This is a genomic window from Muribaculum sp. NM65_B17, from assembly GCF_004793735.1.
GTDB lineage: Bacteria > Bacteroidota > Bacteroidia > Bacteroidales > Muribaculaceae > Muribaculum > Muribaculum gordoncarteri.
Map to the genome: position 1 here is coordinate 115343 of NZ_SRYY01000005.1, position 57671 is coordinate 173013.

Sequence of the window (57671 nt, forward strand, 5' to 3'; positions counted from 1 at the left end):
AGGGCTTTGGCCAAGGAGGAGATAAATCTTGCCGAATATTCGCTTGAAGAGGTGAAGAAGGTAATCGAGGATCTTGTAGAGCTTCAGTTAAACAAAATCCATCGTGAAGAGATAATAAGGCTTCAGGATGCCATGATAATGGCATCGGAGAAGGTCAAGAAGATACTCCAAAGCGAGAAATAATAAGCAAGGGGCGGTTCAGAGTTGAGCCGCCCCTTTTAATGCCTGCATACAATCACGGGGATTGATGCCTCTCGGATACAAGAAAGCCACTTGATTCACATCAAATGGCTTTCGTCGTCTAATCTATTTAGTATGAAATGAATAGTTACGACATCGGTGGCTGGTTATCGAGAACCACCGAAAATCCATACATTTTCAGTGAATAGATAGTTGCCGGCCTCATTTCCGCTGCCAAATGCCGCGGATACGTTGGGATTGGAAACCACGTCGCTGTTGCCGTAGGGCAGTCGGAGCGGCCATTGGTTTTGTCCTCCCGAAGTGTTATTTGGATTTTGCAATGTAATGAATTCCTGACCGAGAGCCTTGCAGCGACGGAGGTCGTTGTAGGTCTGAATCTTCTCGTCACGTGCCTGTGCAATGTATTTCTGCACCATGATTTCGGCGAGCGAGGCCGAGCCGATTGAAGCGATGTAGTCGGCAGCCGACGAGGGGTCAAATCCGATCATGCCGCCGTCGCTCAGCGCGTAATCCTCAAATGATGCGGTTACGGCTTCGGCGAGTTCGGCTGAAGCGTCCTGTCCGAGTCGAGCCTTTGCTTCGGCGATGATGAAGTACAATTCGCTCTTGCTCAGCAGGTGCAGTGTAGCGGCTCCGTTTTTCACACTTCTCGATTATCTGCTTGATGTTCATGAGGTTGCCGTAGGTGGCATTCCGCTCGTTATTGTAGGTCGAGCTTGCAGCTGTTTCGGAGCGCATGCGCAGTTCGGCTTTCATGAGCTGGTTGTTGCCTGTTCCGAATATCTGTTCGGTGAAAGATGCCACATACCATGCGTAGGCACCGCCCCAAGTCGAATAGCCTGTTCCGACGATTGCGTCGGTTATCTGAAACTTGGCGTTAACGCTCGATGCCGGCGGATTGGACTCGTCCTTGTTGATTTCATCCATCAGGTTCTCGGAGCATGAGGTCATTGCAGCGCCGAGTAAAGCCATATATAGAAATTTCTTAAGCATTGTCTTGTGTTATTAATCAAGTTTATACATTGTGAATATTAGAATGTCACTTTGAGTCCGCCGCCTATAGAGGTGGGTTGGGAACTGAGAAGCGTTCAAAGTAACCGCCCATGTTGTTGTTGTTGTTGTTGCCTTGCGATGCCTCGGGGTCGAAGTTGGGAAGCTTGGCCCAGATGAGTACGTTGCGGGCGAATCCGAATACATCGATGTCAAATTTGCCGATCTTGGGCAACTTGTAGGTGAGGGTGACATCTCTAAGCTTGAGGAAGCTCATGTCATATACGCCTGATTCGGTTACATCATAGTAGGCCTGGTAGTAGTCCTGCTTGAGCACCTCCACGGTGTTGGGCTGTCCTGTGGCTTCATCGATGCCGTCGACAACCATTGTGCCTTCGTGGAAGGGGATTGACTCCTTGGTTGTACCGAAGTAGTTGAGCGTCATGTTGGTTCCGTGATACATCTTTCCACCCTGCTGCCAGCTCCATGTGGTTGAGAGTGACACTCTCTTGTAGCGGCCGCCGAGGTTGAAGCCCATCACGAAGCCGGGCGAGCAGTTGCCGAGATCCTGGCTGTCGGAAGTGCCCTGGGGCAGACCTTCGCTGAGGAGGAGCTTCCCTGTGGCTTCGTCACGCTTGAATGCGTAACCGTAGATGTTGGGGTAGGTGTTGCCTGCCTGTGCGCGAACCTGAGGATCAACAAATCCGCCGAGCATGATCGACTCTACGCCTTCGGCAAGTTCCACAACCTTGTTGTCGACTGCGGTGAAGTTTACGCCGAGGTTGAGGTCGTAGTCACGGTGCTGAAGCACAGCCACGTTAAGACCGATTTCGTGGGACCATGTGCGCATCTTTCCGGCGTTGGTCATCAGGTACTGGTAACCTGTAGAACCTGCGGTGGGCACCGAGAAAATCTGGTCGGTTACATTTTGGTAGGATACGGTGTATTCAAGGCGAACACGGTCGTTGATGCCCGGCAGGTGGAATGACCAGTACTTTTCAGTATCCTGCATGTTTTCGGCGGGTGCTTCATGTACTTCCCAATAGAGATCGTCGGGGTAGTCGTGAACGAAGTCGCTGTAGGCCAGCTGACGGGGATAAAGTGGCCGAATCAGTGCCGATGAGTTGCCGTTGGTTATCTCAAGGTCAAATCCCCGCTTCACGGCATCGCCTCCCGATTCCCGGCGATGAGGAGAGCGCAAAGTGGATAAGGGCGATAGGTGAAACCGACGGCAACTGCCTTTGGGTGGGTACCGGTGGCGGCTTATGGCGTCTTGACAAAAATTCGGAGGAGCTTGTAAGATACGGCGAGAATGACATCACGAAGTCGGTAAAAGCCTTTGCCAATGATGAAAACGGCAACTTCTACATAGGAGGAGAGGAGGGGCTGTTCATGATGCGTAACGGTAAGTTGTGCTATATAGCGATAGAAAGCAATGTGTTGTCATCGGCCAACAGGGTTAATGACATGACTGTCGATGAAAGCTCTCGCAGGCTTTATGTGGCCACTGACCAAGGCGTTTATTCGCTTGACATGGACAACGGCTTCAAGGCCGAGAAACTCGGAAATTCCAACATGACATTCAGTGCGATATATGAGTGTGACGACATGCTCTATCTCGGAACCCGCAATCAAGGTCTTTGGCGTTACGACCTTAAGCGTGACGCGCTGTCGGGTTATGCCGATGTGGGGTCAACAGTGGTAATGGACATGTTTGGCGACGGTAATCGACTATATGTGGCTACCGACGGAAACGGACTTCAGGTGGTGGACATGGAGAGCGGGGCGGTTGTCGACAGCTACGACATGTCGGGTAGTCACGGCAAGAGCATACGCTCCAATTCGGTATATTCGGCGTTACGTGACCGCGAGGGGCAGATGTGGCTCGGTTTCTATCAGCTCGGCGTGGACTTTACGATGTATAGTAACTCTCTATTTGAAACATACGCCTATCAGCCGCATCTTGATACCGAGGGAGTGCTTACGCGAACGATTCTTGCCGACGGAAGCCGCAGGCTGATAGGATTTCGTGACGGATTTTGCTTTATAGACGAGGATAACGGCACATTCGAGCGTTACTATGCATCGGACATGAGGTCGCCTATGGTTGTGTCGAGCATTCTTTATGAGGGAAAGTATCTGATAGGCACCTACGGAGGCGGATTGTACGTGTTTGACCCCGAGAGGTTGACATTAAGCGACTTTGAGCCGGGCTATGACGACACATTCAAGAACGGCCATATATTTGACTTTGAAATCGACCGTGACGGCGACTTGTGGATATGCACTTCCAACGGATTGTTCCGACATGAGCGTGACGGAAACAACGTATATTACAACCGACTGAACTCAAAGCTGCCCGAAGGCAACATATTCGGCATATTCTTTGACTCGACCGGGCGAGGGTGGATATGCGGCGAGAAGGGGCTGTGCCTGTGGGATGCCGAGTCACGGCAACTTGTAGGTGACATTCTGCCTGACAAGTTCATCCATAACACAAGGGTGAGGAGAATATGCGAAACCGGCGACGGCCGATTGCTGTTCATCTATGACAAGAACAGGATGTTTGAGTCGGATATAGAGATAAAGAATTTCGGAACGCTGACAACGCCGGTGCCGCTTGACAACAAGGATATGGACATGCTCATCGACAAGGAGAGCTGGATGTGGCTCATAACGACCAACGGACTCTATCGATGGGACGGAAACAAAGTGTTTTACTCCTACAACTTCAATGACGGACTGCTTAGCCAAACGTTCTTTCACTCGGGAAGCGACATGGATGATGATGGCCGGCTGTGGCTGTGCAGCTCACAGGGACTCGTCACTGTTGACATAGACAATGTAACGGAGCGTCAGTGTCCCTACCGGATTGCGATAACCGATGCCTCGGTCAACGGAATTGACTCATTCGGGAAATTGGATAGAACGGGTGACAACAGCTATGAGATGCGCCTTGACAATGGGGGGGAGGTGAATCTTGCCGTGAAGGTGTCGGGATTCAGTTACTCACACCCCGGCGATGAGGTGTTTCAATATAAGCTTGACAATGCCAAAACATGGAGCGTAGTCGAGGGACAACATACCATACTGTGTACCGACCTGAAACTTGCCGGACTTGCCTCGCTTGTCAACACTACATCGCCGGCGCTATCCTACATGTTCAACCAGTATTTCAACACCAATTATTACGACTACATCAACAATTATCGCATAGAGGAGTTTAAAAGACTCGTGAGCGAACCTGAAAGTGAGAAGTACACCTTGAGCGCACTCGCCGCCAAGTGCGGATTCAGCTCACGCGCATCGTTTTTCCGCTATTTTAAAAGAGCCACTTCCATATCGCCGAGCGAATACGTAAAGAGCATAGGTAAAAACAACAGGGAATAGGACCTTATTGTAGGGAAAATGTAACGCGGACAGGCCTGAGTCGATGTGACACGCGGCTCAAATAATTTGAGTCAAAGTGTATCATATAAGTTAAAGTATTTATAATCAATGGCGAATGGCGCATTGTGTCTAAGATAATATAGTGAGATGCTTAAACTGCGGGAAAAATGCATGAATTGTGATTATTGTAATACCTTTGCGATTGTAATCTAAATCGCAAGCCCAATGGAAACAAACGACATCGCCGGTGTAATGCCCGAAAGCCAGTGCTTTCGGAGTGATTCCTTGGATGATGTGATTGCCAAGGCATACGTGAGTCATCGTGACGGAATATTGCGTTACATACACTCGGCTATAAACAACAGAGCGGAAGCCGAGGACCTGGCTCAGGATGTGTTCTTGCGGATTCTCGATTACAGGATGTTTATAAATGAAGCGACAATAAAGTTCTTCATGTATAAAATCGCCAGGAACCTGATATGTGACTATCTGCGTCGTCATCAAGTAAGGCAGGAGTGTTACGACTACATATATTATAATGTGTCGTCGCCGGAAACCGAATCGGCCGATTGCCTTGCGATAACTAAAGATATCGCATCGCTTGAGCGTGACATCATAGCTCGGTTGTCGCCGCAGAGAAGGGTCACCTACAGGATGAAGCGTTTCGGGCTCATGACTTGCAACGAAATCGCCTGCCGGTTGAAGCTGTCGACTCGCACTGTTGAAAACCACTATCGACACGCCTGTCTTGAAATAAGAGATTACATGAAGAGATGTATATGATATTTTAGTATCTACCCAAAATTAATGTCACCGCTTTTATTTTTGAAATTGATTGAAGAGTATTTTATTAGGCGGAATTAGATGAAGGCTGCATCGGAATTGTGAATTTACGGTGCAGCCTCTTTCTTTAGTCCTACTCCGCTCGGGTGGTTAATATTTATTGTCGAACCGGCTCTTAATAAAGCAGAAGGAGGCTGCGCCTCAATTAAGACACAGCCTCCCCACTATAAATAGTTGAAGCGCTATAAAAGCCTAACGCATTTCGAGGTAGGTGACCTTGTCCATGTCGCCATAGTCGAGGTTTTCACCACCCATACCCCAGATAAACATGTAGTTGCTCGTTCCGGCAGCGGCGTGTATCGACCATTCGGGCGACATTACGGCCTGCTCGTTGTGAAGCCAGATGAGTCGGTTCTCCTGAGGCTCGCCCATCAGATGACAGATTGCGTTACCTTCGGGAACGTTGAAATAGAAGTAGGCTTCCACGCGGCGGTCGTGGGTGTGAGCCGGCATGGTGTTCCAAACGCTACCGGGCTTGAGTTCGGTAAGTCCCATCTGAAGCTGACAGGGGCCTTCCTCAAGCACATTGGCAACGATGAGCTGATTGATTACTCGGTCGTTGCTCTCCTCCATCGATCCTGCGGCAAAAGAGTTGGCCTTTATGGAGCCTTTGCGACCGTCGATTGTTATGAGCTGGGTCTTATAGGCTTTGTGGGCCGGAGTCGAGTTGATGTAGAATCGAGCAGGATTGGCTGCGTCCTTGCTGCGGAAAGTGACATTCTTGTTGCCACGGCCCACATAGAGGGCATCCTTGAAGTTGAGCTCATAGTCCTTGCCGTCAACACTTACTATGCCGGGGCCGCCGGTGTTGATGACTCCGAGTTCGCGACGTTCAAGGAAGTATTCGGCCTTCAGCGGGTCGATTGTTTCGAGTGTCACCGTCTTTGCAACGGGAACAACGCCACCGAAAATGAGGCGGTCATACATGGAGTAGGTAAGGTTTATCTTATCATTCTCCATGACCTTGGGCATAGTGAAGTGAGAGCGAAGCTGATTGGTGTCGTAGTTCTTGACATCGTCGGGATGGCAGGCTCTCATAATTGTATAGCTTGTCGACTGTGCGCTTGCTCCAAATGCAATTGAAGCAGCTATCAGAGCTGACATGAATAAAGATTTCATTGCAGTTAAGTTTTGGGCTGTTTTGTAATGTAGTTATTTGGTGCGACATTCGGCGGCATATCCAATAGCTTCAGCGCACTTGTCGGATATGTATTGCCAGTCGGCGGCTGCTATCTTGTCCTTGGGGAACAACTTAGAGCCCATTCCCACGCAATAGACGCCTGCAGCAAACCAAGCCGAGATGTTTTCGCGTGTAGGCTCGACGCCTCCTGTCACCATGAGCTTTGACCAGGGCATGGGGGCGGTGAGTCCCTTAACAAATTTCGGGCCGAGGACATCGCCGGGGAATACTTTGCAGAGGTCGCATCCGCACTCCTGTGCAGCGCCTACCTCCGACACGGTTCCGCATCCGGGGGTGTAGGGTACTGAACGGCGGTTGCAGACGCGTGCCACTTCGGGATTGAAGAGCGGGCCAACGACGAAGCATGCTCCAAGCTGCAGATAGAGTGCGGCGGTAGCGGGATCAACCACTGAACCCACACCTACGGCGAGCTCGGGACACTCCTTGGCGGCATACTTGACAACTTCGGCAAATACCTCGTGGGCGAAGTCACCGCGGTTGGTGAACTCAAAAGCTCTCACACCACCGTCGTAGCAGGCTTTTACCACCTGCTTGGCAATCTCGGGATTGGAGTGATAGAACACGGGTACGATGCCGGTTATGCGCATCTTGGCCAATACATCTATTTTATCAAAACGTGCCATATAATCAGTAATTTTCGTATTATCGGGTTATTGTTAAATGCATAATACTATCGCTGTACTCGTCCGTTGGCGTTTCCTCCGGCAAGAGCCTCCACTTCGGCTATGCTGACGAGGTTGAAGTCGCCGGGAACAGTGTGCTTGAGTGCCGATGCAGCTACTGCAAACTCGAGCGCCTCACCTTGGGTCGACATTGTGAGAAGACCGTGAATAAGACCACCTGAGAATGAATCGCCGCCACCTACGCGGTCAACGATGGGGTTGATGTCGTAGCGACGCGACTCGTAGAAGTCGGTGCCGTTGTAGATCATGGCCTTCCAACCGTTGTGGGTTGCCGAGAATGATTCGCGGAGAGTCGACACGACATATTTGAATCCGAACTCTTCGGCCATTGCGCGGAAGATGCCGCGATAGCCTTCGGCTGAAGTTTCACCGGCTTCGACATCGGCATCGGGCTTGAATCCGAGGCATAGTTCGGCATCTTCTTCATTGCCGATGCACACATCGACATATTTCATCAACGGACGCATTACCTGTTGAGCTTTTTCGGTAGTCCACAGCTTCTTGCGGAAATTGAGGTCGACCGATACAATTACACCGTGACGCTTGGCCGCTTCGCAAGCAAGGCGAGTAAGCTCGGCTGCAGCATCGCTTATGGCCGGTGTGATTCCGCTCCAGTGGAACCAGTCGGCACCTTCCATAATCGCGTCAAAGTCGAAGTCTTCGGGCTTTGCTTCGGCGATTGCCGAGTGAGCGCGGTCGTAGATTACCTTTGACGGACGCATCGAGGCTCCTGTTTCGCAGTAGTAGATGCCCACGCGGTCGCCTCCGCGAGCAATAAAGTCGATGTTCACGCCGTAGCGACGGAGTGCGTTTACGGCAGCCTGTCCTATTTCGTGCTTGGGAAGTTTGCTGACAAAGTATGCGTTGTGGCCGTAATTGGCGCAGCTGACTGCGACATTTGCCTCACCTCCACCCCAAATGACATCAAAAGAGTCGACTTGAACAAACCGGCTGTTGCCTTCGGGCGACAGACGGAGCATGATTTCGCCTAATGTAACTATTTTACTCATAGCTAATGACTTTTTTTCGTTTCTTAATATATTAATGTAAGTTATTTATTCGGTCGTTTCAATGCGCTCGGAATTGTCCCTAATCATTGCACGCTGGTTGCGGATTATGAGCACTCGGTTGTACCACATAAGCCCCATCGTGACGATGACAAGGATTCCGGCACCTATCCATTTTAACGATTGACAGCATTGGAATATTATCCATGCGAGCGGACTTGATGCAAAATCAAGGCTTCCACCCTCAAAACCCTGCGGTATAGCTACGGCACTGTCGCCTGTGGCGGCATATACATCCTTGGCTGCAAGCGTGAACCATGAAGCCAGATTGGTGACCATGTACAGACCGATGACGATGACTACAAGACCGATGATGAATGTCTTTACGACATTACCGCGGGTGAAGGGGAGAACGAGGGGAAACACGTAGAACATTCCCGCAAGCGAGGCGAGGGGAAGGAACTGGTTGCCGGGCAGGAATACCGCAAGTGCGATGGTGACGGGAATCAAGAGCAACGACACTACAAGGGTGGTGGGGTGACCGATGACGAGTGCAGGGCTCATGCCGATGTTCAATCCCTCGGCTCCGCGGAACTTGCGTGCGATGAGGCTGCGCGTGGCATCGCTTATGGGCTTCAGTCCCTCGATGAAAAGCACGGTGACGCGAGGAATGAGTTCCATAACGGCACCCATCTTGATTCCGAGTCCGAGTATGTAGGGTATGCGGTCGACTATTTCGGCCCATGAATTGCAAGTAAGGCAGCCGATGGCTATGCCTACAATCACACCGAGGAAGAGGGGTTCGCCGAGTAGTCCGAATTTTTTCTTCAGGCCTTCGGCATCGACATTGAGCTTGTCGAAGCCGGGAATTCGATCAAGACCTTTGTTGATAATCCATGCAAAGGGGGCAAATCCTCCGCAGAAAGGCTGAGGAATCGAGATGCCGTCCATGCCCTCGTAGAAATCCTGGAATTTCTTGGCTGTCATGTCGGCTATAGTAAGCGTGATGGCATAGCATATAATGGCGGCGAAGAATCCCCATGCAAGCGACCCGGATGCGAAGTAGACCACCGCTCCGATGAATGCGAAATGCCAGTAGTTCCAAAGATCAATGTTGACCGTGCGTGTAGTCTTGGTGAAGAGCATCAACAGGTTGACTCCGAGGCACACGGGGATGATGAACGCTCCCACGGCCGTGTTGTAGGCAACGGCTGCGGCAGCGGGCCAGCCCATGTCGAATACATGCAGCTGCAGATCGTAGATGCTGACCACCGTGTCGAGAGCCGGGCCGAGGCTGGATGTGAGCAGGGCGGTGATTACCGACAGTCCCACGAATCCTACACCCACCTTAAGTCCGCTTTTAAGAGCGTCGCCGAATTTGATGCCGATGCACAATCCGAGTACGGTGAAGATTATTGGCATCATCACCGCCGCACCAAGTCCGATTATATATTTGAAAACTTCTTCCATTGCTCTGCGAATTTATTTTACGGTGACTTTCAACGGGCTTTGCGACTTGCGATAGGCGCTTTTCAGCTCCTCCTCCCACTCGTCCATAGTGGCGACATCGCCTTTGCTCCATCCTGAACCCCAGTAGTAGGTGAAGGGGGAGTCGGGTGTGTATTCCACAGGCGCGAGAAGATGACCTATGGCATCGCCTGCGGGGGCGTTGAGCGGCTTGTTGATCATGTCGTCGAATTCACCGGGAACCATTACGCCAACGAATATCACGCCGTTGCCGTTGGCGGCATTGTCGGTAGAGTCGGCATAGGCCATGTAGTGGTTTTCGGTGTCGATCGAGTAGCCGTCGGGATTCTGTCGATGAACGACTATGCCGGGAGCCACACGGCCTTTATCGGAGAGTCCCGAGTAGCTGACAGTCGTGCGGTTGAGGTGTGAACCACGATCAAGGCTAATGACGCGGGTTTCAACTACATTGGTGTCGCTTGCCACTGTCAACGGGTTGTAGACAAGACGGGTGGTGAAGCGCAGCGGGCCGTTGTCGAGGACTTCCCACTCCTTGAAGCAGTAAGGATAGACGATGCTGTCGTTGTCGACAAGGAGAGCGGCTGTGCCTCCTCCAAGAGTGGGACCAACGGCATAGACATCCATCCCGTTGCCGTGGTCGACATGGAATGAAACGCGATTTACGCGGTCCTCATAGTAACGATGCTCGAGAATAGGTGTTTCGACCGACTTTGTCCAGATGTCGTAGCCGAAGGCTCGTTCTCCGCTTGCTTGCAGGGCCGGGCCATAGGCACGATAGGCGCTCTTGTCGTTTTCCCAGGCCATGTCGTCCTTGCGCTCGGGGAACAGGCGACCGTAGACGAGGGTGTCGACGGGAGCGGGAGTGCCGGGACGAAGGGTGTAGTCGGCGCTGCTGTTGGCGGCTACGGTTGCCGGAAATATGAGCAGGTTGTCGTAGGTGAGCTGATAGGGCACTTCATTGCCTTCGGAATTGACAATCACGAAGCTCTCGCCTGCGGGAAGGTTAAGCGAGGCCATGTCGACGGCTGTGATTTCATCAAAACGGTCGATGTCGAGCTGATTGGTGACTGTGATGCTCTTGGTTGAGTTGCTGCACCCTACAGCTGCCACGCCTATTGCGAGGCAGCTGAATAACTTTGTCAATGCATTCATTACTTGGGCTGTTTACCGATGTAAGCAAGTATGCCTCCGTCGACATAGAGTACATGTCCGTTGACGAAGTCGGAAGCGTCGGAAGCGAGGAATACGGCCGGACCTTTGAGGTCGTCGGGAGTTCCCCAGCGAGCTGCCGGAGTCTTTGCGATAATGAATGAGTCGAAGGGGTGGCGGCTTCCGTCGGGCTGGCGTTCACGCAGGGGAGCGGTCTGCTCGGTGGCGATGTAGCCCGGGCCGATGCCGTTGCACTGGATGTTGAATTCGCCATATTCCGATGCGATGTTGCGGGTGAGCATCTTCAATCCGCCCTTTGCAGCTGCATAGGCCGATACGGTTTCACGGCCGAGCTCACTCATCATTGAGCAGATGTTGATGATTTTGCCGTGTCCTTTCTTTTTCATGCCGGGAATGACGGCCTTTGAGCAGATGAACGGTCCAACGAGGTCGACATCAATCACACGACGGAACTCGTCGGCGGCCATCTCCTCCATAGGTATGCGCTTGATTATGCCGGCATTGTTTACAAGAATGTCGATTGTGCCTACGGTGGCTTCAATGTCGGCGACCATGGCCTTTACCGATTCCTCGTCGGTGACATCACAGAGATAGCCTTTGGCGTCGATGCCAAGCTCCTTATAGGCTGCAGCTCCGCGTTCAAGTGTTTCACGACGTGAGCAGTTATATACTATTTTGGCTCCGGCTTCAGCAAATGCCTGAGCTATTGCAAGTCCAATTCCATAAGCGGCTCCGGTTACTAACGCCACTTTTCCTTCAAGAGAAAAATTTACCATAATATATTGGTCTATAAAAATCGGTGTTAAAATAAATCTTTGAATTTCTCGGTTTCTCCCCAGTGATGATCCTTGGGGAAGGGCTGTCCTGACCACGCTTTCTGGCTTGTCCAGGGCTGTTGTGCGTCGGTCCAGAAAGGGTGTGTGGCAGGAAGGCCAAGAGGAAGGAATGACAGTGATGTCATGTAGAGGCTGCCGTTGTTGGTGTACCAGTCGGCGATATTGGGCTGGCGGCCTGCAAATCCAATGGTGAGGAAGCCGCCTTCGTTGAAGTTTTCCTTGTCGTCAAACATGCGGTGCATCACAGCGGTAAGAGCCGAGCGCACTTGTCCGTTGGTGAGTCCGGCGGGAAGCTTTTCGTACCAAGCCATGAGGGCGAGAGGCTGCATGGTGGCCATGCGGTAGGGGATTGAGCGTCCGAATACAGGGAACGTACCTTCGGGTGAAATGAGTCGCTCAAGCACGATGCTGTATTTCTGGGCACGGCGGAGAGCGCGGTTATAGTAGTTGCTGTAGTGGATGCGGGTGTAGGCCTTTGAATCCTTGAGAGCCTGAAGAGTTTCAAGGTACATGGGGTGGAACACATAGCTGCTGTAGTAGTCGAATGCAAATTCGGGGCCGTCGGCATACCATCCGTCGCCGGTGTACCACTCTTCGACTTTGCGGATGGCTGAGTTTACGCGATATTCATCGTATTGTGCTCCGGCCTTTGCGAGCAGTCCCTCGATGGTTGATGAGAACAGCAGCCAGTTGGTGTAGGGAGGGTCGACACGGCGCAACTGTGAGAACTCCTCGATGTAGCGGCTCTTGGTGGTGTCGTCAAGAGGCTCCCACAGCGCATCGTAACCGCGAAGAAAGCTTTCGGCTATATAGGCTGCGTCGACAAGCGCCTGACCGTGACCGCGCCACAACAGGTAGTCAGGGCTCTCGGGATCAACGGCATTGCGGTAGCTTTTGAGAGCCCAATCGCGGAGCTGCTTACGCTTCATGCCTTCGTCGGTTTCATCGTCGGGAAGGGAAAGCCAGGGAGCAATGCCAGCCATGAGGCGTCCGAATGTTTCCATGTAGGTTACGCCCTTGTTGCGTCCGTCCCAGTTGGGGCTTACCTCGACAATCATGTTTTTTTGGAGGTTGCCTTCGGCCATGTTGCTTAGCACGGGAGCTGCCATCTTATAGAGCAGGTCGACCCAGTAGGCACGGTCTTCGTTGCTCTCCTTTTCAAGGAATCGTACGTATTCGCATGCGGCGAGAAGGAATGCTCCCACGCCGAAGTTGGCTGTTGACTTGGAGTCGACCACCTGTCCGGGGATTGCTTTTTCGCCGATGGGCTGAACGTAACCTACTCGGCCGTCCTTCTGCAGGGCTACATTCTTTAGGTAGTTCCAGCCTTTCTGAGCTGCATCGAGGTATTTGGGATCATTCAGATAACCGTTGTTGATGCCCCACAGCAGGCCGTAGGTGAAGAATGCCGTACCGCTTGTTTCGTATCCTGGGGCGTGCTCTTCATCGAGCATTGAGCGCGACCAGTAGCCTTCGGGACGCTGCGAATTGACAACGGCATCGGCCATGTTGCGGTATCTGTCCTCAAAGAATTTTCGGTGCTCATATTCGGCAGGCAGGTCTTTAAGCACCTTTGCGAGTCCTGCAAGAACCCATCCGTCGCCTCGAGCCCAGAAGTCCTTTTTGCCATTGGCGCTTTTGTGCTTGGGATATACGTATTTACCGTCGCGGTAGTAGAGATTCTCCTCGGGGTCAAACATTATGCTGTCGCTATAGGTGATGTATTCATAAAGTTTGTCGAGGTATTGCTTGTTGCCTGTGATTTTGTGAAGTTTAGTCATTACGGGCATAACCATGTAGAGTCCGTCGGCCCACCACCAGTAGTCGTGTTTGGGTGTCGACATTTCATATTCCATAACTTCACGTGCGCGTCGAATGCGTTTGTCGTCGGGCAGGATGTTGTAGAGGTCGGCATAAGTCTGGAAGCATATCTGCCAGTCGCCAAAGAGTACGTAGTCATCGCTTTCGCCATAGCTGTATTTCCAGTTGGCGCGGTCGTTGCTCTTGGCGCCTTTCCACTGGTTGTGCTCGGCCCATTTTTCGGAGTATTCACGGTAGGCGTCATTACCAGTGAGGAAGTAGGCCTCCATGTTGCCGGTGTGATAAGCGGCATTGTCCCAAAAGGCTCTTACCTCGGGAGCGTTGTTGCTCTGCCAATAGGTGTTGACCTTGTCGATGATGGCACGCACTTCCTTGGATTGCTTGGTTGTTGCCGAGAAGGCGGCCACTGACGAAGTGAGCGCCAATCCCACGAGGGAGCAGTTGATGAAAGTGTTAAAGTTCATTAGGATACTTGGTTGTTGATAAAGTTAATAAATAATATATAGGGATCCCCGAAATTATTCATTGTCATGGCAAGACTTTTTCCATATAATAACGAAGACACTGAGAAGCATAATTACTATTTTACAAAATTAGTGAATATTTCCTATAAAGGAGTATAAAATTTAATCTTTGTGGGGTGGTTTTTCATTCAAAATCGCTTTATGGGCCTGATGAGGGGTTCATTTGGGTTTTGGCGGGTTGAAAAAAGTAGTCCGGCCCGTATCACGGTTGGTATGGGCCGGACTATATATATTGTGTGTTTTTCATTATAGTTGCCTTTTATGTTAGGTTTTTAAATAAGGGTTGTATTAGGAAATAAAATTTTATTAACTAATATAAACCTACAATACAAAGATAGCAAAAACTTAATTATTGAGCAAATTTATTTTTGGTGGGCTTATTTTTTAACCTGAGATTATGTTGCAAATTGGAGGATGAAGATGATCTTGAGGATTTGGACTATTGATATATAGGGGATTATGTGGTGAGGAGTTGCGACAATTCAGGGTTGATCATCTTTTGGGGGATGACGGCCTGTAATGCGTGAATGACGCTTTTAAGCATGTTCAGGCGAATGAAATCAGCTCTAAGGTATATCGAAATACTTCGCTTTGAAACAAATCGGCCTTCGATAGGTCGCACATTCTCCCTTTGCGATTCTGACAGAAAGGGGAGGTGCATTTCCGGGATTATAGTGAAACCGCCGTTGATGTCGACGATGCGTATGAGGGTTTCGATGCTTCCGGCTTCATAGATGTGTCGTCCGATACTGCGTGCCTTGCAGAAACTGAACGCGCTTTCGCGCATACATTGTGATTCCTTCATGATCCACATCTTTTCGTGAACGAGATCGGCCGGATTGAATGCCGGCTGATTCATGAGGCAGTCTTTGGCCATATATACGAAGAATGATTCGGTATATAGCGGTATTTCCCTGACTCCTGTCACGGCGTGACCGCTCATAGCTATGCTTATGTCGATATTGCCAAGGCGGAGAGCCTCGATTATGGCATCGCCTTTCATCTCGTTTATGGAGAGTTTGACATCGGGATGGGCATCGGTATATCTCTTAATGAACCGTGGCATTAGGTAAGGTGCTATCGTTGGCCCTATGCCGATTGATAACGGCCCGGAAAGCGCTCCTTTTTGTTCGGCGACAATTTCTGCGATTCGGTCGGCTTCGCTTATTGCTGTCTGTGCCTGAAGAAGGATGATCCGGCCAATGGAGGTGGGAACGACGCTTCGATTGCTTCGCTCAAATATTTTTACACCGAGCTCCTCTTCCAGTTTTAGGAGCAGGGCGCTCAACGTGGGTTGTGTGATGTCGAGTTCGGCGGCAGCTTTCGCGAAGCTGCGGTGGCGGTCGATGGCGATGATGTATTTTAGTTGCTGTAGTGTCATGATAGATAAATTCGATGCAAAGATAGTCAAAATCTGTTGTCGGTCTATCGCTGTGACGGTAATTTTGCAACATGAAAACAGAAGTAATCACGAAAAAGAAGAGATTTCACCGATATTTCCCGACTAAAGGGTATTCGTTATATTGGATATTGCTGGCATATCTTGCGATAGGATATTTCTATCCGGTGATAGGATTGTTGGCTTTGGTGTGCATGATCGCTCCGGTGGCTTTCGCAGTGAGCCGCGGTCGATGGTGGTGTGGAAACGCCTGCCCAAGAGGGAATATGTATGACAGGCTGCTGGCTAAATATTCACCCCACAAGCCTATCCCGGCATTTGTCCGCACTCGGCAATTCCGTATTTTCATGGTGCTTTTTATCTTCACCATGTTTGGAGTGCAGATGTATTTCGCATGGGGTGACTGGAACGCCATGGGACGAGTTTTCTGGACCATCATTCTTGTCACCACGATTGTAGGAGTTACATTGTCGTTTATCTATGCGCCGCGCACATGGTGTTCGTTTTGCCCGATGGGCACTCTCTCATCGTGGGTTACACCGAAGAAAACTCCACTGCCTAAGGCATTTACAAGCGTAAATGTGGATGCGTCGTGTCAAATGAAATGCAAGAGTTGCGCGAGAGTGTGTCCTATGCAGCTCACTCCCTACGACAGCCGGGGAGAAGCGATGGGCTACCTTAATGCCGACTGTATAAAATGTGGCAAGTGTGTAGTTTCATGCCCGTTGAAGATAATGAAAATCAAACCTCAAACCCTTATAAACCAATGATAGAAGTTGATAGAAAGCTGTGTCCGCATGACCATGTGTGTCCGCTGATACGTATTTGCCCGGTGGGAGCTATAACGCAAGGTGACGACGGCTACCCGATAGTAGACCATGACAAATGCATTGAGTGTGGAAAATGTGTGCGCTCCTGCCCCAAGAAGGCAATGCAGAATAGGCGCGTATAATGCCGGAGATTTCTTATAAGTATCATGATGGTATTAATTAGAATTGGATTCAATTGATGTGGCTGATGAGCTGTTTTGCTATGTTGGTATGTTGTAACGAATTAAGTCGCGACAACAGGAATGAACTTCATCTATAATTTCACGGCATCGGGCCTCCGGTAGCTTGATTTTTGTGCCGACTGCGATAAAATCGGACAATCGAGGTCGGCCTGTGCCGTTGACCGATGTTGCGTGCTCGCCGTTATATCCTTCGGTGCATAGCGTGAGGTCGTAGGCCGGTGCAAGCCGCCATTGCCATGCTCTTGTATTGTAGTCTTTGACCACATAAAAACTGAAATTTTTGCAATGATCGTCTTTGTTGTCGGTGAGATAATTGAACAGCATACGGCGATACATCTGCTCCACATCTTCACGGTTTTGAGTCAGGTAGCCGGTAAGGGCAAGAAGATTTGAGTAATCCATAAACGGTTCACGAAGAGATATACACAACAGGCCTCCTGCTGTTGCTGTGTGTAGGCGATTTCCTTCACTGTCGATGTCGAACCGTCGATATGCGAAATACCGTCCGTTAATGAGGCGGAAATCAGGTACTGTAATTCCGCATTTTTGAGCGATTTCGTTATATCGATACTCTTGAAGTCCTTTATCTGTAGGGTCGTATGTATGCCTGAATTTGATAATCCAGTGCCCTTCGGAATCCGAAAATACCGCTTTCGGGCGAGCGCCACCGCTGTTTCCTCTATTGTATAGCAACAGCCCGGCATCGCTATCCTGTTGCTCTTTGAGCACTTCGAGGGCCGTTTGTTGAAGTCGGTCGAAATCGGTTATAGGTTCCTTAGGTTCAATGTTAATTGAAGGGGAATAGGTGAGTGCGCCCATGCCGTTGTCGCCTACAATTGCGAGCCGGTCCAATGATGACAAATCGGAATCGTTGACCCCTTTTCGCAGCAATGCCTTGTGAAGAAGATAGCGGCCGTATCCGTCGGGAAGGCTATCCTCAAAAATGCCGAAATTGCCGTAAAACGGCTGGGGCTTGGCTATGAATACACCCGGCTTTAGCGGCAGTTCAAGTGGAGATATGCTAAAACCGTCGGCAAGCCATGATTTGTCGTACTCGAAGACATTCAGATGATTGTCGGGCGTAAGCGACAATGTGCCCACCGTTTGTCCGCGAAACATTACTTTAAGCTTTCCGGTTTTTCTCATTTCTTCTTATTTTTAACGTATGCCCTTTTGTTGCCACTTTTGCTGCGAATCATGTCAAGTTCTTCCATCGTGTCAAATTTGGATTTGCCGAATAGATTGCGGACATCTGAAGTATGTCCCAAGGCCATCGCCAACTTTATAAGCGATTCAAAGGCAATAAGCCCCTTTTGCTCAAATCGGGCGACGGTAGACAAAGGCACTCCCGACAGCTCGGAAATGTGTTGCCGTGTAATGTTTTTTTCAACGCGCCTTTTACGGAAATTTTCAGCAACTTCTCGGGCTATATCATCGGAATTATCAAGAGTAAAATTTTCTAATACAGATAATATATTGTTATTATTAGTGTTTTGTGCCATAATACTGCTAATATTATGATACAAATGTAGTCAATAATTATGAGATGAGCAATAGAATTGCGAACATTTGCAAATGACCCGGAATCGGGTAGGGCGCGGAATGTGCTTCTTGATTGAAAATTGATTGCGAATAGGGTTATCGAGATTTCCGCCTTAATCTTTTATCAACTAAAGCCAGATATTTTAATCCCGTTTGGTCGATTGCGCTTTCCGGTCGCTCAATTCGACATGCTGAGTATATGGCATTTAACAGTCCCGGAATCGCACCTAATACAGGTGAAGCCAGGAAACCCAATCCTGCTGCGATGGTTCCGCATATTGTGCCAAAAACGATGTCCCCAAGATGACTTTCGTTCATTCGTGCTGATAGTTCTTCTTTAGCAGCCTTCATTTCGTCAAGTACCATTGTGAATAGTGGTGATTCAGGGGTAATTGTTGGATTTAGAGCTATTTGCTCTACCTTATTGCTAAATGCGGTCAGTAAATCATGATGCCTGTCCTTAAATTGTCTAAGATGTGTCAAATCTATTTGTTTAGGATACGGTATCATTTCTTTAAGTATTAAATCTCTTTTGTATTGTCTTGTCCGTAATTCAATATCCTTGTTTTGTGCATATACTGTAGAGAAACAATTGTCGGTTATTCGATCTGTGACCGGTTGATAATCTATTTTGCAGGCCACTACTGAAGTTATAAAATTCATAAGTTCATAGGCGGTTTTAGGCTCCACACCATACCAATAATCATCTATCCGTTCAGCTAATCCCATCTGAATGAGGTTATAGAAAACGCCATTGTTAAGTTTGTCGGCGTGCATGTGAACCCCATTTTCCCTGAATGAGTATTTTCCCGCATGGATGTGACTGATTCCGTTTCTTTGAATTGGTAATCTTCGCCGTTTCAATATGCCTTTGTTCTGATTCAGGTACTCATCAAACATTCTTGTGACCTCCCACGGATTATCAAGAACATTCATAGGGTTAACCGGAGTAATCAGCTCATTTTGAACCGCTTCTCTCATGAATGGTTCATATCGCTCCGGTTCATGAAAGTATTGGGTCGGTACAATAGAACTTACATTGTCGTAGTAGGGCAAGGTGCGGATAGTCCACTCTGTATCAGGCAGATTTATATACGGGTAATATAATAGATTCATTTTTTTGTTTTGATTATTAGTTGTATTCAGAATCATTCATGGAAAACGAATATATGAATTTGTCTATTCGTTTAACATAAAACCGCTTCGTGTTGTTGCTTTCTGTCATAAATAATTTTCTTGGACTATAAATTTAGAGGATTGACGGAATAATTTCCATCCGGATTATCTTGAAGGAATTGAGACAAAATATTGAAACTTTCAATAGGAGGGTGCGCCGTAAACCTTTATTATGACACACCCTCTTTGCCGTATTTACACATAATTTGAGCCGATTTTGCCATGTATTCATCACATTTGAGCCGATACGTTTCTGTTACCTCTGACTTGCGATGTCTTACCATTGCATTTTTCCTTTTTTGTCGTATCTATATGGCGATTCCGACTGTTCTGGTATTAATGATTTTCAGCTTGTTGCCAATACGGTAATTTTCAAAATCCGCAACAACCCGCGCAACAAAAAAGCATCAAAAATGATGCGATTTTTGTTACCTGTAACAGGTAAGTTGTTGGTCGTTAGGCGTTGTTTACTTGCCGATGCAGCATATTAGACCAATTGACTACCAATAGTTTGAAACTTAAATGGTATAAAAGTCTGATTTTGCCCCTTTTTCTGCGCTGAACTTTTGCAAAGATAATGCGTTTTTTCGGTACAAAGAAAACAAATGAAAAGACTTTGATAAAAAAGGCGATTTTGGGTGTAATTTTGTAAGTCTTTCAATGATATTTACGAAAGATGTTGTAGGGTGTTTCATCTGTTATTATGTTGTGATTATACCGCAGATTATTTCTCCAAGATTGAATACGAAGTGACTTATACCGATTGCTGGCGAAAAGAAAAATCAGTCGGGTAAATCTTCCTTTTCCCTCTGTTTGACTTGACTTTATTGCCCGTGTATATAAAACGGTCATTAAAGTCAAGTTGAGAGTGGAGACATATCTTTTTCTTTTGGCAAGCCAATAATTATGCACATTCGTTGGCTATTTCAAAACATATTACTACTTTTGTATTGTAAATGTCAATATAGTGAATATAATGGCGATATATAGTATTTAATCATCAGTATAGTGATATATAAATATGAAAGATTTGTTTGAATACTCCACTCCTGAGCTAGTACGCATGTTGGGTACTCGTTTTAAGGAATATAGAATGCGGTGCAATCTGACACAAAAAGAAGTGTCGGAACTTTCAGGTGTCGGGCTTACTACCATACACAAGTTTGAAAATGGCACGGCAGGCAACCTTTCATTGTCAACATTTATTCTCTTGTTGAAGGTCGTCGGTCAGATTAATTCTTTAGACGATATTTTGCCGGAATTGCCCGAATCGCCTTATCTTATGCGTGAAAATGAGAAAAAAGCGCAACGAATCAGACACTCTAAATAAGACATACAGATATGATGAAGTCGTTAAAAATAATACTTTGGGAAGAAGAAATTGGTCGTTTGGCTTGGGATGAACGCCGACATCTTTCTTATTTCACATATAATCCCGATTTTATCAGAAAAGGATTGAATATATCCCCTTTGGTTGCACCTGTTGATGGTACCAGAGGGCTGTTGCCTGTTTGGGGTGAAGATGCCAAGATTTACCAGAAGCTTCCGGCATTTGTCGCAGATTCATTGCCTGATGCCTGGGGTAACCAATTGTTTGATTTATGGCGTCAACAGCAAAAAATATCCAATTCAGAGATAAATCCGTTGGATAAGCTCTCGTTTATAGGCAGACGAGGAATGGGAGCGTTAGAATTTATTCCGGAAACTAACAGGGAGCGAAGAACAGAAAAAATAGATGTTAAGTCGTTGGCAGATTTGGCAGAACGCATTTTTGTAGAAAGGGAGAATGCCCGTATTATGCCGGAGGAGTCCATAACCATGCAATCTTTGTTGACTGTAGGTACATCCGCTGGGGGGCGTCAGCCGAAAGCGATTATTGCGATAAACAGAGAAACAGGAGAGATACGAAGCGGTCAAATTGCAGCTTTGGAAGGATATGACTATTATCTTCTCAAATTTGGTAACTCCGAATATTGTTCGGCAGAATTAGAAATGACTTATTATAAGTTGGCAACTATGGCAGGTATAAATATGATGCCGTCAATGTTATATTCAGTGGATGGAAACAATCATTTTTTAACCAGACGGTTTGATCGTAATGGTGGAAAAAAGATTCATACACAGACTTTGGCTGCCATATATCCCGATGCAGAGAGTTATGAGCAATTGATATCTGTTTGCCGTAAGCTCCGTCTGCCTGATGCGGATTGTCAGGAAGTATTTCGAAGAATGGTCTTCAATATTCTGTCGAATAACACAGACGACCATAACAAGAACTTTTCATTTATTATGAATGAAGATGGTGCCTGGCGTCTTGCTCCTGCATACGATATTACCTACATCATTGACAGGGGCGGTTATTTGCCGAACAAGGAGCATTGCATGTATATTCGAGCCAAACTGTATGACATCACACGCTCGGATGTTATTGAATTTGCCCGTGATAACGGAATTCGTCGCCCCGATGCTATCATCAAAGATGTTGTTTCTTCATTGAAGCAATTCCGTACAATAGCAATCGAGAATGGTGTGTCAGAATCATGGATAGGCAGAGTAGAGTCAACTATCGCCAACCACCTGAAGGTATGGGGCGAATGGGAGTGCGAAGTCGAAGATGCTGCAATGGAAATCGATGGACACACCATTAGCAATATGCGTGTTGAGCAAACTTATAAAGGGAATTACCATCTGCTGGCAAGCATTGATGGCGTAGAAAGGAAATTTGTGATAAATAAAAAGAATACAGACTTTGCCTGTATAGAACAAATTGGTTTGGCAAATCTTACGACTGAGTATTTGAAAACTCTGGTGGAAAAATGTTTTAATCTGTAAGGTTAAGTTATGCTGACCAAAAGAAAACCCCTTTACAATGAGGATGCTGGGTGATCATTATGATGTTTGCGTTACGATAATTATGTAATGGTAGAAATCAGTATTTTCAGTTATTCGAAAAATTCAAATAACTGAAAATACTCTATCACAACATATCATATAATATGCAAAACCGAGCTATTTTGTTTACTATATGATACATTGAGGTCTTAAAGCATATCAACCAAGACAATATTTGCTACAAGACAAGGAACTTGCCCGGCTCAAAACCATTGGCGAGATGTTCATTTTGGAAAACATACCCCATCTGATTGCAAACTACCTTTGTTCCGTTTATTTCTGCATCAATATTGGTATGTGAATGTCCGTAAATCCACGCATCAATGCGACTGTCGGCAATAAGTTCACTCAGTTCAGTTGCAAATGCACTATTCAGCACAGAACCCTTATGATGAGGGGCGACCACCTCTAATGTGGGAAGATGATGCGTTACTACCACAATGTGTTCTGCGGTACTCTCTGCAAGACTTTGCTTGATGAAATCCAAACAGAAATTGTGCATCTTATTGAATTCCTCTGTCTGGAGCAATTTGCCATTATACATTATCTGTCGAAAGTCGTTCATGCCCTTCCATACGAAGTATTCGTCGGCAGGAGAAATCTTAGACCACAAAGTGCTCATGATAAAGTCGGTATCATCAATACGTACTACCTTATTCTGATAATATCCTACATTCTTTTTGAACATCCAATTCCATTGCAATCCCTTATCCATCACATCACAATAATTGTAATACTCATGGTTCCCGGGCACAATGAGCACCTGACGATAATTCTCTGATGCCCATTTCCAGAAATTAGCCAAAGGCGCAACTTCGTTTTTCAGATAAAATATATCTCCAGCAAGCACCAGAACATCGCCTGTTACCGGTAATTCATTATATTTCATCCACCTGCTGTTATCGCTGAATTCCAAATGCAGGTCGCTCATGTATTGTATCTTCATATTACCGTCCTCCTTTTTCTATTTGTTTGGTAATAATTCTTTTAACCTGTTCAAATGATACTGGTGTAAAATTGTTGTTATCAACACCTACATCGTATTGTGTCGGATAGAGATACTTAAGCCTGGCAGCGTCAATTCCGGTATTGTTCTTCCGTGTGTGAACGTGCCCGAACAGTTGCCATACATCCTTGTATCCACCATCAAAGCATAGAAAGGGATAATGGTTCAAATATATCCTCTGTTTGCCGATTTCTATGTGCATCTGCATTGCCACATGTTCAAATCTGTCAATGTAACCTTGGCGTATATTCTTCAAATCGTGATTACCCATAATCAGATATATCTTTCCGTTCAGTCTGTCAAGGATTTTACTCCATTCGGCCGAACCGCCAAGACAGAAATCGCCCAAGTGAAACACGATATCATCTTGCCCGACTACGTTGTTCCAATTGGCTATGATAGTTTCATTCATCATTTATACATCCCTGAACGGTCTGTTACAGAAACGTATGATATTCTCATGATAAAAATGGGTGTCAGATGTAAAGAACACCTTACTGCCGTCAAATTTATAGTTCATTTCTTCTCAATTTATGTGCATCACTGCACGTTAATAATCTGTTTACTAACAGCCCATCAGACGGAAATGGCAGAAGAGCATCGTAAAGGCAACTGTCACAAATGGGCATAATAAAAAATATAGTGCAAACCGAATGTAGAGTCGAGCTGGCTCGAACTATACTGAGGTGCAGCCTATATTGTAGGTCGAAAACCTAAAAAGTTGGAAAGTTTGGTAAAGACTCTCCAACTATTCAGTTTCTATTCTCTCAAAGTACAATAAAGTACTTGCTATGTTCGCTGGAAAGTATTTACTCTACGAGGTTCAATGCATGAAACATGAACACTCGACACGGATTCTGTGCGTTTATTGCTCAGAATTGCGGTTGTTGGTAATATGTTCATTCTGTTTCTTTGCATCGTTAATGTTTATATTGTCTCAAAAGCGGTGCAAAATTAACAAATAAATCCCAATCACACACCATTTTACATTAAATTCTTTTGCCATGCGGAAAATACTTGGCTCAAAATTTTGTGTTATGCTACAAAAACATTATGTTTGCATAGCATAATAAAAGCGTAATATGAACTTCGTTGATAGAATAGAAGAAACAGCACGACTGAGGGATGCTCTTTCAAGAGAGAAGTCCTCGTTGGTCGTAGTGTACGGTCGCAGGCGCTTGGGTAAGTCAACACTTATTAAAAGGGTCTTGTCGGACAGTGATGTATATTTCCTTGCCGACCGTTCCGAAGGGCAACATCAAAGAATTTTGCTTGCAAAGGTGGTAGCGCAAGTATTTCCTGATTTTGATAAGCTGACTTATCCGGATTGGGAATCTCTGTTTCGTGCGGTCAATTATCGCACAGACAAGCGTTTCACGTTATGTTTGGATGAATTTCCATATCTTGTGGAGCAATCCCCGGAACTGCCGTCAGTGTTGCAGAAACTTGTTGATGAGAAACAGTTGAAGTATAATCTTGTACTTTGTGGTTCATCACAGAATATGATGTATGGACTGTTTTTTGATTCTACTGCACCTCTCTATGGTCGTGCTGATGAGATAATGAGGCTTGCACCGATACGTTTGCCGTATATTCAGGAGGCTTTGAACCTTGACGCTGTGAGCTCCGTTGAAGAGTATGCTGTATGGGGTGGTGTACCTCGTTATTGGGAACTGAGGGAAAACAGAAACTCACTTTCCGATGCGTTGTGGCACAATATCCTTTCGATAAATGGCACTCTTTACGAGGAACCGATAAAACTGTTTCAAGATGATGTCAAGGATATTGTCAAGACTTCTACAATCATGTCCTATATCGGCTCCGGTGCAAACCGGCTTTCTGAGATTGCTGCCAGATGTAATGAGCCTGCAACTAATCTGTCACGTCCGTTGAAGAAACTTATTGACCTCGGATTTTTAGAGAAAGATGTTCCGTTCGGAATTGACGAAAAGAATGCGAAAAAGAGCCTATATAAGATTGCAGACCCATTTATGGCGTTCTATTATCAGTTTGTTGTACCAAACCGTTCGTTCATCGAGCTTGGTCGTCGTTTGCCATTAGAACAGGCTTTGGCAGTTCATTTCTCGGAGTATGTGAGTATGCATTGGGAAAAACTATGCAGGGACGCTGTAACGGGAAATATGGTCAATGGAATTGTTTACGGTAAGGCAAAGCGCTGGTGGGGACCGGTTCTCAATGAGAGGAAAGAACCGGAACAAATAGAGATTGATATGATGGCCGAGTCGCTTGATAAAAAATATTTTTTAGTTGGCGAATGCAAATGGACAAATCAGGAGAATGGCAAACAACTTACAGCTGAGCTTCTCCGTAAAGCCAACCTGCTGCCATTTGCCAAGAATTACAAGATTCTCCCGGTCTTATTTCTTAAGAATGCACCGAAAGATGATGTCGGGAATGTGATGTTGCCGGAAAATGTTGTTGGGCTGATGAAATAAAGAAATAACAAATTCGTGATTTGCATATGTTGGATTTTAGAAAACAATTTCAAGAGATTATAGAACAATCCTATATTCCTTTCAATATAGATAAAACTGCGACTTCTGATGTATGGAGCAATATTTATAAGGTAGTACTTCCTAATATCCCGAAAACCCTTTTTAGATACCGTAGAATAGACGATAAAGGCTATACTATTGAATCATTTAAATCTGGAACTATTTCCTTATGCCATGCAGGGATGTTTCCGGATAAGTATGATTCATATTTATATATAAATCAAGATAAGATTCACAAAGATCTAGAAAATGCATTGAAAGATGCATTACGTATAACATTGTCGCAAATAACACAGAAATCCCCAGACATAAGAACAGAAAAAGCAATGCAAGTATGTTACTATAGAGAGTGCGGATATACGGATGAACAAATTATAGATAAAATATTGACAGGTGAGTATATTGATTTTTGTAACAATATTGGCTCAGCGATAAAAAAGCAAGAGTCTCGTTTTAGAAATCCAAGAAATAGTGCAAAAATAGCCTGTTTTACAGAAAGTGTACAGTCAAAATATATGTGGGATAGATATGCAGATGGGTATAAGGGATTTGCATTAGAATACGATCTCAGAAAATGTATTTTTAAATATAATTCATTGGGAATGAATGTAAATCTCTTTCCTGTGATTTATACAGATTTAAGACCGGATGTTACATTGGATGAGGGAAATATTCAGACTTACGAGTATTTTAAACAAGTTGGAGATAAAAATTGGTTGAATTTTTTGTCTTCCATGATATCAGTCAATCAATTATATTGGTATCGATCTTATCTTTATAAGGATCGTAAAGAATACGAGCATGAACATGAATGGAGAATGCTTTACTATAGTTTAGAGGAAGAGAATGATTATGTTGCAATTCCGGATGTTGGATGTTTGAAAGCGATCTATTATGGTCCAGATATATCACAAAAGGATAAGCAAGAATTACATCGGATTGCAGTTGAAAAAGGTCTAAAAGAGTATGATGTTGATCTTGACACGGATAGTCGTAGATATGATTTGAGAGTAACAAGTATTAAATAGGTGCATTTTAAATCAAAAAAGAGTAGATTAAATAACTATGAGCGGAGGATATTTTGATAGGGGCACATATGCAATGCGCGAGATTGCTGATACTATTGAGCGCGATATTGCGAGGGCATTGAAACCTAAACCTGAGAAAATTCAAGAGGACTATTGGACTATTTACGAGAAAGATTGCTTTGGCTCATACCATAGTTATAGAACTTATATGGATTTTGGCTGTTATGATGATGCGGAATCTTTTCTTCTGAGAGACAAAACCATTGTTAAGGCAGAACAAAAATATGCAGACCGACGATTCTTTGATGATGGGGTAATATTCCAATCAACAAAGCGATATATGTCCGACACTCCTGACGGTGAACAAATTCCGGTATTATACTCAATCCATCATTGTCATTATGACCGCTATCCGTATAATGCTGATGTGTTGGAATGGTCTGGTGAGACGATTGATGCGATGAAGGAAGCATATCGGCAAATTCGTATTGCAGAGATATATGCTACTCGTGTAGATTGGATGATGAGTGGCGATGATAGTGAAGAGAGTTTCCGTGAACGTATCAAGGAAGACTTGGAGGAGTTTGAAAAGGAATATGTGTCCAAAGATTGGACAAACTTTTGTGAAGGTGATTAAAAATCTAATTAATATGGCTACAGAGACAAAACGTGTAAAAACCAAGATTTGTTGCTTGGATTTAGATAAGGATTGTTCGGATTACCTCAATGAGAGGTTTGATGTTTATGATGGAAGTTTGGGAAAACCTATTGATGTGTCTGGAAAAAATTACCGGGGTTTGAATTTGTTACTTAATTATAAACTGCCTCAAAATATACATGAGTATGACATATTCATCGAAGATATGGTGAAGTCTGATAAAATTCCGTATAGTATACAAGAGAATACAAGGAAGGAAATCTTGGGAACAAAAGTATACTATTTTGTAAGTAATGCACCTCAAACGGTGTTTGATCCATGTCCATTTGGAAGTTTCGTGTTGAATGAAGATATTCATAAACACAGAAATAAACCTGCAATTAGAATAGCGTTTCAAGCTCCTTATAATTTAGTAGAATATGTTTTTGAGGATATAACTGTTAGTTATTCAGGGCGGAGAGTTGAACACAATAATTACGAACACTTGGGGGATTTTTGTGTGTCTTCTATGGTTGGCTCTGAGGTGAAGTTATGTGAAAGCAATTTATCAAGAATTTTGTTTGAATCTTTCCTTGACGATATCTCCTATTGTCAAGTGTATGAGCATCCAACAAAATGGGATAATGACGGGAAAAGGGTCAAAGATGAGCAATTTTTACCCCTGTTAATGAATAGAGCAGGAGGTATTGTTTCTTACCTTTGGTTAAGCAAGAGCGATATAATTTTGGTGTTGCCTCGAACAAAGAGGAAGCGTGAATTGTTACAAAAAGTAATGCAAGAATTTGTATTTAAATATTTCTCTGAATATTTTCCGGAAGTGGAAGAGTCATTATGGTTAAATCAGCCAACTTATTATTTACCAAGACAAGAAGAATTGCTTAAAGAAAAAGAGGAGTTAATTGCAAAATATAATGAGAGTCTGGCGGTTTTGGATAAAAGAATAGAAAAGAATAACAATGAATACTCATTTTTGCATAAACTTCTTACAGCAACGGGAGATGAGTTAGTTGAGGCTTGTATAAAATATTTTAAATGGTTGGGGTTTAAAAATGTAATTGATAAAGATAAAGAACTTGATAAAGATTTCAATGAGGAAGATGTTCAAATTGAGACAGAAGACAACGGATTGCTCCTTATAGAAATAAAAGGTATTAATGGAACTTCAACCGATGCTCAATGTAGTCAGATTTTTAAAAATGTTTTTCGAAGAAGAGAGGAACAGCAAAGATTTGACGTTTTTGGCTTGTACATCGTTAATAATGAAAGGGGTGTAGAACCTCTATCAAGAACTATTCCTCCATTTAATCAACAACAGATAAAAGATGCGGTTAATGAAAAAAGAGGCTTGTGCTATACATGGCAATTGTTTAATCTTTATTTTGAGATAGAAGATGGTATCATAAATAAGCAGGAAGTTCAAAGTATGTTATTTGATAAAGGATTGATTGATTTCAGCCCAAAAGTAAGTGAAGTCGCTGTGCCGCATAAGTACTATAAACAGCATACTATAGTTTGCCTGAAAATTGATAATATCAATATCAATGTAGGGGATTATTTCTTCTACAAAGAAGCCGATAGATGGAAGAAAGTGAAAATTTTAACTATCAAGGATGGGGACGAGAATTACCAGACCGTATCAAATGGAAGTTATGGATTTGAACTTGAGGCTCGGTGTCCGAATAATAAAATGCTATACATTCAGGCATAAAATCAGAGGATTCCTTAATTTACAACCTGAAAGTTGTGGATTCCCAATTATTTATAGTACCTTTGTCTGCGATAAGACAAAGGTATTCTGATATTATACAGTGATGGAAGTACAAATTGATGCGTCTTTAGAACAGTCTGAAAATATTATCGCAGATGATGTAGATGCGTGGATGTTGCATTCACAGACTATTGCAACAATTATGTCGAATCGAATGGAGCAGCTCGGTATGACTCAAAAGGCGTTGGCTATGAAGATGAATTGTTCTCAGCAATACATCTCTAAAGTACTGAAAGGACGGGAGAACCTGTCATTGGAAACTCTGTGCAAGATTGAAAAAGCATTGGATGTCAAGATACTGAATAGTAATATAAAAGTAAAGTAACCACTCATAATAAGGCAAGGATATGTCAATACAAAGCGAAGCGGCATTGGAAGCCGGACTGATAGCCACTCTTATGCAAATGGACTATGAGTATGTCCAAATCGCAGAAGAGGATAATTTGTATGCCAATTTCAAGCGGCAGTTGGAAATCCACAACCGCAAACGCTTGGAGGAACACGGACGTACCGGGTTTACGGCAGAGGAATTTGAGAAGATTGTCATCTATCTTGAAGGAGGCTCGCGCTTTGAAAAGGCAAAGAAACTTCGTGATTTATATCCGCTTGATACAGCAGACGGACAACGTATATGGGTGGAGTTTCTAAACAGGCAGCAGTGGTGCCAAAACGAGTTTCAGGTTTCCAACCAAATAACCGTAGAAGGACGGAAGAAATGCCGTTATGATGTGACAATCCTTATCAATGGCTTGCCTTTAGTACAGATTGAATTGAAACGTAGAGGAGTGGAGCTGAAACAGGCATACAACCAGATACAGCGTTATCACAAGACTTCGTTTCATGGATTGTTTGACTATATCCAGTTGTTTGTCATCTCAAATGGTGTCAATACCCGTTATTTTGCCAATAATCCAAATAGCGGCTACAAGTTTACATTCAATTGGACTGATGCTCAAAATCATCCATTCAATGAATTGGATATGTTTGCAGCATTCTTTTTGGAAAAATGCACGCTTGGTAAAATCATCGGCAAATACATTGTGCTTCATGAGGGTGACAAATGCCTGATGGTGCTTCGCCCATATCAGTTCTATGCCGTAGAAAAGATTTTGGACAGGGTGCAAAACTCCAATGACAACGGTTATATCTGGCATACAACAGGAGCAGGAAAAACGTTGACTTCATTCAAGGCAGCACAGCTTGTATCGGAATTGGATGATGTGGACAAGGTGATGTTCGTAGTTGATCGTCATGACCTCGATACACAGACCCAATCGGAATATGAAGCATTTGAACCGGGTGCGGTTGATAGTACTGATAATACGGATGAACTTGTAAAACGCCTGCAAAGCAATTCCAAGATTATCATCACTACCATTCAGAAACTTAATGCCGCAGTAAGCAAGACATGGTACAGCAGCAAGATTGAGGATATTCGTCATTCCCGTATCGTGATGATATTTGATGAGTGTCATCGCAGTCATTTCGGGGATAGTCATAAGAAGATTATGAAGTTCTTTGACGATGCCCAAATATTCGGCTTTACGGGAACCCCTATCTTTACCGAGAATGCTGTGGATGGTCATACGACTAAAGAAATATTCGGAAATTGTCTTCATAAATATCTCATTAAGGATGCTATTGCCGATGAAAATGTGCTTGGTTTCCTTGTGGAGTATTATCATGGCAATGAAATTGTTGATAACGACAATCAAAGTCGTATGGAAGAAATTGCCAAATTCATTATTAACAATTTCAATAAGTCTACATTTGACGGAGAATTTGATGCGCTGTTTGCCGTGCAGTCCGTACCGATGCTTATCCGCTATTACAAGATATTCAAATCGTTAAAGCCAAGTATTCGTATTGGTGCAGTATTTACCTATGGTGCAAACAGTAGTCAGGATGATGACCAGACAGGTATGGGTACAGGGCAATATGTTAGTGAGAGCGTAGGCGAAGCGGATGAGCTGCAAGCTATCATGGACGATTATAATGAAATGTTTGGTACAGCATTTACTACCGAAAATTTCCGTGCATACTACGATGACATCAACCTGCGTATGAAAAAGAAGAAAGCGGATATGAAACCGCTTGACCTTTGTCTTGTCGTGGGTATGTTCCTTACAGGCTTTGATAGCAAAAAGCTGAACACGCTTTATGTAGATAAGAATATGGAATATCATGGTCTGCTGCAAGCATTCAGCCGTACCAACCGGGTGTTGAACGAGAAGAAACGATTCGGCAAGATTGTGTGTTTCCGTGATTTGAAAAGCAATGTCGATAAGTCTATCAAATTGTTCAGCAACTCAGATAATCCGGAAGATATAATCCGTCCTCCGTTTGAGGATGTAAAAAAGGAATATCAAAGACTGGCGGTAGATTTCTTGCAAAAATATCCTACACCAAGCAGCATAGACCTTTTGCAAAGTGAAAATGACAAGAAGAATTTTGTGCTCGCATTCCGTGATATTATCCGTAAACATGCAGAAATACAGATATACGAAGACTACAATGAGGATGCAGATGACCTTGGAATGACTGAACAACAGTTCAACGATTATAAAAGTAAATATCTTGATATTACAGTTGGGTTTATCGATCCACCGGTAACACCGTCTGTTGTTGCGGAAGATTCTGTGCCTTATGGAAATAGTCAAGGTTTGGAAGATATTGATTTCTGTCTTGAATTGTTGCACAGCGATATCATCAATGTGGCTTACATCCTTGAACTCATTGCGGAACTTGACCCGTATAGCGATGATTATTCAGCAAAACGCCAGCATATCCTTGATACTATGATTAAGGATGCCGGAATGCGAGGCAAGGCTAAACTCATTGACGGCTTTATCCGGAAGAATGTGGATGAAGACAAGGAGAACTTTATGAACGGACGAAATAAGGCTGATGGAACAAATGAGTTGGAGGAACGTTTGAACCAATATATTGTTTCGGAACGCAATAAGGCGGTGAATGATTTGGCCGATGATGAACAAATTTCAGCAGATGTGCTTAATCTTTACATCAAAGAGTATGACTATTTACAAAAGGAGCAGCCGGGAATAATACAGAAAGCCTTGAAAGAGAAGCACCTCGGACTTATCAAAACCCGGAAGGCTTTGACGAGAATAATGGAAAGGCTGCGCAATATAATAAGGACTTTTAATTGGGAGTAGACATGTCAACATATAAAATATATAATGAGCAACTAACGCTTATAAAGGAGAAGCCATTTAAGCTGGAGAAAGAAATTCAAAACATAGTTGAAAAGAATCTCCAGCCACTGCTTGGGCTTGATTTTATTAAAACGGAATTTTCCATTGGTTCTTTCCGTATAGATTCTTTGGCATTTGATTCGGAGAAGAAGTCTTTTGTAATCATAGAATATAAAAGGGATAAGAATTTCAGTGTAATCGACCAAGGTTATGCTTACTTGTCTTTAATGCTAAATAACAAGGCGGAATTCATCTTGGAGTATAACGAATCAAAGTCTGGCATACTCAAACGAAATGATGTGGACTGGTCTCAGTCAAAAGTGTTGTTTGTATCGCCTAATTTTACAACATATCAAAAAGAAGCAATTAATTTCAAGGATTTACCTATAGAACTATGGGAAATCAAACGCTTTACAAATGATACTCTTTCGTTTGAACAGATTGTGAATCGTTCAAGCAAAGAAAGTATTAAAACAGTCTCAAACAACGAGACAATAACAACTGTAAGTAAGGAGATAAAGGTATATAGCGAACAGGATCATTTGGAGAACGTTGAAGATGACTTCCTGAATATATATGCTGAAATTAAAGAATTTTTGCTGTCTTTTGGAGAAGATATTACGATATATCCCAAAAAGAAAACCATTGGTTTCAAGATAGGAGGAAAGGTATTTTGTGATATAGTTATGCAAAACAAGGGCATAAGACTATTTCTAAACGCCAAGAAAGGAACACTCAAAGACCCGGAAGGTATTACCCGTGATGTATCAGAAGTTGGACACTGGGGAAATGGAGCTTATGAGGTTCGTTTTCCTTTGAAAAATGAAACTGAAATAGATTATGTTTTTAACTTGTTACGTCAAACAATAAATAAGAATAAAGAATAAACATATGGCTTATTTTAATACTACGATAAAGGATTTAATCTCCGAAAGAATAGGGAGGAATACTTTTTTACCTGCTATTCAGAGAGAATACGTTTGGAATCCAGCGCAAGTAGAAAAACTGTTTGATTCTATTATGTGTGGTTATCCTATCAGTTCTTTCCTTTTTTGGAAGATTAGAGAAGAAAAGAAGAAAGATTGGACTTCATATGAATTTATAAAAGACTTTGATCAAGAAAAACCGCATAATAAAGAGGCTAACTTGGATGGTGTAAATCAAGATATATATTTGGTTCTTGATGGACAGCAGAGAATAACATCTATAAATATAGCCTTACGTGGTTCATATCGTTTTTTCTATCGAAAGTGGCGAACAACAAGACTATATTTAAATCTTCTTTGGGATAAGGGAGATGACAATCCAGAGGAGATGACATATCAATTTTTATTTAAAGAGGATGAAACACCTCTGCAAAGAACGGATTATCCTCAATTATGGTATCGTGTTGGGGATATATTAAATTATGATGATGCAGAAGATGCTAAAGATTCTATAGAAAATCAGCTTAATGCTTTTGATGAAGAAGCTAAGAAAAAAGCTCGAAAGATGATAAGTAAACTTTTTAGTGTAGTAAATGTATCTCAAAACATAAATTATTATGAGGAAAAATCAGATGACTATGATAAGGTTTTAGAGATATTTATTCGTACTAATACTGGTGGCCAAAAACTAGAGTATAGTGATATTCTTTTGTCAACAGCGACTGCTAAATGGAGGAATTTGAACGCAAGAGAAGAAATCAATGAATTTACAGATGAAATTAACAAGATAGGAACTGGTTATAATTTTGGTAAAGACTTTGTGATGAAAGGGGCGATGTATCTAACTGAAAATCTTCCTATACAGTATAAACTTAGTTCATTCACGAAGAAAAATCTAGAATGTATAGAGGATCATTGGGATGAAACAAAAGATGCCATTGCCAATAGTATCAAATTGGTTAGTCGTTATGGCTTTACAGATAAAAATTTAGTAGCAAGGTTGGTGTTACTTCCTGTTGCTCAATATTTGAGAGGGAAAAACAAAGGCTATCTTACCTCCTCTAATTTGAAAGATGTAGAGGATCAAAATAATATTCAAAAATGGATTATCATGATGCTGCTTAAAGGAGTGCTAGGTAGTGCAACTGATAATAAATTGAATAGTATGAGACCTGTTGTTAAATTAGCAACAGACTATTTCCCCTATGTTGAACTTTGTAGAGAATTGAAAATAGAAATGACATTCAACGATATGGAGATAGAAAATATGCTGAACTATAGTTATGGTACTAAATATAGCTATTTGATTTTATCATTGTTGTATCCAGGGAGAGATTGGAAAGATAAGAAATACAATGAAGATCATATTTATCCACAAAATGAGTTTAAAATAAAAAATCTTCGTGCAAAAGGATATGATGATGCAACTATAGAAAAGTACCAGGCCTGCTATAATTCAATTTTGAATTTAGAATTGTTGGATGACTCAGAAAACAAATCTAAAAATGCTAAACCTTTTGATTCCTGGCTAAAAGATCGAGATGCTAATTTTAAGGAACGTCATCATATACCTGAAATGAACGACTATAGTTTAGACTATTTCCTTGATTTTATCAAAAAGCGTAAAGCATTATTGACTAAGCAAATTAAAGAATTTATTTTACAGTAAATAAAGGTTAGAAATAATGAGCGAAGAATTACAGCAGAAACTCCGTGACCAGCTTTGGGAGGTCGCAAATCGTTTGCGTGGCAATATGTCGGCAAGTGACTTCATGTATTTTACACTGGGGTTCATTTTTTATAAATACCTGTCAGAGAAAATTGAAAAGTACGCCAACAATGCTTTGGTGGATGATGAAATAACCTTTAAGAAGTTATGGGAAATGGAAGATGCCGATGCGGTGGAACTACAAGAGGAAGCCAAGAACCAATGCTTGGAGAATATCGGCTATTTCATTGAACCGAAGTTCTTGTTTTCTTCTGTAATAGAGGCTGTCAAACGAAAAGAGAACATTCTTCCTATGCTGGAGCGTTCACTGAAACGTATCGAGGACAGCACTTTGGGACAAGATAGCGAAGAAGATTTTGGCGGACTGTTCTCAGACATAGATTTGGCTTCACCAAAATTGGGTAAGACAGCCGATGACAAGAATACGCTCGTTAGTAATGTTCTTCTTGCATTGGACGATATAGATTTCGGTGTAGAGGCGTCGCAGGAAATTGATATTTTGGGTGATGCTTACGAATATATGATTTCGCAATTTGCCGCAGGAGCCGGAAAAAAGGCTGGAGAGTTCTATACTCCGCAGGAAGTCAGCCGTATTTTGGCAGAAATTGTTTCCATCGGACATCAGCGTTTACGCAATGTCTATGACCCTACTTGCGGTAGTGGTTCGTTGCTTCTTCGTGCTGCCAATATCGGAAATGCAGTTGATATTTACGGACAGGAAAAGAATCCTACAACTTATAACCTTGCCCGAATGAATATGTTGCTGCATGGCATCAGATTCAGTAACTTCAAGATTGAAAATGGTGATACGCTTGAATGGGATGCGTTTGGTGACACTCAGTTTGATGCAGTGGTTGCAAATCCTCCGTTCTCCGCCGAATGGAGTGCTGCCGACAAATTCAACAATGATGACCGTTTCAGCAAGGCAGGACGGCTTGCACCACGTAAGACTGCCGACTATGCCTTTATCCTGCACATGATTTATCACTTGAACGAAGGCGGTACAATGGCTTGTGTCGCTCCGCATGGTGTGTTGTTCCGTGGTAATGCAGAAGGTGTTATCCGTCGTTTTCTCATAGAAAAGAAAAACTACGTGGATGCCATTATCGGATTGCCAGCCAATATCTTTTATGGTACAAGTATTCCGACCTGTATTCTTGTGTTCAAGAAGTGCCGCAAAGAAGACGACAATATCCTGTTCATTGATGCCAGCAAGGAGTTTGAAAAAGTTAAGACTCAAAACAAACTCCGAGAGCAGCATATCCAAAAGATTGTCGAAACTTACCGTGACCGCAAGGAAATAGAAAAGTACAGTCATTTGGCTACCTTGAAAGAGGTGGAGGAGAACGATTACAATCTGAATATTCCACGCTACGTTGATACTTTTGAAGAGGAAGAACCTATCGACATCAAGGCTGTAATGGCTGAAATAAAGGAACTGGAAGCCAAGCGTGCTGAGTTGGATAAGGAGATTGAGGTATATCTGAAAGAATTGGGTCTTGTAGAATAAGCTAACGAGTAATTGCAATATGGGAGAAAATGACAATATACCTCAGATGGTTCCATCATTTGAGAATATACTCCGAAAGGACGAGAGCGGAAATGAATATTGGAGTTCCCGTGACCTTTGTGGTGCAATGGGCTATTCTACTTATTGGAAATTTCAAAGGGTCATAGATAAAGCCATCAAAGTAGCCGGAGAAAAAGGAATGAATGTGGACGAGCATTTCAACCAAGCGGTTGATATGGTCAGGATAGGAAACGGTTCATTCCGCAAGGTAAACATATTCCGTCTCTCTCGTATGGCATGTATGATTATTGCGGAAAATGCTGATGGCAAAAAGTTGCTTGTTCAACAGGCACGAGACTTTTTCTCGCAATCTGTCCCAATGATAGAACTCATGCATAATTCGCTAAGCGCTAATATATTATTGTATAAAACAGCCCAAGGGGAAGCACGTATAGAAGTCATTTTCAACAGCGAAACATTCTGGATGTCCCAGAAAAGAATGGCAGATTTGTTTGGGGTTGATGTCCGCACCATTAACTACCATCTTGGACAGATTTATGAAAGCGGAGAGCTCACCAAAGAGGCAACTATCCGAAAAATTGGGATAGTTCAAACAGAAGGAGACCGGGAAGTGGAGCGTATGCCGCTATTCTACAACCTCGATGCTATTGTAGCGGTGGGGTATAGAGTAAATAGCTATCAAGCTACTCAATTCCGTATTTGGGCAACTTCAGTGCTGAAAGAGTTTATCATTAAAGGATATGCCCTTGATGACGAGAGGCTGAAACAGGGCAAACATTTCGGAAAGGACTATTTTGACGATTTGCTTGAGCGTATTCGTGAAATACGCACCTCAGAGCGCAGATATTACCAAAAGATAACTGACATTTATGCAGAATGCAGTGCGGATTACGACCCGAAATCAGAAGATACAAAGTTGTTCTTCAAGATGGTACAGAATATGATGCACCTTGCCGTTACCCATCATACGGCTGCGGAAATTATCTATCAACGGGCTGATTCCGAGCAACCTTACATGGGACTTACCACATGGAAGAAAGCTCCTGATGGAAGAGTGCAAAAGTCTGATACCATCATTGCAAAAAATTACCTGTCAGATTCTGAATTGTCCCAGTTGAATCTTATCACAACTGCCTTTCTTGATATGGCAGAATCACGTGCTGCACGTCATATCGTTTCAACTATGGATGATTGGAAAAGGTTCCTTCAACAATATCTTGCAGCGATGGATTACGAGCCGTGCGATACGGCAGGAAAAGTGACACAAGAAGAAGCAAAAGATAAGGCTTATAGCGAATACGAAAAATATAAACTGATTCAAGATAAATCATACATATCAGATTTTGATCGTTTTAATGAGGGTAATGATGAAACTCCATTGCTTCCATTTGATTTGAATCCTACAAAAGAATGACAACTATGGCAATAGATAAAAAAGTCCTTAATGTTCCCCATTTGAGATTTCCGGAGTTTTGTGGGGAGTGGAAAGAAACTACATTGGGCAAAATTTCAGAGATAACAAAAGGCAGTGGAATATCTAAAGACCAATTATCTGAACAAGGCTCTCCTTGTATATTGTATGGTGAACTTTATACCAAGTACAAGTCTGAAATTATTGATGAGGCATATAGTAGAACAGAATTGGATTCATCATCGCTGGTTAAAAGTAAGGCTAATGATGTCATAATCCCATGTTCTGGAGAAACTGCTATAGACATATCAACAGCTCGATGTGTTTCGTTTAATAACATCCTGCTGGGTGGAGATTTGAACATCATAAGACTCAAACATGATGATGGAGGATTCTTTGCCTATCAACTTAATGGTGCTCGTAAAAAAGACATCGCTCGTGTTGCCCAAGGTGTTTCTGTCGTACACCTGTATGGTGAAAACTTAAAGCATATTAGAGTTTATCATCCTGCCATCGAGGAACAAAAGAAGATAACACGTCTATTGTCTCTCATAGACGAGCGCATTACAACCCAAAACAAAATCATTGAGGATTTGAAAAAACTAAAGTCCGCAATTAGTCAAATCATTTTTCGTAACACAACCTTAGTAAAGATTCAAAATCTTTGCGAGGTTATCATGGGACAATCTCCGTCATCCTCAAGTTACAACAGTAATAATGATGGTCTTCCTCTGATTCAAGGTAATTTGGATATACTTGATGGGATAACGATTTCGCGTATATACACAAATGAACCAACTAAAATTTCCTTGCAAAAGGACTTAATCCTAACTGTTAGAGCACCTGTTGGAATTGTTGCAGAGAACAAAATGAAAGTCTGTATCGGACGAGGAGTATGTGCGCTGAGAAATAAATCTGTAATACCTACAATGTATATATATTATGCTTTAGACTATTTCAGTTACAAATGGAAGCAGATTGAGCAAGGAAGCACATTCACCTCTATCAATGGAGATGATGTCAAAAATTTTACTATACCCTTAGTTGGCGATGTTGAATACTCATGTGCTTTCCTTTCAAAGGTTGATGCACTTATTAAGTGTTCAATAGACCTTCATTCAAATTATATAAAGCAAAAGCAGTATTTGCTCTCGCAGTTGTTTATATGAACATCTGCGAGAGCAAGAATTGTTTCAATTCTTGTAGGGTAGAAATAATGCTTTGTTCGACTTCAAGTTTAGTACAGAAAGCATCAATAATTTTGCATATATGCTGTTGTTTTGGTATAGGAGGTAGTTTAATTTCTGCCTTTTGAAATATATCCATTCTCAAAGATGATACTGTAGAACCAACGGAATTTCTAGCAAAATAAGAATTTAATGTACTCATAAAATAGTAACAATACTTTGGTAGAATACATGAAGCGAAATCCGTTATGGCATAGCATCTTTGGTGTAAGGCAAATTTACCTTTATAATATCGAGGGTAAAAACTTTGTCCCTCACCAGCATAAATAACAGCTTCCTTGTCAAACGAATAAGTTGGAAACCATTTTAATTCTTCTGAACGGTCAAAGAAAGGATACCAATCTTCTATATGTTCTGTATTAGCATCTTGCACATCACCAGCACCATTCGTAATATGTGCAATATTGCCTAAACGTATGGTATGAGCATCTGCTATTGAATTAAAGAGTAAATCTGTTATTGCGGACATTACTGAATACGAATCCTTAATCAGCGGATTAAATGATTTTCTTCATCTGCAAGTTGGTGGTTTATCAACTTCATTTGAGGAACTGGGAACTTCATACTCAGGATTATCAGGCAAGAGCGGAGATGATTTTGGCAAGGGCAAACCTTATATTACATACCTCAACATTTACAGCAATAGTATTGTCAATAAGGAACAGGTTGATTATGTTGTAATAGGCGATAATGAAAAGCAGAATACTCTTCTTTATGGCGATTTGCTGTTTACTCTATCGTCTGAAACTCCTGATGAGGTAGGTATAGGTGCTGTTTACCTTGGTGAAAGTGATAAATATTATCTTAACAGCTTTTGTTTTGGACTGCATATGACAGCCACTAATAAGGTATATTCACCATATTTAGCTTACCTCGTATCAAATAGCGTTTTCAGAAAATTCATATATCCATTGGCACAAGGAAGTACACGATTTAATCTTCAAAAAAACGACTTCATGAAGAAGAAATTTTCACTACCAACATTTGAGAGCCAAAAAGAAATCGCTCGAACTCTCAATGCTTTATCAAGCAAACTGGAGACAGAGCGAAAACTATTACTGAATTATCAAGAGCAAAAGCAATATCTATTAGGGTCAATGTTTATATGAACATACCTCGCAAAAGATATATCTTCTGTTGTTCCAGCAAAACTAACGACAACCTCTCTATGTTGAGTTTGATTTGTACATTACGCAATAACGCTGCTATTGGTATAATACCTACTTCTTCTTTAGGGTAAGGTACTATATTATTGAGAAAAGTCTGGTTGCTTATGTTGATAGTGTTTTTTGCCCCTTTCTGAATAAGTGGACTAAGGTAGTTTGTTGTTACAATTGAAGATAGAAAGTAATAATGCAAAAAGCATCCAGCCTCATTAGAATAAGGCTCATAAACTCCGTATAGAGGGGAAACAGCAACGGGGTGTTTTTGAAAGCTTTGCTTGATGATTCCATAAGGGAAATTGCCAGTAGGAGATTTTGTGTAAACAATATCTCCATATCTGACAACATTATATTTAGAAGTATCACTTGCAGCAAAAGAACGTCCGAGATATTCAATTTGGTTTATAACACCCTCAGAAACAGACACAGAGCTTACTTCATATCCATTGCGATTTTTCTCCTTACGTTCAGTAAGCAATTTGGAAAGATATATCATCTCCCATGTATTATCATTCAGTCCCTTTTGAATAGCGTTCTGTATAATTCCGCTGATTAAGGATTGTAATTTCTCTATGATTTTGTTTTGGGTGGCTATTCTCTCATCCAAAAGTTGAAACAATCGTGAAATTTTTCTCTGTTCTGCTACAGCAGGAATAGAAAAACTGAAACTTCCCATTTGATTTTTATCTCCTCTCGGCATTTTTACACCTTTGGCACCGCTCATAACATAATTGATGAACTTATCTGACGCAATTACATTATAGAGAAATTCAGGTTCGCAGGTTTTACTTCTCAGAACAAATACATCTGCACTACAGCCACCTATTCTATCCGAGAACCATACTTTTTTTAGATAGGGACGAATATTTGATAACAGTATATCATTCTTTTTATATGCTATGACATTGGTATTTGCTGGAATAGAAATAGCCGATTGCACACCTTGAAAATTTTGCAGAATATTCTCCGTTGAGATATATGTACTCTCATCTAATAGCCCAGATGAAATTCTCTCTTTCTGAAAATCCGCAACATCCTTTAGAGATACATTAACCCACTCCTCCGTAAACTCTGGAAATCTCAAATGGGGAACATCGCTCATTATATTTCTCTAATTATAGAGCTTATCATTAAATGAACAACATGAGTAACAAAACAATTAGAGAAATTTCGGTAGCTTGGAAAGAGTACAAGCGACCCTATGTGAAGCAGTCCACAATGGCGGCTTATGTGTTAATCTTGGAGAACCACATTATTCCTTGTTTCGGGGATAGTGATTCGCTCCATGAAAAGGAAGTGCAGGCTTTCGTCCTGCAAAAGTTAGAAAAAGGATTGAGCATCAAATCCGTCAAGGACATTCTGATAGTCCTAAAAATGGTGATGAAGTTCGGGGTAAAAAACGAATGGATGGACTATTATGAATGGGACATCAAATATCCGACCATTTCGACAAACAAAGAATTGGAGGTTCTATCAGTAGCCAATCATAAAAAGGTGCTCAACCATATTCAAAACCATTTCTCTTTTGCCGGACTCGGTATTTACATCAGTCTATGTACCGGGCTTCGCATTGGGGAGGTCTGTGCCTTGAAGTGGAGCGATATCAACATAATAGACGGAACTATTACAGTAAACCGTACAATAGAGCGAATATATATCATTGATGGGACACAGAAACATACAGAGTTGGTTATCAATACTCCCAAAACCCAAAATTCTTGTAGAGAGATTCCTATGACAAAGGAATTGCTCGCAATGATGAAGCCTCTGAAAAAGGTAGTCAATGAAGATTTTTATATTCTAACCAATGATGAATACCCGACAGAACCGCGTACCTACCGGAATTATTACACCAAACTAATGGAAAAGTTAGGTGTCCCAAAACTAAAATATCACGGACTGCGCCATAGCTTTGCCACTCGTTGCATAGAAGCCGGATGCGACTACAAGACAGTCAGTGTATTGCTTGGACATTCCAATATCTCAACGACTTTGGATCTCTATGTCCATCCAAATATGGAACAGAAAAAGCGTTGCATTGCAAAAGTATTCAAGTCACTTGGCAAATAAAGTCATTTATAGAGCGAAGAAATTCAATATTGCAACTTCTTCGCTCTATATATTCTTAAACTTAGGAATATTTTGTATATTTACAACTCATTGGTAAATAATCTATTTAAGATTGAGGTTATGGTATATTTTTCGGATTTGTTTAATGTAGACGAGTCAGTTATAAAAGATTATGGTGCGATGAATATTTCATTGCTAAATGATATTCCACTTTTTATTGACCCATTTTTATTATATGCTAGCGAAAAGCCTGAATACCGTCAACTACATGAAAGAATTTTGGATTATTTGTCTTTTTTGAGAGATAAAGCCAGCGGCAATATCTCATTAGAAAAGATTAAAAGATGGTATACTTTTCCTGAGGTTAAACAAAATTGGCTTGGTTATAGTGAGTCTGGGAATGGTGGTTTAGGATTAGGAAAAGATTTTGGGCAATCTATGTCAAAAGCGATACAACGAGTATTCCCCGAATTAAAAAATGAAACAATTACAGAAACATCTCATCTGGAAAAACTGTCACTATTTAGAGTTGGAGTAGGTCGAGATAATATAAGTGATTTTACTTGTAATCTTATAAAAGAATATCTACTTGAATATACACAAACTTTTGCCAAACAATACCTATTACCAGAACAGTGTAAGAACGTTTCTGTCCCTAAAGTATATTTTGACTATAAATTTGAAACGTGGATGCCCCAAATTTATACTTTGCCGTATTTTAATGATGATTATGTGATATTAACGCCTAAAGATATTCTTACAAAAGATGAAACTTGGATTAATGCTAGCGAAATGCGGTATCGATTATTGGATATTACAAGTTCTATTCCTAATGAAGAGCTCAGAGATAGAATTAATGGTATATATCTTAAACAATTGCCAGATAATAAGATTACAGAAAAATCCAGAAATGAGGCTGCCGCAAACACTATTGCACAATTCCCTGAATTAATGGATTATTATATTAAAATTAAAGAGGAAGAAAAGGCAGAGGCAAAAAGCGCATCAAATGAGATTGTGTCAATAGCTAATGAGATTTATGTAAGCAATATCCAGACTTTAATTAAATCTTTAGATGCGAATTATCAATTTTATAAGGAAAATACTATTGGATCATATGATGCGTCATTGGATAGAGTGATGTTTTTGAAAGATTTTATTGAAAATAAAGATGGATATAAATTATTCTACCATAATGGGAAACCTATTAAAAAAGAAAAAGACCTTCAATTGATTTTTAAACTTACATGGTTCGCGACTAAATTTGACGTGAATGCTGAAGTAAATAATGGACGAGGACCGGTTGACTATAAAATTTCCAAAGGAAATACAGATAAGACACTTGTAGAATTTAAACTTGCGAGCAATTCTAAACTAAAACATAATATTGCTAATCAAGTGAAGGTATATGAAGCTGCAAATAATACGAACCAAAGTATAAAAGTGATTTTATATTTCAGTAATTCAGAATATTTGAAAGTACATAAGATATTGGAAGATCTGAATCTATTGGATTCAAATAATATTATTTTAATAGATGCTTGTAATAATAAAATTTCAGCCTCAAATGTAAAATAAGTCAATGTCTTCGGATTCATCTTATCCATGTAAGTATAGAATGAATAATATTTAAAACTGCATATTAAAGAAGCCTTTTGTTGTTGGTGCGCCTCATTAGATATAGAATGATTCTGATGCCATTTTTAGTTGGCAAAATCAATCTTAGGAATCTGGCAGGTTGATATGGTTAAATTGGCAGGCATTTGGACACAGTAGTCCTGTGTTCATGTTCGTCATCGAGTATCGTCACTTATGTGGCCGGCATTGCTCCGGAATACTACTCATTGGAACTTGAATTATGAAAAATGATTCCTAAAAGAGTTCGCGAAAGAGCAAAAAACAGTTCCTGAAAGAACCTACGGAGTTCACAAAAGAGTTCATAAAAGAACTACTGAAATACGCTTGTCTATGGTATCTGTCAAACAGAGACTACAAAGGTGTTGGATGACACTCTAAAATACGATGCACATGGAGTGAAAACGAACTCCATAGTTGCTATAAAGTTCAATCCTGCTTGCTGGGGGATTGGCAGGTTCTCACGAGCGATTTATCGCTTGGGGTATTGAGTTACCCTAACTCAATAAATGTTGTATAATGGGCAAGCCCAGACGCAATTTAACTAGCAAATTTCGCTTTTGGGCGAGAAAGACGAGGAGAAATGCTGGCGAAAAGAAAAAAATGCCCAAATAACGCCTTTCCTCGCGCAATCAGCTTGCTGGCAGATTTGGCACTCTCAAACAACCGATTGGTTGCTTGGGGGATTAGGCTACCCATATAAGATAATATCCGTACAACGGGCAAGCCCAATCAATGGCAGCGACCAGTTCCGTGAATTATCATGAAACCAGTCGTTGCGCTTAAACTTTGGCTTATATACGAATAGACACTTTTAGAATAAAGTCAAGTGGGGGATTAGTAGTGGTAATCCGGCATGAACCGATAGATGCCACGGCTTTCCTGAACCACCATCCGTTTGTTCGTGAGGAACTTTATCAACTCCACAATCTTGTTGTGATTCAATTTCGTCCCAGCCTGTTCGTAGGCAGAAGTCAGTCCTTCTTCCAAAGCCTTATATCCCGAAATAGTTTCTTTTCCCTCAAAAGTCAGTTCGAGAGCTTTGCGATGGATGGCTTCGTGGATATCCTTATAAGGGGAGAACGGTTCCTGTTTGGGACGACCTGCACTCTTCTTTGTCGGCACATAGTCCGGCAGAAGTTCGGGAAGTGATTGGTCATTGATGCAGAAAGCGAATGGCAGGAAATCCTTGGAACGGGTATGTACACTTTCCACTTTGCTGATGTTGCTGTCGTCCTTGTCTTTCTCGATTTGAATGACCGTCTCCGCTTTGTTGTTGATTTCCGTGCCAATGTGCCCTCGTGCGTTTTCATCACTTTTGTTCTGATGAAGAATGGTGTGAAGATGAATCTGGTGCTCGTCAGTCCACTGCATAAGTTTGGAGATTACGCATGTGGCTTCACTCGGTGAATTGATGTCATAAACCAAGTCACGGATTCCGTCAATCACCACGAAACCGAGACCCTCAATCTGACTGATCGCATCGTCTATGATAGCCAAACGCTCCTTCGGACTGAATTTGCGTAGAGCGAGAAAATAGAAACGGCCGCAATCCTCATTGGCCGGCAACTCTGCCAGTTTCATGATACGATGCATCACAATCATACAATGGTTCTGACTCTGTTCGGTGTCAATGTAAAGGATGCGTTTTTTCCCGTCAGGAAAATCCGTTGTGTAGTTAAGGACTTCCTTTCCGGACAAAGCTGCTGCCACCATAGCAGACACATTGAAAGTCTTTTTGCTTTTAGCCTTGCCAATGGATGCGCTGAAATTTCCCAATGTTCCGACAGGCACTCCACCTATTTTCAGAACTTCCGGCTCCTGTTCGTACTCCTTTTCCAAGCTGAGCATGGTATCTTGCCATCTTGTAGCGACCTGAGCAAGATCTTCAATGGGTGTTGCTGTTTCCATACTCACCAGTTTTTAGGGTTAGGCTTGCGACGATGTGAGGCATACATCGCTTCGTTTTCTTCCTCATAGGTGAGAGGTACTGACGTTTTGCGTGATGCTTCCAGCCATTTGTCAAGCTCGTCACGATAGATATAGAGGTGCTTTCCTTGTTTGATTACCGGAATGCTATCCTTCTTTATCTTGTAATAAAAGGTGGAAACCGGCATTTTCAGATAAGCACAGGCTTCCTGCACTGTCATAGGTATGTGCAGATTCTCCTTTGGTTCGCTTTGACGGTTAAGATTGTCCCTAAGCAAATTTTCCATACTTGCGATTCGCTCGCATAGTTCGCCTACGACTTTCGGCAGGTCGTTAAAAGTTAACTCGGTTGCAGTCATATTATCAATAATTTAAATTAATATGCTACAAACCAACAGAATGAAATCTTGCAGAAATTCGTCATCCGGAAGAATGATTACCGTCTGCACGGTTTAATTCTCAAGTGTTGTTATGAAAGCGGAAATCTCCTTTGTCCGGCACGTCAATAGGGATGTCGCATTGGGCATTAACACGCAAATTGGCTTCCAGATATTCTATATCAGCGTTTCGCAATTCATAAGGGAAAGATGATTTGATAAATACCGCCTTGTCGCGACGGGAGACTCCAAGCCGTTCTCCGATATTCCAAGCCAAATGTCTTAAAGAGGGAGAACTGAGCTTCGCTTCTTTCGTTGAATGGATTGGCTGGCAGTCTGTCACCCGATTTTCGGCAAGACACTCGATATTGTGGAATAACGTGCTGATATTCTCTTTTGACAGATATTTTGAGGCCTTTTCCACCACATATTCACGGATGGCTATCATGGTGTCCCTTTTCCGCTTTACCTCTTTCAGTTGTTCTTCCACGAGAATACTCTCGTATTTTTCCAAACTGTCAGGCATTTGTTCCAGTATAACCTGTTGAGTCTCTGTTATGGAATTATCTGAGCTAACCTCTTGCGAACAATTACTTTGTACTTGCTCATTTATAGTACTATTTGAAATACTCTTATAAAGTCCTGCCATTACTTTGCGGAATACGGCAAAGGTCAAAATGAGCATTACCAAAGAAATAATAAAAATGGTGACATCAAACAGGATATAGTGATTGAACTTTTCTCCAAGATTGTATGCGGTGAGTGCCGAGAGTGAAACGATTACCACACATACCAGACTACTGATGTCCGCAGTTTTCTGAACCTGTACATTATTCTCCATATAGTTGTGATTGTTTACAATTCTATGCCACAAAGTTCAGTACTAATTTCCATATAACCATAAATACTAATGGTTGCTGGACAGATATTTATAAATAATTATGGTTAGAATATGAATCATACTCAGAAATCATACTCTAACCATATAAAAAGCGGTGTTTATGCCCGTTAGCTCTTACGTATCAGGGAGATTTTATTGCTGGCTTTTCGCTTGTTGCTATCCACTACTTTCATGTATCGTTGGGTAGTGGTGATGCTTTTGTGCGCCATGATACTTTGAATGGTCCGGATGTCCGTTCCGGCAGCAGCCTGCAAGGTAGCGAATGTTCTCCGGTACGAGTGGAACGTGATGTTTTTGGTGATACCGGCAGTTCGAATCCACTCTTTCATGGGGTATTGCGTCCAGCATCTTTTCAATCCTTTGAATACCAGCCCTGTCTTTTCCGGGGAATAACCGATTAATTGCAAGGCCTCATCACTGATGGGGATAATATCTTCTGTCTTTGTCTTTTGAGTGACAGTATATACGCATTTTCCTCCGGCTGCAAAGTCAACGATTTCTTCCCACCGCAATGTGAGAATATCGCTGATTCTCAAACTTGTCAGACAAGAGAACAACGAGGCGGTTTTCAGAACCGGTATCTTGCAGGGCGTTTCTGCCAATCTGTACAGTTCTTCTACGCTGAGATAGTCTTTGACGACATCTTCCGGTTCTATTTTCTCCAAGAAATCGTTTACATTGGAATGAATCAACTTGTTGCGATAGAGTATTTTGAGGAATCCTCTGAATGTGGACCAGTAGCCCACGGCTGAATTGCGTGATATGGGACGCTCCGGACGTCTCAGTTGCTTCGCATTGAGCAGATACTCCCTGAACTTGTTGCATAAGTCCACATCAATCTCCTCGAATGAGCATTTACCGCCCACGAAATTGCAGAAATGCAGATAGACGAACTCCCATTTCTGGTCGTGCTTGCGGAGTGTCTTCTTATAATAGGCAAGGAAATCCCCTTTCATCTTGCTCTTGTCAAAGAAATCATACCGCTCATTGACGATGGATTCAAATCGTCGGCATCGGATAGCTTCCGCCTTTTCCGACATGACGGCATTGAAGTTCTGTTCCCGTTGGTTCTTTGGATTGGCATAAATGTAGATGCCCAAAGATTCATGACGGATTACCTTCATACTCTCTTTGTCGCGATAACCGGGATAATAATCCAGATAGAACGACAACATGTTTTTCTTTAGAGGTCTTGTCCTCAATGTTACAGTTTTACATTCGTGCATAATGATAAATACTATATTTGGTGAATAATCTGTTGCAAATCAATATAATGAAACAATGCTGATGACTGCCATTACTGAAAATGATTCTTGTCTGTGCAGAATAATTCTCAGATGCCGGATTTTTCAGCCATAACTTTGTCAAAATCCTCTTTCAGCAGGAACATCGACTTGCCGTGGTGCATCTTCCGTATGTAGTTATACCTCGCATAATTGTAGACATCATCCCTGCGAATGCCGTATTTTTCCATCGCTTCGGTTACGCTGTAATACTTTTCCCGTTGGTCAAAGCCACCGTTTTTGATGATGTCGATATGGCCTTTGGAATATTGGACTTTGCCATAAACAACACGGGAGGGGATTTTATGGCGATGCACAAACGAACATCGGGCATCTTTGCTCATGCCGTAGATTTCTTCCATTTGCTCCGCACCAATCCATTCCTTGATATTGTCAGCCGATTTGTACTTGGCAAAGAATCGGTCAACTGACAGTTGCTCGTAATAGTTGAACCCACCATGACTGATTTTCGGGATGCCGTTTTCACGGCACAGCCTGCAAATGGTTTTCTTGTTCATCTGATAGGTCTTCGCAATTTGCTCGGATGAGTAATAACCTTCGGGGATTACAAAAGTCTCTTTCGCCATGTCGCTTTTCTTTTCCCGTTTCTTGGGTGTATATGTCCCATCGCGATGCTCAATATAAACTTTGTCAAACTCCGAACGCAGCACCATTGTCCGGCTTCCTTGCTTGAATCGCTTGATGTCGTACTTGTTGACATAGTAGCTGATATTAATCTTGGTAAGTCCGTATTTCTCGGTGATTTCATCGTAGGTATAATAGTCGGGATTCAGCTTCTCCTGCTTTTCTTTAATCGCATCTATATGGGCACGGGAATAATATACCTCATGGTGGCGGTTGATTCGGGGGATATTGTGTCGCATGGCAAAGGTGACAACTGCATTACGGCTCATACCGTATTTGTCCATAACCTGCTCCGGAGTATAGTAACTCGCTGGATTGATTTCCTCGGCAAGGTCTGCAAAGTATTTGTCTATAAGACTGCGGTTGTAGAACACCCGATTGCCCTCCTCAATCTTCGGAATGTTATACAGCTTGCATCTGCGGTAAAGGGTTTTCTTTTGGATTTGGTACTTCTCCAATACCTCATTCGTGGTGTAATAGAGTGCAGCCTGTTTCCGTCCATAATTACGTTTCTTGTAATCAGGAGCATTGTCGAACATCTTTTCAATGTCCGACTTGCGGATAATAGTACGCCCACGAAGTTGTAAGGCCCGGATGATTCCGACAGCCATGTGGCGGTAGATGGTCGCACGGCTGATACCTAAAAGGGTAGCGGCTTCGGCAGGGGAGAGATACAACTTGCTTCCCACGATACCGACTTCCTGCATGGGCTGCTCATTTTGCCGTTCCTCGTAAGCCTGCAATCGTTGCTTCCGCTTCTTCTCTTTGTACGCTTTTTCATTGCACGATTTGCTACAATAGCGTGTTACCATCGTGTGTGCTATAAATGGTTTGCCGCACCACTGGCATTTTCTCTGGATTTCCATATATTGGTCGCCTTTAATTTCGTCTATTTCGTCTCAACGCGTCTCACAATTTCTCACAGCGTCTCACACTGTGTCTTCTATAGCGGTTTGGCACATTCTCATAGCGTCTCACATCGTGCCTAAGATGTCGCTATGATGAGTGCGAAGTGTCCGCTTAATTGTTCGGCGGTAGAAATATGGTGCAAAATAATGCTGGAAATCCGCAACCAGTCAGATTTGACTGAAAACCACATAAAAAAGAAAAGTCGCTGGCTATCAGCGACTTTCTTCTAATTGCTTATGGTTGGTTATGGCTGTTTACAAGCCATCATTTCCCGATGCAGAAGCGGGAGAAGATGGTGGCGAGGATGTCGGGGGTGGTGATGGTGCCAGTGATTTCGCCGAGGTAGTGGAGGGTTTCGCGTATGTCTTGCGCGATGAAGTCGCCTGACAGGCCGGCCTTTAGGCCGTCGATTGCGCGGGCTATGGCATTGGCGGCGTGAGTCAGCGCCTCGTAGTGGCGGGCATTTGTCACCATGATGTCGTTGTGCGACAGGTCGCCTGTGCCCGATGCATTCACCAGGGCTTGTTCGAGAGCCGATATGCCTTCGCCGTTTCGTGCCGACAGCTTTATTACCGTGGTTCCTTCAGGCAGCAGCGAAGTTATGTCGATATTTCCGGCGTCGATCTTGTTTACCACCGCTATGAGATGTTGTTCGGGCGATAGGTGTGATTCTATTTCAGCCCATGATTTCGCTGCGTTCTCTTGTCCGGCGGTTGCATCGACCATCCACAATATTATCGATGCATTCTTCAGCTTGTTGATGGTGCGTTCGATGCCCAACGCCTCGATTGTGTCGGTAGTCGAACGAAGGCCTGCCGTATCGATAAGGCGAAACAGCACGCCGCCTATCTCCATCGTGTCTTCAATCACGTCGCGGGTCGTTCCGTGTATGTCGCTCACGATTGCCCGGTCGTCGTGCAGCAATCGGTTGAGCAGTGTTGATTTGCCAACATTCGTGGCACCCACAATCGACACAGGAATGCCCTCCTTCAGAGCCGAGCCGGTGGCAAATGTTGCGGCAAGGCGCGTCACCACACGGTGTATTTCGTCGGCGAGGTCGAGCAGTTTCCGACGCGATGCAAACTCCACATCCTCCTCCGAGAAGTCAAGCTCAAGTTCAAGAAGCGAAGCCAGTTCCAGCAATTGTTCGCGCAGAGAATTCAGTCGGCCCGAGAAGTCGCCTCGCATCTGTCGCATCGCCACCCGATGGGCCGCACGCGACGACGATGCAATGACATCGGCCACGGCTTCAGCTTCGGCGAGGTCGAGCCGGCCTGAGGCGAATGCTCGGCGTGTGAATTCGCCGGCATCGGCTATGCGGCAACCCGTGCGGACGAGCAGATTTATCGTTTCGCGCTGTATCCATTTTGAACCGTGAACCGACAACTCTACAACATCTTCGCCCGTAAATGAGTTGGGCCCGCGAAACACCGTGGCCACGGCTTGATCGAGAATCTCGCCATTGTCGTCGACTATTGTTCCAAGGTGGGCGGTGTGACTTGCCGACTCCGACAGCCGGCGGCCTTTCCACAGTCGGTCAACTATGGCTATGGCATCGCGGCCGCTTATGCGTATTACGGCTATTCCACCAACTCCGTGAGGAGTCGATATGGCGCATATCGTGTCGTTGTTTTCGTGAACTGTCATTTTTCGGTGGGTTTTAGTGTACTCCAATAGTGGAAACGGCATTGCGACTCCACAAGCCGCTCGATGTCGTCGGGCAGGGAGCTTAAGAAGTCATGACCGGTGAGCGACTCTACGCTGTCGATGCTCACGGCAGCTTCCTGCAGTCCGCCCTTGTTCTTGCCGTTGTTGAGGATAAACGCTATGCCTCGGGGAGGGTTGGCATAGGGCGACGCTATTATCTTGAAAAAACGCTTTGGCACAGCTACCCGGTTGTCGCCTATCGATTCGGTAATGCTGTCGGTCAGCACGGGGCCGGCTATGATTACAATTGCGCTGTCGCATTGCGCCCATGTGCGGCACTTCTCCTCAAGTCGCTTCCATGTGCCCGAATTAAACGATTTCACCTGCGGACAGATGTTGGTCATGTAAAATGACTCCTTCATGGCATTCCTGCTCCACTTCATGTCGCTTGCCGGAGCCATGTGTCCGCGGTCATATCCCGAATAGGAGTAGTCCCATGGGTCGGCGCATCCCGCTACCGATTCGTCGGCCTGGAAATTCTGGGCACGAGGCTCCTTGCCCCGGGTTTCATCGGCGGTCAGCTCCCATGCCACCCAGTTGGGCACATGCTTTGCCGGATTATAGGAAATCGTCATGCCCTCGTAGCTCACGATCTGTTCGGGTGTGCCTTTTGCAGTCACTACCTGTTCAAGGTCGGGGATGTGCCCGTGCGACAGGAACCCTCCGTTTAGGGTCTTGCATCCCGAGAAACTTTTCGACACCAATGCTATGAGTACCAGCACGAGGGTGCACAACGATGCGAGATATGACTTTGTCGTTCTGCTAAGACCGTTTTTCCCCGATTTTTTCTTCCGTCGTGTATTATTGTTGCTTTTTCTGCGTGTTGCCATTTCTTTGTCTGAGAATATTGATGCAAATTTACTCATAAATCATGATTCTCGGCATTAAATTGGGTATTAAAGATAAATTCGTTAAATTTATGGGCTGTGAACAAATTCTTAATCACCATCATTATAAATAGCAAGAGAAATTATGAAATTAACTAAACTGGCTTTTGCCATCCTAACAATTGCAACAATGTTGACCACTACAAGTTGTAACAATTCAACATCAGGCGACAGTGCTCCCGCTGTTGAATCCAATCAGGCTCTTGATGCCATATATACTCGCACGAGTGTGCGTCAGTACGATGCTTCGCGTGCGATTGCAAAGGACACTGTTGACATGATTCTGCGTGCGGCAATGTCGGCTCCCACCGCTGTCAATCGTCAGCCGTGGGCGTTTGTTGTTATTGATAAGCGTGAAATTCTCGACAGCCTTGCCGAGGGTCTTCCTTACGCCAAGATGCTCAAGCACGCACCGCTTGCCATCATCCCTTGCGGCGACCTGGACAAGGCGCTCGAAGGCGACGGACAGGCGTTCTGGATTCAGGATGTTTCGGCTGCTACCGAAAACATGCTCATCGCAGCCAATGCCCTTGGTGTAGGTGCCGTATGGACCGCTGTTTATCCCGATGAAAGTCGCATCGATGCGGTGCGCAAGGTTCTTGGAATGCCGGCTACTATAATGCCTCTTGCGGTAGTGCCTATGGGATATCCCGCCGGTGAACACCATCCCAAGGACAAGTGGAAACCCGAAAACATCCACTACAACGGTTGGTAATTTCGTGCCTTAACGAAGTTAATAAAAATAAGACGAGTGGGATTGAATCCTTAATGGAACAATCCCACTCGTCGTTTCTATGTGTTGCTACCATCCTCCGCCGAGAGCCTTATAAAGTTGCACGAGCGCAAGTTGCTTGCTGCACACAGCATTGCTAAGACCTATTTGGGCATCAAAGTAGCTACGCTGGGCATCGAGTACATCGATGTAGCCGATAACTCCGTTGATGTATTGCAGCTGAGCTATGTCCATCGTGGTTTTGGCCGAGCGTTCAAGCTGCACCATCGACTCGTGAATCTCCTTGACTTTGTTGAAGTCTACGATTGCGTTACGAGCCTCCTTAAATGCGGTTAGCACCGACTTCTCGTAGCTGTAGCACTCTTGCTCGTAAGCCGCAATCTGAGCCTTGTAGGCGCTGCGTCGGCGTCCCATGTCAAGTATCGGACCAAGCAGATTGGAGCTGAGGTAGTACATGGGCGATTTGAACAGATTGCTAAAATCATCGCTCTCGACTCCGCCGGTGGCCGTTAGCGAAAGCCGGGGAAACATATTGGTGTAGGCCACTCCCACTGCGGCGTTGGCAGCTATAAGCTTCTGCTCGGCGGCGCGTATGTCGGGACGGCGTTCAAGCAGTGTCGACGGCAGGCCTATCGGAAGCGATTCGGGGAGTAGTATCGTGCTCGGTTCACGCACTCGGTCGATGTGACTGGGATACTCTCCGGCAAGAAAGGCTATCTCGTTCTCTTTAAGGGTGATGTCGCGCTCAAGCACGGGAATATGGGTGGCGGTTTTGGCATACTCCACCTGCGCCTGTTGATAGGGCGTTTCCGAAGTCAATCCGCCCTCAAAGCGCAGTTTTGCAAGCCTCACGCCCTCCTTACGTGCATTGAGTGTGCGGCGCACGATTGCAAGCTCGTTGTCAAGAGCCACGAGCTCGAAGTAGGATTGCGCCACCTGTGCAATGATGCTCACCGTCAGGGCCCGGCGGTTTTCCACGCTTTCAAGGTATTGCGCTATGCCTTTGTCGCGCGCCCATCGCAGATTGCCCCACAGGTCGGCCTCCCATGTTATTGTGGCCTTTATGCCCGCTTCGGGATCGTTCTTGTAGTGGTCGCCGCCATAATTCAGCGCCTCTTTTTGGGCGTAGATGTTGCCGTTGAGCTGTGGCAGCATGTTGGCGTTGTCGATGCGTTTCATCGCCGCCATCTGGGCTATGCGTGCGGCGGCTATCTTGAGGTCCTTGTTGTTTTCAAGAGTCTTGTTTATCAAGGCCTGCAGGGTGGTGTCAGTGTATATCTGCCACCACTGCATGTCGGCGATCGACGCCTCCTCGACCTGCATCGTGTCGATGCTCTGAGGCAGGTAGAGGTCGGGTTGTGAGAACTTATGTCCGAGCTTGCATGAGCTCATAAGTGTCACGACGACTATCGAAAGTAGCAATTTGGATTTCATATACAGTGAATCATTTTTTGAACGAAGGTAATTTTATGCCTCGGCGTATCACCTTGAACTTGGCGACTGAGCGATACACAATTACGAAGAAGAAGGGCACAAGCAGGATGCCGAATACGACGGCAAATATCATCCCGAAGAACACGCCCGTGCCTATGGCCTGTCGGCTGGCCGATCCAGGACCCGAGGCGATGACCATCGGTAACATTCCGAGAATGAACGCCAGCGAAGTCATGAGGATGGGGCGGAATCGCAGCTTTGAGGCGAAGAGTGCAGCTTCGTAAGCGTCGTCGCCCTTGTCGGTCTGCTCTTTGGCAAACTCTACGATAAGGATTGCGTTTTTGGCGGCCATACCCATTAGCATCACAAGACCTATCTGGAAATATATGTCGTTTTCAAGGCCGCACATCCACTCTCCGAGATAGGCACCCAATGCCGCAACAGGCAGTGACAGCAACACGGCTACCGGCACCGTCCAGCTCTCGTAAAGGGCTGCAAGGAAAAGGAATACGAAAAGAAACACGAGCGACAACACAAGTCCGGTCTTGCCTCCGGCCTGCTTCTCCTGATAGGAGAGTCCGCTCCATTCAACGCCTATGTTCTCGGGAAGGTGCTCGCGGGCAATCTCTTCGAGAATCTCCATGGCCTGTCCCGAACTGTGGCCTTTCGACGCTTCACCCCTGATTACGGCACTGTTAAACATGTTGAATCGCTTTATGCTGCCGGGGCCTGTGGTGTAGGATGTGTTGCCGAGCGAGGTGAGCGGAACCATGGAGTCGCCGCTGCCTCTTACATAGAACATGTTTATGTTTTCGCGATGCTCGCGGTAGGGGGCTTCAGCCTGGATGTAGACGCGGTATATGCGGTTAAACATATTGAAGTCGTTGACATAGACCGAGCCTGTATAGGCTTTCATCGTTGCGAATACATCGGCGAGCGGAACGCCTGCAAACTTCACCTTGTCGCGGTCGACATCGAAGTAGAGTTGCGGAATGTCGGCTTGAAGCGACGACGACAGTCCCGTAATCTCCTTGTGCTGTGACGCATAGTAGAGCAGGGTGTCGGTGGCGTTGACAAGATCGTCAAAGGTGGCGTCGCTTCTCGCTTCAAGCTGCATCTCGAATCCGCCCGAAGTTCCAAGTCCGGGAATTACCGGTGGACGCGACAGGTAGGCTTTACATTCGGGATATTCGGCGAGGTCGTGTTTCACCTCCTCCATTATGTCGTCGATTGTTTCATCGTCACGTTCTTCCCAGGGCTTCAGTATCACGGTCAGTTCGCTGCGTGCCTGGCTCGTGCCCACTTGTGAGCTGCTTCCTGCCACACTTTGCACGTACTCTACCGCCGGATTGGCCATCAGGTAGTTCACTGCACGCTCTGTTACCTGGCGTGTCCTTTCGAGTGTGGCACCTTCGGGAAGTTCAAGCTCTACCTTGAAGTAGCCCTGATCCTCAATGGGGAGGAAGCTCGTAGGCATAAGCCGGTTTATGAGAAAAATCAACGCAATCATTACACCGAATGCCGCCATAACGCGCTTCTTGTGGCGCAGTGTCTGGCATATTATCTGGATGTAACGGTTGTTTCCGGTGCTTATCCATTGGTTGATTTTGCGGAATACTATGTTCTTCTTCTCGTTGGGCGTACTGGGCTTCAGAATTAGCGAGCACATAACGGGGCTTAGTGTCAATGCCACTACGGCTGAAAGAAGCACCGACACCACGATGGTTACGGTGAACTGACGATAGAGCTGTCCCGTGATTCCGCCGAGGAAGCTTACCGGGACAAACACGGCAGCCAGAACCAGCGAGGTAGCGATAATGGGGCTTGTAAGGCTCTTCATCGCCTTCTGTGTGGCTTCGTAGGGCGGCAGATGCTCCTCGTCCATTATGCGTTCGACATTCTCGACCACCACTATGGCGTCGTCCACCACTATACCTATGGCGAGTACCAGGCCGAGCAGGGTGAGGATATTGAGCGAGAATCCGAATATGAGCATGAATCCGAATGTTCCAATCAGCGATATGGGCACGGCTATAAGGGGAATAAGCGTGGCTCGCCAGCTTTGCAGCGACAGGAACACGACAAATATAACCAGCGCGAGAGCTTCGAAGAGCGTCTTGTACACTTCATGGATTGACTCGGAAATGTAGGTGGTCATGTCAAAGGGTATTCTGTAGCTCAATCCGTCGGGGAAGTTCTTGCTTATGTCGGCCATGGCGGCTTTTACCTTGTCGGCAACCTCCATTGCGTTGGCTCCGGGAAGCATGTACACGGCAAGCACTGCGGCATTTTCTCCGTTTATTCCGCTCTCGGTGTTGTAGGACTGCGCTTCGAGCGATATGCGCGCCACATCGCGGAGGCGTATGATTGATCCGTCGGGATTGGCTCTCACTACTATCTCTTCAAACTGGCTCACCGACGAAAGTCGTCCCTGAGTGGTGATGGGTATTGTCACATCAAGCCCTGTAACGGGTTGTTGTCCAAGCACTCCGGCGGCCGACTCGCGGTTCTGGTCCTTAAGCGCCTTTTGCAGGTCGGCAACGGTGATGCCGAGGTTGGCGAGCTTGTCGGGCTGTACCCATATCTGCATTGCATAGTATCGGCTGCCGATGTTGGAAACTCGTCCCACACCGGGAATGCGTCGCAGCAGGTCGACTACGTTGAGTGTAGCGAAGTTGCTCAGGTATATCTCATCAAATTTCGGGTCGGTCGAGGTGAGGCACAGTGTAAGCAGCTGACTCGCTGCCTGCTTCTCGACCGATATGCCGTTTTGCACGACTTCAGTCGG

At 44.1% G+C, this 57671-nt stretch carries 46 protein-coding genes and 2 pseudogenes (2 of these 48 running past the window's edge); 22 read left to right on the forward strand and 26 right to left on the reverse strand.

The window, feature by feature from the left end; genetic code table 11:
• Positions 1 to 183: the 3' portion of a hypothetical protein gene (locus tag E5354_RS08780; RefSeq protein ID WP_123396281.1), read on the forward strand. Its footprint begins 33 nt before the window's first position; 183 of the gene's 216 nt are visible here — the last part of the coding sequence; the start codon falls outside the window, past its left edge; its stop codon occupies positions 181 to 183.
• Between the two features lie 164 nt (positions 184 to 347).
• Here E5354_RS08780 and E5354_RS14355 read toward each other — a convergent pair whose 3' ends face one another.
• Positions 348 to 845, reverse strand: a complete 498-nt coding sequence (locus E5354_RS14355) for a SusD/RagB family nutrient-binding outer membrane lipoprotein (RefSeq protein ID WP_300965013.1) — start codon at positions 843 to 845, stop codon at positions 348 to 350.
• A 387-nt stretch (positions 846 to 1232) separates the two neighbouring features.
• Positions 1233 to 2152 (reverse strand): annotated as a pseudogene (locus E5354_RS08790) (SusC/RagA family TonB-linked outer membrane protein); the annotation flags it as partial.
• A 158-nt stretch (positions 2153 to 2310) separates the two neighbouring features.
• Between E5354_RS08790 and E5354_RS08795 the strand changes: the two are divergent.
• Together E5354_RS08795 and E5354_RS08800 are read left to right on the forward strand one after the other, a co-directional pair.
• The gene (locus tag E5354_RS08795) at positions 2311 to 4581 is read left to right on the forward strand and encodes a two-component regulator propeller domain-containing protein (RefSeq protein WP_168353862.1); all 2271 of its coding nucleotides are present in this window, start codon (positions 2311 to 2313) and stop codon (positions 4579 to 4581) included.
• 225 nt (positions 4582 to 4806) lie between these two features.
• Positions 4807 to 5364 (forward strand): sigma-70 family RNA polymerase sigma factor, encoded by a 558-nt coding sequence (locus tag E5354_RS08800; RefSeq protein WP_135947223.1) that lies wholly within the window; start codon positions 4807 to 4809, stop codon positions 5362 to 5364.
• A 252-nt stretch (positions 5365 to 5616) separates the two neighbouring features.
• On the opposite strand, the gene kduI is transcribed toward E5354_RS08800, so the two are convergent.
• The 8 genes from kduI to E5354_RS08840 all read right to left on the reverse strand — a co-directional run bounded on the left by kduI (position 5617) and on the right by E5354_RS08840 (position 15535).
• Positions 5617 to 6543 (reverse strand): 5-dehydro-4-deoxy-D-glucuronate isomerase, encoded by a 927-nt coding sequence (kduI, locus tag E5354_RS08805; RefSeq protein WP_123396285.1) that lies wholly within the window; start codon positions 6541 to 6543, stop codon positions 5617 to 5619.
• Between the two features lie 33 nt (positions 6544 to 6576).
• Positions 6577 to 7248 (reverse strand): bifunctional 4-hydroxy-2-oxoglutarate aldolase/2-dehydro-3-deoxy-phosphogluconate aldolase, encoded by a 672-nt coding sequence (locus tag E5354_RS08810; protein WP_123396286.1) that lies wholly within the window; start codon positions 7246 to 7248, stop codon positions 6577 to 6579.
• 47 nt (positions 7249 to 7295) lie between these two features.
• Positions 7296 to 8318 carry a sugar kinase gene (locus E5354_RS08815; protein ID WP_135947224.1) on the reverse strand — a complete coding sequence of 341 codons (1023 nt, stop codon included), beginning with the start codon at positions 8316 to 8318 and terminating at the stop codon, positions 7296 to 7298.
• A gap of 45 nt (positions 8319 to 8363) precedes the next feature.
• A complete protein-coding gene (locus tag E5354_RS08820; protein WP_135947225.1) occupies positions 8364 to 9785 on the reverse strand; it encodes a PTS galactitol transporter subunit IIC in 1422 nt (473 codons plus the stop codon).
• Positions 9786 to 9797: 12 nt separating this feature from the next.
• On the reverse strand, positions 9798 to 10946 hold the full coding sequence (locus E5354_RS08825; RefSeq protein ID WP_370271607.1) for a DUF4861 domain-containing protein: 1149 nt from the start codon (positions 10944 to 10946) through the stop codon (positions 9798 to 9800).
• Between the two features lie 8 nt (positions 10947 to 10954).
• Complete coding sequence (locus tag E5354_RS08830; protein WP_123396290.1) at positions 10955 to 11749, reverse strand: gluconate 5-dehydrogenase; 795 nt, start codon at positions 11747 to 11749, stop codon at positions 10955 to 10957.
• 26 nt (positions 11750 to 11775) lie between these two features.
• On the reverse strand, positions 11776 to 14094 hold the full coding sequence (locus E5354_RS08835) for a DUF2264 domain-containing protein (protein ID WP_135947227.1): 2319 nt from the start codon (positions 14092 to 14094) through the stop codon (positions 11776 to 11778).
• A 517-nt stretch (positions 14095 to 14611) separates the two neighbouring features.
• On the reverse strand, positions 14612 to 15535 hold the full coding sequence (locus E5354_RS08840; protein ID WP_135947228.1) for a LysR substrate-binding domain-containing protein: 924 nt from the start codon (positions 15533 to 15535) through the stop codon (positions 14612 to 14614).
• Positions 15536 to 15606: 71 nt separating this feature from the next.
• On the opposite strand from E5354_RS08840, the gene E5354_RS08845 reads away from it, so the two are divergent.
• Both E5354_RS08845 and E5354_RS08850 read left to right on the forward strand, forming a co-directional pair.
• On the forward strand, positions 15607 to 16323 hold the full coding sequence (locus E5354_RS08845; protein WP_123396294.1) for a 4Fe-4S binding protein: 717 nt from the start codon (positions 15607 to 15609) through the stop codon (positions 16321 to 16323).
• The gene (locus tag E5354_RS08850) at positions 16320 to 16505 is read left to right on the forward strand and encodes a 4Fe-4S dicluster domain-containing protein (RefSeq protein ID WP_123396295.1); all 186 of its coding nucleotides are present in this window, start codon (positions 16320 to 16322) and stop codon (positions 16503 to 16505) included. The genes E5354_RS08845 and E5354_RS08850 overlap by 4 nt, the downstream gene beginning before the upstream one ends.
• Positions 16506 to 16583: 78 nt before the next feature.
• Here the strand turns inward: E5354_RS08850 and E5354_RS08855 are convergent, their stop codons facing one another.
• From E5354_RS08855 to E5354_RS08865, 3 genes are all read right to left on the reverse strand, one after another.
• The gene (locus E5354_RS08855) at positions 16584 to 17711 is read right to left on the reverse strand and encodes a type II toxin-antitoxin system HipA family toxin (protein WP_123396296.1); all 1128 of its coding nucleotides are present in this window, start codon (positions 17709 to 17711) and stop codon (positions 16584 to 16586) included.
• On the reverse strand, positions 17708 to 18067 hold the full coding sequence (locus E5354_RS08860) for a helix-turn-helix domain-containing protein (RefSeq protein WP_123396297.1): 360 nt from the start codon (positions 18065 to 18067) through the stop codon (positions 17708 to 17710). The genes E5354_RS08855 and E5354_RS08860 overlap by 4 nt, the downstream gene beginning before the upstream one ends.
• Positions 18068 to 18203: 136 nt before the next feature.
• Positions 18204 to 19223, reverse strand: coding sequence for a kinase (locus E5354_RS08865; protein ID WP_135947229.1), 1020 nt, complete (start codon positions 19221 to 19223; stop codon positions 18204 to 18206).
• A 1081-nt stretch (positions 19224 to 20304) separates the two neighbouring features.
• Between E5354_RS08865 and E5354_RS08875 the strand changes: the two genes are divergently transcribed.
• Positions 20305 to 20613, forward strand: coding sequence for a helix-turn-helix domain-containing protein (locus E5354_RS08875; protein WP_013612025.1), 309 nt, complete (start codon positions 20305 to 20307; stop codon positions 20611 to 20613).
• A gap of 11 nt (positions 20614 to 20624) precedes the next feature.
• Positions 20625 to 22115, forward strand: coding sequence for a type II toxin-antitoxin system HipA family toxin (locus tag E5354_RS08880; protein WP_135947230.1), 1491 nt, complete (start codon positions 20625 to 20627; stop codon positions 22113 to 22115).
• Positions 22116 to 22353: 238 nt separating this feature from the next.
• Here the strand turns inward: E5354_RS08880 and E5354_RS08885 are convergent, their stop codons facing one another.
• Both E5354_RS08885 and E5354_RS08890 read right to left on the reverse strand, forming a co-directional pair.
• Positions 22354 to 23121, reverse strand: coding sequence for a metallophosphoesterase (locus tag E5354_RS08885; RefSeq protein WP_135947231.1), 768 nt, complete (start codon positions 23119 to 23121; stop codon positions 22354 to 22356).
• A gap of 1 nt (position 23122) precedes the next feature.
• Positions 23123 to 23701 (reverse strand): annotated as a pseudogene (locus E5354_RS08890) (metallophosphoesterase).
• Positions 23702 to 24263: 562 nt separating this feature from the next.
• Between E5354_RS08890 and E5354_RS08895 the strand changes: the two are divergent.
• The 11 genes from E5354_RS08895 (at position 24264) to E5354_RS08945 (ending at position 39132) form a co-directional block, all read left to right on the forward strand.
• Positions 24264 to 25637, forward strand: a complete 1374-nt coding sequence (locus E5354_RS08895) for an ATP-binding protein (protein ID WP_135947232.1) — start codon at positions 24264 to 24266, stop codon at positions 25635 to 25637.
• Positions 25638 to 25663: 26 nt separating this feature from the next.
• Positions 25664 to 26725, forward strand: a complete 1062-nt coding sequence (locus E5354_RS08900; RefSeq protein WP_168353863.1) for a DUF2971 domain-containing protein — start codon at positions 25664 to 25666, stop codon at positions 26723 to 26725.
• Positions 26726 to 26762: 37 nt separating this feature from the next.
• Complete coding sequence (locus tag E5354_RS08905; protein ID WP_135947233.1) at positions 26763 to 27362, forward strand: hypothetical protein; 600 nt, start codon at positions 26763 to 26765, stop codon at positions 27360 to 27362.
• 13 nt (positions 27363 to 27375) lie between these two features.
• A complete protein-coding gene (locus E5354_RS08910; RefSeq protein WP_135947234.1) occupies positions 27376 to 29091 on the forward strand; it encodes a hypothetical protein in 1716 nt (571 codons plus the stop codon).
• A gap of 103 nt (positions 29092 to 29194) precedes the next feature.
• Positions 29195 to 29476 (forward strand): helix-turn-helix domain-containing protein, encoded by a 282-nt coding sequence (locus E5354_RS08915; RefSeq protein ID WP_135947235.1) that lies wholly within the window; start codon positions 29195 to 29197, stop codon positions 29474 to 29476.
• A gap of 22 nt (positions 29477 to 29498) precedes the next feature.
• A complete protein-coding gene (locus E5354_RS08920; RefSeq protein WP_135947236.1) occupies positions 29499 to 32327 on the forward strand; it encodes a type I restriction endonuclease subunit R in 2829 nt (942 codons plus the stop codon).
• Between the two features lie 2 nt (positions 32328 to 32329).
• A complete protein-coding gene (locus E5354_RS08925) occupies positions 32330 to 33253 on the forward strand; it encodes a DUF5655 domain-containing protein (RefSeq protein WP_135947237.1) in 924 nt (307 codons plus the stop codon).
• A 4-nt stretch (positions 33254 to 33257) separates the two neighbouring features.
• Positions 33258 to 34961 (forward strand): DUF262 domain-containing protein, encoded by a 1704-nt coding sequence (locus tag E5354_RS08930; protein ID WP_015547484.1) that lies wholly within the window; start codon positions 33258 to 33260, stop codon positions 34959 to 34961.
• 16 nt (positions 34962 to 34977) lie between these two features.
• Positions 34978 to 36531: a type I restriction-modification system subunit M gene (locus E5354_RS08935; RefSeq protein WP_135947238.1), complete on the forward strand. Its 1554-nt coding sequence runs from the start codon at positions 34978 to 34980 to the stop codon at positions 36529 to 36531.
• Between the two features lie 19 nt (positions 36532 to 36550).
• The gene (rhuM, locus tag E5354_RS08940; RefSeq protein WP_168353865.1) at positions 36551 to 37966 is read left to right on the forward strand and encodes a RhuM family protein; all 1416 of its coding nucleotides are present in this window, start codon (positions 36551 to 36553) and stop codon (positions 37964 to 37966) included.
• Between the two features lie 5 nt (positions 37967 to 37971).
• Complete coding sequence (locus tag E5354_RS08945; RefSeq protein ID WP_246863782.1) at positions 37972 to 39132, forward strand: restriction endonuclease subunit S; 1161 nt, start codon at positions 37972 to 37974, stop codon at positions 39130 to 39132.
• Here E5354_RS08945 and E5354_RS08950 read toward each other — a convergent pair.
• Positions 39125 to 39679, reverse strand: coding sequence for a restriction endonuclease subunit S (locus E5354_RS08950; RefSeq protein ID WP_246863783.1), 555 nt, complete (start codon positions 39677 to 39679; stop codon positions 39125 to 39127). The two genes, E5354_RS08945 and E5354_RS08950, sit on opposite strands and share 8 nt — an antisense overlap.
• A 148-nt stretch (positions 39680 to 39827) precedes the next feature.
• Here E5354_RS08950 and E5354_RS08955 point away from each other — a divergent pair, with 148 nt between their 5' ends.
• Positions 39828 to 40319: a restriction endonuclease subunit S gene (locus E5354_RS08955; protein WP_135947239.1), complete on the forward strand. Its 492-nt coding sequence runs from the start codon at positions 39828 to 39830 to the stop codon at positions 40317 to 40319.
• Here E5354_RS08955 and E5354_RS08960 read toward each other — a convergent pair.
• Entirely contained in the window at positions 40312 to 41475 is a 1164-nt protein-coding gene (locus E5354_RS08960) for a restriction endonuclease subunit S (protein WP_135947240.1), read from the reverse strand. The genes E5354_RS08955 and E5354_RS08960 overlap by 8 nt on opposite strands.
• 41 nt (positions 41476 to 41516) lie before the next feature.
• On the opposite strand from E5354_RS08960, the gene E5354_RS08965 reads away from it, so the two are divergent.
• The gene (locus E5354_RS08965) at positions 41517 to 42443 is read left to right on the forward strand and encodes a tyrosine-type recombinase/integrase (RefSeq protein WP_135947241.1); all 927 of its coding nucleotides are present in this window, start codon (positions 41517 to 41519) and stop codon (positions 42441 to 42443) included.
• 120 nt (positions 42444 to 42563) lie between these two features.
• Positions 42564 to 44021, forward strand: a complete 1458-nt coding sequence (locus E5354_RS08970; RefSeq protein WP_135947242.1) for a hypothetical protein — start codon at positions 42564 to 42566, stop codon at positions 44019 to 44021.
• An 894-nt stretch (positions 44022 to 44915) separates the two neighbouring features.
• Here the strand turns inward: E5354_RS08970 and E5354_RS08980 are convergent.
• From E5354_RS08980 to E5354_RS09015, 7 genes are all read right to left on the reverse strand, one after another.
• Positions 44916 to 45989, reverse strand: coding sequence for an AAA family ATPase (locus E5354_RS08980; protein ID WP_135947243.1), 1074 nt, complete (start codon positions 45987 to 45989; stop codon positions 44916 to 44918).
• A 2-nt stretch (positions 45990 to 45991) separates the two neighbouring features.
• Complete coding sequence (locus E5354_RS08985) at positions 45992 to 46366, reverse strand: helix-turn-helix domain-containing protein (protein WP_135947244.1); 375 nt, start codon at positions 46364 to 46366, stop codon at positions 45992 to 45994.
• 100 nt (positions 46367 to 46466) lie between these two features.
• The gene (locus E5354_RS08990) at positions 46467 to 47225 is read right to left on the reverse strand and encodes a hypothetical protein (RefSeq protein ID WP_135947245.1); all 759 of its coding nucleotides are present in this window, start codon (positions 47223 to 47225) and stop codon (positions 46467 to 46469) included.
• Between the two features lie 167 nt (positions 47226 to 47392).
• Positions 47393 to 48511: a tyrosine-type recombinase/integrase gene (locus tag E5354_RS08995; RefSeq protein ID WP_026207261.1), complete on the reverse strand. Its 1119-nt coding sequence runs from the start codon at positions 48509 to 48511 to the stop codon at positions 47393 to 47395.
• 107 nt (positions 48512 to 48618) lie between these two features.
• Positions 48619 to 50079 carry a helix-turn-helix domain-containing protein gene (locus E5354_RS09000; protein WP_135947246.1) on the reverse strand — a complete coding sequence of 487 codons (1461 nt, stop codon included), beginning with the start codon at positions 50077 to 50079 and terminating at the stop codon, positions 48619 to 48621.
• 307 nt (positions 50080 to 50386) lie between these two features.
• Positions 50387 to 51769, reverse strand: coding sequence for a tRNA uridine-5-carboxymethylaminomethyl(34) synthesis GTPase MnmE (mnmE, locus tag E5354_RS09010; RefSeq protein ID WP_135947247.1), 1383 nt, complete (start codon positions 51767 to 51769; stop codon positions 50387 to 50389).
• A complete protein-coding gene (locus E5354_RS09015; RefSeq protein WP_168353866.1) occupies positions 51766 to 52659 on the reverse strand; it encodes a DNA/RNA non-specific endonuclease in 894 nt (297 codons plus the stop codon). The genes mnmE and E5354_RS09015 overlap by 4 nt, the downstream gene beginning before the upstream one ends.
• Before the next feature lie 142 nt (positions 52660 to 52801).
• On the opposite strand from E5354_RS09015, the gene E5354_RS09020 reads away from it, so the two are divergent.
• The gene (locus E5354_RS09020; RefSeq protein WP_168353867.1) at positions 52802 to 53431 is read left to right on the forward strand and encodes a nitroreductase family protein; all 630 of its coding nucleotides are present in this window, start codon (positions 52802 to 52804) and stop codon (positions 53429 to 53431) included.
• Positions 53432 to 53518: 87 nt separating this feature from the next.
• Here the strand turns inward: E5354_RS09020 and E5354_RS09025 are convergent, their stop codons facing one another.
• Together E5354_RS09025 and E5354_RS09030 are read right to left on the reverse strand one after the other, a co-directional pair.
• Complete coding sequence (locus E5354_RS09025; RefSeq protein WP_123396373.1) at positions 53519 to 54883, reverse strand: efflux transporter outer membrane subunit; 1365 nt, start codon at positions 54881 to 54883, stop codon at positions 53519 to 53521.
• A gap of 10 nt (positions 54884 to 54893) precedes the next feature.
• Positions 54894 to 57671, reverse strand: the 3' portion of a protein-coding gene (locus E5354_RS09030) for an efflux RND transporter permease subunit (protein ID WP_123396374.1). It continues 357 nt past the right edge of the window; 2778 of the gene's 3135 nt are visible here — the last part of the coding sequence; its start codon lies beyond the right edge, outside the window; its stop codon occupies positions 54894 to 54896.

What these genes read in the sequence shown, in the direction of transcription:
- E5354_RS08920 (WP_135947236.1), top strand. Translation starts at nt 29,499, where the DNA reads ATGTCAATACAAAGCGAAGCGGCATTGGAAGCCGGACTGATAGCCACT.
- E5354_RS08960 (WP_135947240.1), bottom strand. Translation starts at nt 41,475, where the DNA reads ATGAGCGATGTTCCCCATTTGAGATTTCCAGAGTTTACGGAGGAGTGG.
- E5354_RS08945 (WP_246863782.1), top strand. Translation starts at nt 37,972, where the DNA reads ATGGCAATAGATAAAAAAGTCCTTAATGTTCCCCATTTGAGATTTCCG.
- E5354_RS09025 (WP_123396373.1), bottom strand. Translation starts at nt 54,883, where the DNA reads ATGAAATCCAAATTGCTACTTTCGATAGTCGTCGTGACACTTATGAGC.
- E5354_RS08835 (WP_135947227.1), bottom strand. Translation starts at nt 14,094, where the DNA reads ATGAACTTTAACACTTTCATCAACTGCTCCCTCGTGGGATTGGCGCTC.
- E5354_RS08985 (WP_135947244.1), bottom strand. Translation starts at nt 46,366, where the DNA reads ATGACTGCAACCGAGTTAACTTTTAACGACCTGCCGAAAGTCGTAGGC.
- E5354_RS09020 (WP_168353867.1), top strand. Translation starts at nt 52,802, where the DNA reads ATGAAATTAACTAAACTGGCTTTTGCCATCCTAACAATTGCAACAATG.
- E5354_RS08980 (WP_135947243.1), bottom strand. Translation starts at nt 45,989, where the DNA reads ATGGAAACAGCAACACCCATTGAAGATCTTGCTCAGGTCGCTACAAGA.
- rhuM (WP_168353865.1), top strand. Translation starts at nt 36,551, where the DNA reads ATGGGAGAAAATGACAATATACCTCAGATGGTTCCATCATTTGAGAAT.
- E5354_RS08900 (WP_168353863.1), top strand. Translation starts at nt 25,664, where the DNA reads ATGTTGGATTTTAGAAAACAATTTCAAGAGATTATAGAACAATCCTAT.
- E5354_RS08865 (WP_135947229.1), bottom strand. Translation starts at nt 19,223, where the DNA reads ATGAATCTATTATATTACCCGTATATAAATCTGCCTGATACAGAGTGG.
- E5354_RS08840 (WP_135947228.1), bottom strand. Translation starts at nt 15,535, where the DNA reads ATGACACTACAGCAACTAAAATACATCATCGCCATCGACCGCCACCGC.
- E5354_RS08990 (WP_135947245.1), bottom strand. Translation starts at nt 47,225, where the DNA reads ATGGAGAATAATGTACAGGTTCAGAAAACTGCGGACATCAGTAGTCTG.
- E5354_RS09000 (WP_135947246.1), bottom strand. Translation starts at nt 50,079, where the DNA reads ATGGAAATCCAGAGAAAATGCCAGTGGTGCGGCAAACCATTTATAGCA.
- E5354_RS08795 (WP_168353862.1), top strand. Translation starts at nt 2,311, where the DNA reads ATGAGTTGCCGTTGGTTATCTCAAGGTCAAATCCCCGCTTCACGGCAT.
- E5354_RS08950 (WP_246863783.1), bottom strand. Translation starts at nt 39,679, where the DNA reads ATGTCCGCAATAACAGATTTACTCTTTAATTCAATAGCAGATGCTCAT.
- E5354_RS08915 (WP_135947235.1), top strand. Translation starts at nt 29,195, where the DNA reads ATGGAAGTACAAATTGATGCGTCTTTAGAACAGTCTGAAAATATTATC.
- E5354_RS08935 (WP_135947238.1), top strand. Translation starts at nt 34,978, where the DNA reads ATGAGCGAAGAATTACAGCAGAAACTCCGTGACCAGCTTTGGGAGGTC.
- E5354_RS08885 (WP_135947231.1), bottom strand. Translation starts at nt 23,121, where the DNA reads ATGAAGATACAATACATGAGCGACCTGCATTTGGAATTCAGCGATAAC.
- E5354_RS08845 (WP_123396294.1), top strand. Translation starts at nt 15,607, where the DNA reads ATGAAAACAGAAGTAATCACGAAAAAGAAGAGATTTCACCGATATTTC.
- E5354_RS08965 (WP_135947241.1), top strand. Translation starts at nt 41,517, where the DNA reads ATGAGTAACAAAACAATTAGAGAAATTTCGGTAGCTTGGAAAGAGTAC.
- E5354_RS08860 (WP_123396297.1), bottom strand. Translation starts at nt 18,067, where the DNA reads ATGGCACAAAACACTAATAATAACAATATATTATCTGTATTAGAAAAT.
- E5354_RS08855 (WP_123396296.1), bottom strand. Translation starts at nt 17,711, where the DNA reads ATGAGAAAAACCGGAAAGCTTAAAGTAATGTTTCGCGGACAAACGGTG.
- kduI (WP_123396285.1), bottom strand. Translation starts at nt 6,543, where the DNA reads ATGAAATCTTTATTCATGTCAGCTCTGATAGCTGCTTCAATTGCATTT.
- E5354_RS08815 (WP_135947224.1), bottom strand. Translation starts at nt 8,318, where the DNA reads ATGAGTAAAATAGTTACATTAGGCGAAATCATGCTCCGTCTGTCGCCC.
- E5354_RS08995 (WP_026207261.1), bottom strand. Translation starts at nt 48,511, where the DNA reads ATGCACGAATGTAAAACTGTAACATTGAGGACAAGACCTCTAAAGAAA.
- E5354_RS08905 (WP_135947233.1), top strand. Translation starts at nt 26,763, where the DNA reads ATGAGCGGAGGATATTTTGATAGGGGCACATATGCAATGCGCGAGATT.
- E5354_RS08970 (WP_135947242.1), top strand. Translation starts at nt 42,564, where the DNA reads ATGGTATATTTTTCGGATTTGTTTAATGTAGACGAGTCAGTTATAAAA.
- E5354_RS09015 (WP_168353866.1), bottom strand. Translation starts at nt 52,659, where the DNA reads ATGGCAACACGCAGAAAAAGCAACAATAATACACGACGGAAGAAAAAA.
- E5354_RS08830 (WP_123396290.1), bottom strand. Translation starts at nt 11,749, where the DNA reads ATGGTAAATTTTTCTCTTGAAGGAAAAGTGGCGTTAGTAACCGGAGCC.
- E5354_RS08925 (WP_135947237.1), top strand. Translation starts at nt 32,330, where the DNA reads ATGTCAACATATAAAATATATAATGAGCAACTAACGCTTATAAAGGAG.
- E5354_RS08800 (WP_135947223.1), top strand. Translation starts at nt 4,807, where the DNA reads ATGGAAACAAACGACATCGCCGGTGTAATGCCCGAAAGCCAGTGCTTT.
- E5354_RS08895 (WP_135947232.1), top strand. Translation starts at nt 24,264, where the DNA reads ATGAACTTCGTTGATAGAATAGAAGAAACAGCACGACTGAGGGATGCT.
- E5354_RS08930 (WP_015547484.1), top strand. Translation starts at nt 33,258, where the DNA reads ATGGCTTATTTTAATACTACGATAAAGGATTTAATCTCCGAAAGAATA.
- E5354_RS08850 (WP_123396295.1), top strand. Translation starts at nt 16,320, where the DNA reads ATGATAGAAGTTGATAGAAAGCTGTGTCCGCATGACCATGTGTGTCCG.
- E5354_RS08875 (WP_013612025.1), top strand. Translation starts at nt 20,305, where the DNA reads ATGAAAGATTTGTTTGAATACTCCACTCCTGAGCTAGTACGCATGTTG.
- E5354_RS08810 (WP_123396286.1), bottom strand. Translation starts at nt 7,248, where the DNA reads ATGGCACGTTTTGATAAAATAGATGTATTGGCCAAGATGCGCATAACC.
- E5354_RS08880 (WP_135947230.1), top strand. Translation starts at nt 20,625, where the DNA reads ATGATGAAGTCGTTAAAAATAATACTTTGGGAAGAAGAAATTGGTCGT.
- E5354_RS08910 (WP_135947234.1), top strand. Translation starts at nt 27,376, where the DNA reads ATGGCTACAGAGACAAAACGTGTAAAAACCAAGATTTGTTGCTTGGAT.
- E5354_RS08820 (WP_135947225.1), bottom strand. Translation starts at nt 9,785, where the DNA reads ATGGAAGAAGTTTTCAAATATATAATCGGACTTGGTGCGGCGGTGATG.
- mnmE (WP_135947247.1), bottom strand. Translation starts at nt 51,769, where the DNA reads ATGACAGTTCACGAAAACAACGACACGATATGCGCCATATCGACTCCT.